This window comes from Rhodopseudomonas sp. (assembly GCF_036404135.1).
Classification (GTDB): domain Bacteria; phylum Pseudomonadota; class Alphaproteobacteria; order Rhizobiales; family Xanthobacteraceae; genus Rhodopseudomonas_A.
Genome location: NZ_DASWPE010000037.1, coordinates 1 through 57671 on the forward strand (window position 1 = coordinate 1; position 57671 = coordinate 57671).

A 57671-nucleotide genomic window follows, 5' to 3' on the forward strand; every position below is an offset into this window, starting at 1 on the left:
GAGGCCGCCGACCAGCGTGATCAGCACGATCTCGCCGGACATCGTCCAGTGCACGTCGGTGAGCGAGGCGTTCTGCGCCACGAACACTTTCAGCGAGCCGGCGAAGCCCGCCAGCGTGCCGGACAGGATATAGGCCATCAGCTTGTACTGGTCGGTCTTGTAGCCCAGCGAGATCGCGCGCGGCTCGTTCTCGCGGATCGCCTTCAGCACCTCGCCGAACGGCGAGTTGATGGCACGGTAGATCAGCAGGAAGCCGAGCAGGAAGCCGGCGAGGATCACGTAATACAGCGTGGTCGAGTTGGCGAGGTTGAAAATGCCGAACAGTTTTCCTTGCGGGATGCCCTGGATGCCATCCTCGCCGTGGGTGAACGGCGTCTGCAGATAGACGAAGTACAGAAGCTGCGACAGCGCCAGCGTGATCATCGCAAAATAGATGCCCTGGCGGCGGATCGCGATCAGCCCGGTGAGAACGCTGAGCGCCGCGGCGCCCAAGATGCCGGCGAGAATGCCGAGTTCGGGCGGCAGCCCCCACACCTTCAGCGCATGCGCGGTGACGTAGCCCGCGGTGCCGAGAAACATCGCGTGACCGAACGACAACAGCCCGCCATAGCCGATCAACAGGTTGAAGGCGCAGGCCAGCAACGCAAAGCACAGGCCCTGCATCACGAAGAACGGATAGACGCCGGTCAGCGGCACCGCCGCCAACAGCGCGGTCATGACGGCGAAGGCGATCATTTCGTCGCGGACGGCGCGGCGATCGGCAACGGGAACAGCCTGGTCGGTGATCGCGCTCATGTCAGGTGGTCCGTCCCGTCAGTCCAGAGGGTTTCACCAGAAGCACCAGCACCATCAGCACAAATACCACGGTGTTGGAGGCTTCCGGATAGAAATACTTGGTCAGGCCTTCGATGATGCCGAGCGCGAAGCCGGTGATGATCGACCCCATGATCGAGCCCATACCGCCGATCACCACCACCGCGAACACCACGATGATCAGGTCGGCGCCCATCAGCGGCCGCACCTGGTTGATCGGCGCCGACAGCACGCCGGCGAGCGCGGCCAGCCCGACGCCGAGCCCGTAGGTCAAAGTGATCATCCGCGGCACGTTGATGCCGAAGGCGCGCACCAGGGTCGGATTTTCGGTCGCCGCGCGCAGATTGGCCCCGAGCCGCGTGCGCTCGATCAGGTACCAGGTGGCGAGGCAGACCACCAGCGAGAACACCACCACCCAGCCGCGATACACCGGCAGAAACATGAAGCCGAGATTGATCCCGCCCTTCAGCTCGTCGGGGATCGCGTAAGGCAGCCCCGAGGAGCCGAAATAATTCTGGAACACGCCCTGGATGATCAGTCCGAGGCCGAAGGTCAGCAGCAGCCCGTAGAGGTGGTCGAGCTGCGCGATCCATTGCAGCATGGTGCGCTCGAGGATGATCCCGAACAGTCCGACCGCGAGCGGCGCGATGATCAGCGCCCACCAATAGCCGATGCCGAGCACGTTGAGCAGGAAATACGCCGCGAAGGCGCCCATCATATACAGCGCGCCATGAGCGAAATTGATGATGTTGAGCATGCCGAAGATCACCGCGAGGCCGAGGCTCAACAGCGCGTAGAACGAGCCGTTGATCAGCCCGACCAGCAATTGAGCGAACAAGGCCTGGAGATTGATCGACATGGGATTCCCGATTGCAGATGCGAGGACAATCCGGCCCGGCGGCGCTTAGCCGCCGGGCCGCGACGCTTACTTCTTCAACAGCGGGCACGTGCTCTTGTCGAGCGGCGTGAAGGCTTCCTCGGCCGGAATGGTGGCAACCAGCTTGTAATAGTCCCACGGCCCCTTGGATTCCGCGGGCTTCTTCACCTCGAACAGATAGGCCGGGTGAATCTTGCGACCGTTGGGCTGGATCGAGCCCTTACCGAACAACGGGTCGTTGGTCGGCAGTTCCTTCATCTTGGCGACGATCTTGGCGCCATCATGCGGATTGCCGCCCAACGCTTCCAGCGTCTTGAAGTAGTGGATCAGCGCCGAATAGACGCCGGCCTGCGACATGGTCGGCACCTGCTTGTTGCGCATGCGGTCCTGGAACCGCTTCGAAAACGCCCGGGTCTGGTCGTTGGCGTCCCAATAAAACGTCTCGGTGAAGTTCAGCCCCTGCGCCACCGGCAGGCCGATGGCATGGACGTCGGTGATGAACATCAAGAGCCCGGCCATTTTCTGGCCGCCGCTGATGATGCCGAATTCCGCCGCCTGCTTGATGGCGTTGGAGGTGTCGCCGCCGGCATTGGCCAGACCGATCACCTTGGCCTTGGAAGCCTGCGCCTGCAGCAGGAACGACGAGAAGTCGGAGGTGTTGAGCGGGTGCTTCACGCCGCCGATCACCTTGCCGCCGCCGGCGACGACGGCGGACGTGGTATCACGCTCAAGGGCCGCGCCGAAGGCGTAGTCGGCGGTCAGGAAGAACCAGCTGTCGCCGCCGGCCTTGGTCAAGGCGGCGCCGGTGCCGTGAGCCAGCATATAGGTGTCGTAGGTCCAGTGAATGGTGTTGGGCGTGCATTGCGCGTTGGTCAGATCCGAGCTGCCGGCGCCCGAATTAAGGAACACGCCGTTCTTTTCCTTGATGATGTTGCTGACTGCCAGCGCCACGCCGGAGTTCGGCGTATCAACCACGACATCGACCTTGTCGACGTCGAACCACTGCCGCGCGATATTCGAGCCGATATCCGGCTTGTTCTGATGGTCGCCGGAGATCACCTCGATCTTCCAGCCCTTGTTGAGCAGACCGGAGTCCTCCACCGCGAGCTGCGCGGCCAGCGTCGAACCCGGACCGCCGACATCCGCATAAAGCCCGGACTGGTCGCTGAGCGAGCCGATTTTGATCACCTTGTCGTCGGCATGGGCGATGCCGGCGAACGCAAGCAGGCTGGCGGTACCGAGCAACAGCGCGGAAATCTTGTTTTTCATTATTGTCTCCTCCATTCGATGGTCTTTTGACGCGCCGTCAGACGCCGAGATAGCTGTGCAACTTCTCCATGTTGGCCTGGAGTTCCGAGTTGGCGAAACCGTCGATGATCTTGCCGTGCTCGACGATGTAGTAGCGATCCGCCACGGTGGCAGCGAAACGGAAATTCTGCTCGACCAAGAGAATGGTGAAGCCCTCGTTCTTCAGGCGCTGGATGGTGTGGCCGATCTGCTGGATGATCACCGGGGCAAGCCCCTCGGTCGGCTCGTCGAGCATCAAAAAGCGCGCGCCGGTGCGCAGGATGCGGGCGATCGCCAGCATCTGCTGCTCGCCGCCGGACAGCTTGGTGCCCTGGCTCTTCAGCCGCTCCTTGAGGTTGGGGAACAGCTCGAAGATCTGCTCCAGCGACAATCCGCCGGGCCGCACCTGCGGCGGCAGCATCAGGTTTTCGCGCACATCCAGGCTGGCGAAGATGCCACGCTCCTCGGGACAGATCGCCACCCCCTGCCGCGCGATCTTGTCCGACGAGGCGCGGCTGATGTCCTTGCCCTCGAAGCGGATGCTGCCGCTGCGCTTGCCGATGATGCCCATGATCGACTTCAGCGTGGTGGTCTTGCCGGCGCCGTTGCGCCCGAGCAGCGTCACCACCTCGCCAGCGCGCACTTCGAAGTCGATGCCGTGCAGGATGTGGGATTCGCCGTACCAGGCCTGCAGATTCTGCACCGCCAGCACGACCTCGGCGACGGGCTGCGGCGCGGCAGCTTTAGGCCCGGGCGACGTCCTCGTGGTCTCAACCATGCCCTGCCCCCAGATAGGCTTCCTTGACCCGTTCGTCCTGGGTCAGCTCGGCGTAATTGCCTTCCGCCAGCACGTGGCCGCGGGTCAAGACGGTGATGATGTCGGACAAGTTGGCGACCACGCTGAGGTTATGCTCGACCATCAGGATGGTGTATTTCGCCGAGATCCGCTTGATCAGCGCGGCGATCTTGTCGATGTCCTCGTGGCCCATGCCGGCCATCGGCTCGTCCAGCAGCATCATCTCCGGGTCGAGCGCCAGCGTGGTGGCGATCTCCAGCGCGCGCTTGCGGCCGTAAGGCATTTCGACGGCCGGGGTGTTGGAGAATTCGCTTAAGCCCACGTCGGCGAGCAGCTCGTTGGCGCGATCATTGTAGCGGTCGAGGATCGACTTCGCCCGCCAGAAATCGAACGAATGGCCGTGCTGGCGCTGCAGCGCGACGCGGACGTTTTCCAGCGCGGTGAGATGCGGAAACACCGCGGAGATCTGGAACGAGCGCACCAGGCCGAGCCGCGCCACCGCGGCCGGCGGCATCGCGGTGATGTCGCGCCCCTTGTAGAGAATCTGCCCGGCGGAGGGCCGCAGGAACTTGGTCAAGAGGTTGAAGCACGTGGTCTTGCCGGCCCCGTTGGGGCCGATCAGCGCGTGAATCGAGCCGCGGCGTACCCGCAGATTGACGTCCCGCACGGCGAAGAAGCCGGCGAATTCCTTGGTCAGTCCCTGGGTTTCCAGAATGAAGTCATCGGCCAAACAGATTTCCCCCTCGGTCGTCGCAGCGAAAGCCTCGCGCGCGCGCCGACTTTTTTGTCGCCGGTCCCTCGGCCGCGTGGCCGGCCGGGAACCGATCGTGTCTGATTGGAATATGCAATCGACCGTAGGGTTGCGCAAGATGCAATGCTGGGCAGCGCCACAGGGCGACGCTCGCGGTCGCCGTGGCAAAGCGCGCCGCGCCGGTTGAGCGTCACATGGCTTTCGTCGAAATTGGCTACAGGGCCGGGTTGCGGTCGCGCGGCGGCCTGCCAGCGCCGGAGCCAGAAATGCACGATGTCGCGTCCCTGAAGCGGAAACTCGATAGCCTGATCGCCGACGTCAGCACCGAAGGCGCGGTGCGGATGGCGAATTGGAGCGATCGCATCGAGCGGCCGGACTTCGCTGCCAGCGCCGCCAACCTCGCGCATTATCTGGCGCTGCGCCGTCACGATCTGCGGCCGCTGCAACGCGCGCTGATGGCGCTCGGGATGTCGTCGCTGGGCCGGCTGGAAAGCCGGGTGCTGCCGACGCTGCGGGCGGTGGCCGCCAGCGTCGCGGCGCTGTGCGGCGAGAGCGCTGCGGAACGCCCCTCGGTGCGGCAGTTCTTTGCCGGCGAACAGCACCTGCAGCAGCGCGCCGAAGCCGTGTTCGGCCCGCCCTCCGCGCGGCACACCGCGCTGCTGGTGACCTGCCCGACTGAAGCGGCCGACGATCCGTCGTTCATGCTGCGGCTCGCCGAACGCGGCGTCGACGCCATCCGGATCAACTGCGCGCATGATTCCGCGGCGCAATGGCAGCGCATGATCAACCACGTCCACACCGCCGAACAGGCCACCGGGCGGCGCATCAAGATCCTGATGGACATCGCCGGCCCGAAAATCCGCACCGGCCTGCCCCGCTCGCCGGCCGGCCGCGAGCGGATCGGACTGGGCGACGTGCTGGCGCTGGTGCCGCAGGGCGGGCTCGACCGCGTCGACCTCGACGACGAGTATTTCGCCATCGAATGCACGCTGTCCGAACCGATCCTACGCACCGCGGTCGGCGCCCGGGTGTTCGTCGACGACGGCAAATTATGCGTCCGCATCGAGCGCGTCGCGCCGTGGGGCCTGCTCGGCCGGGTCACCGCCGCCGCCGACAACGGACTGCGGCTGAAGCCGGAAAAGGGTCTGAACTTCCCCGATACGCCGCTGGCGATTCCGGCGCTGACCATCAAGGACCGCAGCGATCTGGATTTCGTCGCGAGCCACGCCGACGGCATCGAGTTCTCCTTCGTGCAGTCGGTGAAGGACGTCGAGATGCTGCAGGCAGCGCTGGCCGAGCGCCGCCCGCACGACTGGCACACGCTGTCGCTGGTGCTGAAGATCGAAACCCCGGAAGCGGTGGCCAACCTGCCGGAGATCGTGGTGCAGGCCGCCGGCCGTCAACCCACCGCGATCATGATCGCGCGCGGCGACCTCGCCGTCGAGATCGGCTTTGCCCGGCTCGCCGAAATGCAGGAAGAGATCCTGTGGATCGGCGAAGCCGCGCACGTGCCGGTGATCTGGGCGACGCAGGTGCTGGAGCATCTGGTCAAGAAGGGCACGCCGTCGCGCGGCGAGATGACCGACGCGGCGATGGCGGCGCGCGCCGAATGCGTGATGCTGAACAAAGGGCCTTATCTGTTCAAGGCGATCGGCGAACTCGATACCCTGCTGGCGCGAATGGACGGCCACCAGCACAAGAAGACGCCGCAGCTGCGCCCGCTGCGCAGCTGGGACCGCGCTAGGCTAGCTCGCGCGCATAAAGCTCCGGCTTGAACCCGACCAGGAGCTTGGCGCCGAGATCGAGCACCGGGCGCTTGATCATCGACGGCTGCGCCAGCATCAAGGCGATCGCCTTGGCCTCGGTGAGGTCGCTCTTGTCGGCCTCGGGCAGCTTGCGGAACGTGGTGCCGGCGCGATTGAGCAACGCCTCCCAGCCGAGCTGCTTGGCCCAGCGCGTAAGCTCGGCGCGCTCGATGCCGGCGGCCTTGTAGTCGTGAAACCGATACGCCACGCCGTTGGCGTCGAGCCAGCCGCGCGCCTTCTTCATGGTGTCGCAGTTCTTGATGCCGTACAGCGTGATGGTCATGGCGCGATCCGGGCGATGGCAGGTCCCGTCGCATAACGCGCCGCTGCCCGTCTCACAACCCCGCAACGCCCGGGCCGCGCAACGATCCTAGGGGGCGATGGAGCCGCGCCGGACGTCGATCGCTGCCTTACCCAAGGGCTCCGCGTTCCGGCGAACGCGCGCCGCGCGCGTCACCCGAGCCGCCCGGTCAGCAGCGCGCCGGTGCGGCCAAAGCCCACCGGCGCACCGGATCATGCTTTCTTGGCGTAGAGCCTGCAGTAGCCGTTCGGGTTGATCGGGCTCTCCACCGTGGTGCAGGAGCTCGGCGGCAGGAACTGGCGACAGGACGAGCAGCTCTTGCCGGCGTTCGGGGATTCCTGGTAGCCGGCGTCGCGCTGCGAGGCCTTCTTGGCGACCTGGGCGCTCGCGCCGGTCGCGGCAATGCCGACGATCGCCGCGGCACCGACGGCATAGGCTCCGCTTCTCAGCAGGCGACGCCGCGACAGCGGATGGGTCTCTTCGGTCTTGTCGTTCATGGTGAACTTCCTCCACATCATTTGACGAGGTTGCAAAATTCGGCGGCACTTCTGCTGTTGCCGCCGTCGACACAAGCGCCGGCGCGGCTTCCGCGCCCGCCGGGCTTGATCAGGTGCCGTGCCGCGGGGATCTCGCGGCACGGCCACGCAGTTCACCATTTGGCGTTGAGCGACAACTGGAAGTACTGCGCGTTGTAGTTCGGATTGGTGGCTCCCATGTCGATCAGCCGCGCCAGCGTCTGGTCGACCAGGTAGAGATACGGCGACATCAGGTCCTGTTGCCAATTGTCGACGCTGTTGCGCTCCCAGATGTAGCGCGCCTTCAGATAGACCTCGCCGGTCCAGCCGAGCTTGGCAACGATCGATGGATCGACGGTGTGCTTGAGCGAGGCATCCAGCCGCTGGTAGTAGTTACGCACGGTCGGGAATGGCGAGTACACCGCTCCACCGGCGTTCGCCAGCAACGCATAATTGCCATATTGAGAGTAGTCCCAGTCCTCGTTGGAGCGCGAGATCGAATAGCCCAGCTTGAAATCGAGCGCACCGGGGATCAGTTCGACATTGGCCGCCACGATGATGGTGTGGACTTTTTCGTGGGTGTTGCTGGCGAATGCCGTGACCGGGGTCGCGTTCGGCAGCCCGGTGACCGAATTGGAGATCGTTTCGCTGCCGACCTGGAACCGATCAAACGTCTCGTACAGATAAGACGCCTGGATCGAGGTCCCCGGCTTGAACACATAGGTGCCGTCGACGCCGGCGTTCCAGGTGTTGCTCTTCTTCAGGCCGAACAGCAGATCGTTGTCGGGATAGTCGTCAAAGCGCAGACCGGCGGTCGGAGTGATCACGAAATCTCTGAAGATGCTGCCGCTGGGACCGGAAATATCGAGAAAGACGTTGGCCTTGGTCTCGTTGCGGTTGGCCATGTCGAATTTGCGCATGTTGATATTGGTGCCGAGATTCGCGGTGCTGTAATAGGTCAGCTGGGCCATCGCCAGACCGTCGTAATTGTCGTAACGCCGCTCCGCATACTGAGCGCTGGTTCGCAGCGTCGCTACGTCGTAGATCTTGAAGTCGGCGGTACCGCGCCCGATGAATTCGTTGGTCACATTGGCGTCGCGGCGGGTGCGGTCCCACTGTTCCCACCCGACGCTGCTGCCCAGGGTGACCCATTTGGCAGGACGCCATTGAAACTCCTCGCTGGCGTTCTGCTTGGTGTAGGACATCGACAGCGAGCGGCGCGGAACGCCGGCCGCGATGCCGGTGGCCGAGGAGTCCTCGACCACATAATTCGGCATCAACAATTCCGGCGTCTGATTGTCGTTGTCGTAAATGCGGTAGCGAAACGTCGAGCGGAAATCCGGGCTCCACTGCGTGGTCGCGTTGGTGTTGTACAGGATGGTATTGACCTCGCCGTTCAGGCTGGAGGCCGGCAGCACGAAGGTGGCGATGCTGGGATTGATCGTGAACGGCATGAAGTCGTCGTTCTGCCGCATCGTGGTGAATTGCAGCGTGCTGTTCCAGCGGGTCTTGAACGGCAGATCGACGCCGCTGGTCACCGCGGTGTTGTAGGCCTGATTGCTCGGCGCCAGGCTGACGCGCGCGGATGCCGGAAACAGCCGCGGATTGCCGGCGTCATAGAACGGGTTCTGCACCGTGAAGGAATTGAAATTATTCTCGAACAATGACGCGCCGCCGCCGAGCTGGACGTTGAAATGTCCGCCCCATGGCGTCGGCCCGAAATACTGACCGCTCACCTTGGCGATCTGCGTGGTGTCGTCGATCGGGCGCGGCGCCTGCAGCTGCTGTAGGCCGGTCCCGGCGAGGCCGCCGATGGCGACGCCGGAAGTCTGGATGCCTTCCCGCTTCTCGTGGGAATAGCTCGCCTTGATGTCCCAGTTCTGATCGGGAGTCCAGCGATAGGCCACCGCCGCCTTGTCGCGCTGGATGCCGACATCGATGGTGTTGACCTTGCCGTTCAGCGCGTTCGACACCGCGGCACGTTGCGCCGCCGTCGTGGTGGTCGCCGGCGCCACCACCGACAAGCCGCTGCCCGGTATGGTAACGTTGGTGGTCAGATTGTTGGAGCCGACCCCGTTCCAGATGCTCAGCGCGCTGGTGTTGTACAGATGCGGGATCTGGTCCCAGACCAAGGTCAAATAGTGCTCGCCGGCCTTGGAGGCGTCGACGATGTAGCGTTGGTTGTTGTTGCCGATGTTGTCGGCGCGCAGTTCGCTGGCGTAGAGGCCGTCCTTGCTCTGCAGCGTCATCCGCAGATACTCGGCAAACAATCCGGGCGGGACGGCGCCGTATTCCTCGAACTTCGAGCGGTTGTTCGGATCGGGATTGGCCGGCGCATTGGGGCTCGACGGCGTTACGTAATGCGCCGAGGATTTCGGCGGGCGTTTGACGAAGACGCGGCCGCCGACGTCGAATTCGCCGGAATAGTCGTAGCCCTCGGCCGCCGCTTCGACATCCGGAGCAGGAGCCGGAGGGTCCGCGGCGTTGGCATTCAACGGCGCGACGGTTGCCACCGCCAGTGCGGCGGACATCGGCAGCAATCTTTGCTTGATCCTCATTCCCCAGCCCCCTCTGATGTCCATTGGCCGCCTCGTGGTGACGGTGGGCGTCGCCGTCGCGGCGACCGCCCGACACCACGGCGGTCGCCCTGCAGCTCTGCCTAGCGGTGCCATCGCGACCCCGACGGCGCGTTCGATCCGTGAATATTGGTGTGACAATTCTGGCAGGCATTGCCGACCGCCCACCGCGCCGACGCTGGAAGCCCGGGCTGATTGTGCGGATTGGAGTGGCACTGCTGGCACAACCGCTGGCGCGCCACGATCAACAGCGATTCGTGGTTGGAGCCGTGCGGTTCGTGGCAGTTCAGGCAGTTCTCACGCACCGGCGGGTGCTCGAACAGGAACGGACCGCGTTTGTCGGCATGACACTGGTAGCAGGTGTCGTTGACGGTCGCCTCGCGCAACAGCTTCTCGCTGGCGCTGCCGTGCGGGTTGTGACAATTGACGCAGGTGATCTTGTTCTCGCGGATCGGCATATGCGAGGTGCGCTGCGCCTGCGCCTTGCGGTCCTTGTGGCACTGGAAGCAGGTGTCCATCACCAGTTCGGTCTTGAGCTGGTTGCGCGGCGAGACCCTGCGCATCACGGTGTGGCAGTTGACGCAGGCGAGACCGCGGCTCTCATGCGCCGAGCTCTGCCAATAGGTCTGGTCGCCCTTCTCATGGCAGCTCAGGCAGACGCCATTGAAATCAGCGACGTCGACGCCGCGGCTGTCGGTGAGGCGGAACGAGCGGATGCCACCTTTCTCGCGGCCACCGCCGCCGTTGACATGCGCGGAGCCCGGCCCGTGGCAGGTCTCGCATTCCATCTTGCCCTGCGGCGTGACCTTGCCGGACTTGATGTTGCGGCCCATCACGGTCTGCTGGAATTCGTCGAACAGCCCGGCGTGGCAGGTCTCGCACGGCTTCGACCCGACGAAGTAACGGCCGTCCGGATCGCCCGGCGCCGGTGCCACCATCGGCGCCCGCGCGCTGCCGCCGGCGGCCACCGCGGTCTGCTTCTGCACCGCGATCAGGATCGGCTTCCAGCTGTCGTTCTTGCCGGCCAGGATCTGGATGAAATCGAGCTGCGGCGTCGATTGCGGCGTGTCGTCGAGCAGCGCGTCCTCGAGATTTTCCAGCGCCACCCAGGTCTTCACCAGCTCCTCGCGCGGCTGAGGCATCAGCGCGACATAGTCCGGCTCGCGCGGCGCCCGCTGCGCCCGCAGGCGGCGCTGCTCGTGGCCGCGCAGGATGCGTTGCTCCGCCGCGGTGGCAAGCCTCATCGCGGCCTGCAGCCGGGCATATTCGGCAACGGTCTTGAGCATCGGATCCTCTGGCAACGCCAGCGTCGGCGGGCCGCGGTCGGCGCCTTCGTCGAGCAGTGTGGTGAAGCGCCGCGCCGCGCCATGGCCGCCGGCGCCGTGCGGCGAGGCGCCGTGCGGCGCGGCCAAGCCTGCGCCATGGCCGAGCCCGGCATGGGCGGCGACCGCGGCATAGTCGGGCTGTGCGGGTGAAAAATTCGGCTTGGCGCCAGGCCCGGAGAGCTTCTCCGCGGCGTAGTCCGCCAGCGCCGCGACGTCGGGATCGATGTTGGCCGCCAGCGTCGGGCCGGAATCGAGCCACGCCGGGCCGTCCACGCGGACGGCCTCATCGGCCTTGGCGGGGACCGGCAGCGCTGAGACCAGCGTTACAATCACCAGCGCCGCGAACGCCAGCGGCGCCATCGCCAGGGCTGTCAGGAACGCCGGGATCCGACCCCGGGCTGCGAGGATCGGCACGGTCAGGGAAGCCCCGCCCTGCCCGCCGATCGCCAGCCCGCCGATCGCCGGATCGCCGATCGGCGGGCGACCGGCGTGGTTCACCGGCGTACGATCCACCGTTGCCGCGCCACAATAAAGTGGCGCAGCTCGCAAAGAGCCCCCCATCGTAACCCCCACAGATACGCGCTCGGCGCGTACAATGTTTGATTGTCGTGATTAGTTGGATCGGCCGACCAGTCCGATCATCGCAACACAGAGAACGTTAACAGGAACAACGGTAACAGTAACAACGCTAACAGAGAGATCGCGAGACGGTAACAAACCGACAACTAACAAGCATAACGCTAATCAACATAGTTTAGACCCATTCAAGTACCTCACGCTTTCACAGCGGCAGGCCGCGCGCCTTTGATTCAAATCAAACCGCGACGAAATGTCCCGCAGTGTTTTGACACAAACTAATAGGTTTGAGAAAAACAGCGCAATCATACCGCCGGAGTCATGTCCGGCGCCCGACGCTGATCGCGACTCATCCGAAACTAACTACCTTTCGCAGTCCACTACGCCAGAATCGCCGACTGTTAGTTGATATTTTTTGCAGTGCGGCAGGCAGGCGCGGCGGCGCAGCATGCTGGATCTCCGCCTCGCGGGCCGATTCCGGCGCGACGCCTGTTGGCGCGAGTGGACGCCGACCAGCACGGGCCGCACCGCAAGTCACAACTGATGATTGACACGAGCGGCGATCGATGTTCTTCTTATGTTCCAGTAGATCGGGCGTTGGGGGGCGTTCATGGGGCAACCGAGATGGAGCTGGCAAACCGTCGCGCTAGCTGCCTTGTTTGCCTGCGTCGCGAGCGCGGCGTGGGCGCAGTCGCCCGCAAGCCGCATCGACGAGGCGTTGCAGAACATCACGGCGCTGGTGCGCGCCGAGCGCGTCGGCTACGCGACGTTCTGGGACGGCAACAAATACATCCAGTGCCGCCGTCTCGCCTCACGCGAACTGCGCTGCGAAGCCGCAGGCTACGTGATGCAGCCCTCGCTGGCGCGCGTGCTGACGCCGGACCGCGTGAGCCGCCTCGCGGAACAGGGTTGGGTGCTCGATCCGGCCTTCGGCAACTACGTGCAAAGCTTTCCCGCTGATCGGCCGACCGCCGAGATCGCCGATCATCTGCTGCGCAGCCTCAGCGTGAGCTACGACGTCAACCTCAAGGATCTCGAGGTGATGACAGCCTGGGTGATCGACACGCCCTGCCCGCCGCGCAACGGCCCGTCGCAAAACCTCGCCGGAATGATCAATGACGCGCGCGCGATGCGGAGCACGGCGCTGCTCGGTTGCAGCTACAAGGCGCCGGAAACTGCAAGGAAGGCGGAAACCGCCGCGGCGCTGATCGCGCTGTATGGCCCGACGGTGACGGCTGAAATCCAGCGGCTGCGCATCAATGCGACGCAGCGCGTACATGTCGTGTTTGAGAGCGGGATAGGCTACATCCAATGCATGCCGGAAATTCCGCCGGTGGCGCTGTATTGCGAGGCGCAATCCGCCGAAAGCTGGCCCGCACTCAGCGCCGTGTTGACGCCCGATCGGGTAGCACGGCTCGCTGCCGCCGGCTACGCCGAGCCAGGTCGCGCACCGAACTACAGCAAGAGCTACCCGCTGACACTGGCCGATGCCGTAATCGCCGGCGAAATCCTGTCCCTGCTGCACGACGTTTACGCTTATAACGGCGCGACCAAGCTGAAAATCTTGACGGAATAATTCGGCCGCGGGAATAGGTCGGCCCAGCGCGGCCCGGCCGCGCGGGCGGGCTTGGCGTTGGTACGCCGCTTGGTCTCGTCACAAGCCGGCCGTTCGCAGTGCACAACCCGCAACACCTATTGTGCAGTGCGCCGTTGCTATCACAACTTCAAAAGCCCCCCGCTTCGCACTCGCCACCGCGAAAACAGCGATGTTAGGATCGCCTGATAAGAACGTGCCGGCGCATCGGCGCGTCGTAAAAATCATCACAGGCGGGAGGACATCACGATGCTTGACAAGGCCCCCAACGGCAAAGTCTCCGAACTGCTCGCGACACTGGACCAGGCGTTGGCCGCCGGCGAGGTCGAGGCCGCGCTCGAGCTGTTTCAGACCGATTGCTATTGGCGCGACCTCGTCGCCTTCACCTGGAATATCAAGACCATGGAGGGCAAGGACGCGGTCCGCGCGATGCTCGAGGCGCGGCTCGCCGACACCAAACCCTCGCATTGGAGAATCGCCGAGGGCGAAGCTTCCTCCGAGGCCGACGGCATCATCGAAAGCTGGATCCAGTTCGAAACCGCGGTCGCCCGCGGCTTCGGTCATCTGCGGTTGAAGCAGGGGCGGATCTGGACGCTGCTGACCACCATGGTCGAACTCAAGGGATTCGAGGAGCCGCAGGGCTTCGACCGGCCGATGGGCGCCAAGCACGGCGCCGACCGCAATCGCAAGACCTGGAAGGAGGAGCGCGAGCAGGAGGCCGCCGAGCTCGGCATCAGCCGGCAGCCCTATTGCGTGATCGTCGGCGGCGGCCAGGGCGGCATTGCGCTGGCGGCGCGGCTGCGCCAGCTCAAGGTGCCGACCCTCGTCATCGAAAAGAACCAGCGCCCCGGCGATAGCTGGCGCAAGCGCTACAAGTCGCTCTGCCTGCACGATCCGGTGTGGTACGATCACCTGCCCTATCTGCCGTTCCCGGCGAACTGGCCGGTGTTCTCGCCGAAGGACAAGATCGGCGACTGGCTGGAGATGTACACCAAGGTGATGGAGCTGAACTACTGGAGTTCGACCACCTGCAAAAAGGCCAAATACGACGAAGCGGCCGGCGAATGGACCGTGGTGGTCGAGCGCGACGGCCAGGAGATCGTGCTGAAGCCCAAGCAACTGGTGCTGGCGACCGGGATGTCGGCCAAGCCCAATATGCCGAAATTCGAAGGCATGGAGCTGTTCAAAGGCGACCAGCATCACTCCTCTCAGCATCCCGGGCCCGACGCCTACAAGGGCAAGACGGCGGTGGTGATCGGCTCCAACAATTCCGCACACGACATCTGCGCGGCGCTGTGGGAAGCCGGCGCCGACGTCACCATGGTGCAGCGCTCCTCCACCCACATCGTGAAGTCGGATTCGCTGATGGAGATCGGGCTCGGCCCGTTGTATTCCGAACAGGCGGTGCGCAACGGCATGACCACCGAAAAGGCCGACCTGATCTTCGCCTCATTGCCCTACAAGATCCTGCACGAATTCCAGATACCGATTTACAACGCGATCCGCGAGCGCGACGCCGATTTCTACAAGCGTCTCGAGGCGGCCGGCTTCATGCTCGACTTCGGCGACGACGGCTCCGGCCTGTTCATGAAGTATCTGCGCCGCGGCTCCGGCTACTACATCGACGTCGGCGCCTCCGAACTGGTCGCCAATGGCAGCATCAAGCTGAAGAGCGGCGTCGATGTGAAACGCCTCACCGAACATTCGGTGATCCTGACCGACGGCACCGAGCTTCCGGCCGATCTCGTGGTCTACGCCACCGGCTACGGCTCGATGAACGGCTGGGCCGCCGAGCTGATTTCCAAGGAGGTCGCCGACAAGGTCGGCAAATGCTGGGGGCTCGGCTCCAACACCCGGAAGGACCCCGGCCCCTGGGAAGGCGAGCAGCGCAACATGTGGAAGCCGACGCAGCAACCGGGACTATGGTTTCACGGCGGCAACCTGCACCAGTCGCGGCACTACTCGCAGTTTTTGTCGCTGCAATTGAAATCCCGGATGGAGGGCCTTGCGACGCCGGTCTACGGGCTGCAAGAGGTGCATCATCTGGGCTGAACGCGCTGCGTGCAGGCCGCGTCGGGCGCGCGGCTCACCCGGTCGTGCCGATCGGTTGCGACGCCTCATCAAATGCAGGGCGCGCGGGCGCAACGCCCGCGCATCGTCAGGCCGCGCGCTTCGTCACTGCGCAAAAGCCAGACGCCGTTCGGTCGCAGCGTCGCTGTGGCCGCGTTTGGCCGAGGCATTCATCAGCGGCAATTCGGTGGTCGACTTGATCTGCTCCATGGTGAACATCGAGGAGACGTCCTGCAGATCGATCTTGGCGATCAACCGCTGATACAGATCGTCATAGGCCTTGATGTCCGAGACCACGGCGCGGATCAGATAATCGACGTCGCCGCTCAACCGATAGAAGTCGACCACCTCGGGGAAGCTGACGACGATCTTGCGGAACCGCTGCACCCATTCGGCGCTGTGCTGATTGGTGCGCACCGCGATGAACACGCTGACGCCGAGGTTGAGTTTCTCGGCGTCGAGCAGAGCGACGCGGCGCTTGATGTAGCCGGAATTCTCCAGCTTCTGAATCCGACGCCAACACGGCGTCGAACTCAGTCCGACCCGCTCGGCGACCTCCTGCATCGACAGACTACTGTCTACCTGCAAGGTTGCGAGAATCTTGCGGTCGAGCTCATCGAGCATATTGGCCTCCAATTCAGCGCGGCGGGAGCATAATCATGTCACCTAACGCCGCAATTGTGCAAGGATATTGCGAGGCAAACGCATTCGCGAGCATAAACATTCGTCAGGCTGCGCATTGTCGAAGCACGCCGGCGCTTGATTTGATGTCATGATGACGACGGCCGCGTCAACACCGCGCTCAGGCGACGCCAAACGATCGCCTGCCGAACGTGACGCTGCGTGGATTTAGATGGCCCTGCGCCGGCCGTGTGCGGCGACAGCGCGCTATCGTCCGCTGGCGTAGGCCTGCATGCCGCGCGGATTGGCGGCGGCGCGGCGATAGCCGCCGTCGAGCGACGCCGCGACCAGGCGGCCTTCCGACCAGTCCTCGCCCATCTCGACGACATGACCGCGGCGGCGCAGCTCCTCGATCGTTGCCTTCGGCAGACGATTTTCCACCACCAGCACGCCCGGCCGCGATTGCCGCGGCCAGAACGACGCCGGGAAATGCTCGCTGTGCCAGGCCGGCGCGTCGATCGCCTCCTGCAGATTCATCCCGGCGTGGACGTGGCGCAGGAAAAACTGCGGAATCCACTGATCCTGCTGATCGCCGCCGGGCGAGCCCCAAGCCAGATACGGCTTGCCGTCGCGTAGCGCCATGGTCGGCGATAGCGTCGAGCGCGGGCGCTTGCCGGGCGCGAGCGCCGCCGGATGGGCTTCGTCGAGCCAGAACATCTGCGCGCGGGTGCCGAGCGCGAAGCCGAGCTCGGGAATGATCGGCGAACTCTGCAGCCAGCCGCCCGACGGCGTCGCGGCGATCATGTTGCCGTCCTTGTCGATGATGTCGAAATGCACGGTGTCGCCGCGCACATTGCCCATCCGCCCGACCGTCGGCTCGCCGGCGCCGGAGGCGCCGACCGCGACCCGCGCGCCGCTCGACACCCGCGCGTCGACCTTGCCGGAGAAGCCGTCGATGCTGCCGGGCCGCAATTCCATCGACGCCATCTCGCCGATCTGCGCCCGCCGCACCGCGTTATAGGCATCGGACAGCAGAATCTCGATCGGCACGTCGGCGAATTTCGGATCGCCGTAAAACGCCTCGCGGTCGGCGAAGGCCAATTTCGAGGCCTCGACCACCAGATGGATGAACTCCGGATCGACCGGGCTCAGCCTGTCGAGATCGAAGCCTTTCAGGATCGCCAGTTGCTGCAAGGCCACCAGGCCCTGCGTCCATGGCCCCGCCTTCAGCACGCGGTAGCGGCCGTAATCATAGCCGACCGGCTGCTCGACGCTGGCCTGCCAATTCGCCATGTCCTGGCCGGTCAACACGCCGGCATGCGGCCGGCCGGTGACGTCCATCACCGGCGCGCGGCAGAATTTGTCGATCGCCTCGGCGACGAACCCCTCCGACCAAGTTTTTCGCGCGACTTCGATTTGCGTCAAGCGATTGCCGCCGGTGGCGAGCGCCTCCTGGAGGACCCGCTGATAGGTGTCGGCGAGCGTGGGATTCTTGAACTGCGTGCCCGGCGCCGGCACCTCACCGTTCGGCAGAAACACCGCGGCCGAGGTCGGCCAATGCTCGAGGAACAGTTGCTTGACGGTGGCGATGGTGGCGCTGGCGCGCTCCACCAGCGGATGGCCGCGGCGCGCATAGGCGATCGCCGGCGCCAGCACCTCGACCAGATCCATGGTGCCGTAATCGCGCAGCAGCAGCATCCAGCTATCGAAGGTGCCGGGAATGCAGGCGGCCAGCAGTCCGGTGCCGGGCACCAGGTCGAGCCCAAGCTCGCGGCAATGCGCGATGCTGAGGCCGGCGGGCGCGGTGCCCTGCCCGCAGATCACCTCGGTGCGGTCGCGCTTGGCGTCGTGCAGGATCACCGGCACGTCGCCGCCGGGGCCGTTTAGATGCGGCTCCACCACCTGCAACACGAAGGCCACCGCGCAGCCGGCGTCGAACGCGTTGCCGCCTTTTTCCAGGATCGACATGCCGACCGCGGTGGCGATCCAATGCGTCGAGGTCACGACGCCGAAGGTGCCGACGATTTCCGGGCGGGTGGTGAAGGCCGAGGGGTCAACGAAGCTCATCAAAATTCCTTTGGCGGCGAAGGCCGCGTTACAGGCGCTGGCCGCCGCTGGCATCGATCTCTTGGCCGGTGACCCAGCCGCCGTCATCGCAGGCGAGAAACGCCACCACCTTGGCAATATCCTCGGGCTGGCCGACGCGGCCAAGCGCGATGGTTTCGGCGACCGCGCGGCTCGCCACCGGATCGCGGGCGGTCACGTTCATGTCGGTGGCGGTGGCGCCCGGCAGCACGGAATTCACCGTGATCTGCCGCGGACCGAGATGCTGCGCCAGCAACCGGCTGAGCGCCTCGAGGCCGGCCTTCGCCGGCGCATAGGCCGCCATCAAGGGATAGGCCGCGCGCGTTCCCATCGAGGAAATGTTGACGATGCGCCCGCCATTGCGCAGCTGCGGCAAGAGTGCCTTGATCAGAAAGAACGGCGATTTCAGATTGGTCTGCAGCAACCGATCGAAATCCTCCTCGGTGACGTCCTCGATGGTGGCGCGTTTGCTGAGCCCGGCATTGTTGACCAGAATATCGAATTGCGCGCTGCGAAACCGCTCCATCAGTTGCTCCGACAATCGCTCGGCGAGCGTTGCAGCGCCGCTCCGCGCCGACAGATCGGCCTGCAGCACAAAGCCCGCACCGCCCGCCGCGACGATCTCCGCGACGGTCTGCTGCGCCGCGTCCTCGGCGGCATGGTAATGCACCGCAACGGTGGCGCCGTCGGCGGCCAACCGCTTGGCGATCGCCCGGCCGATGCCGCGGCTGGCGCCGGTCACCAGCGCGATCTTTCCGGACAACGGCTTCGTCACGCCGACCACCCGCGATTGGCCTCAAGCGTGCGGGCGCGCTCGATCAAGCTCTTGCGGTCGATCTTGTTGGTGCCGGCCCACGGCAATTCGTGTACGAATTCGATCCGCCGCGGATGCTGATAGGCCGGGCCGTTGGCGATGGCGAATTGCCGGATCTCGTCGAAGCTCGGCGGCGCCTTGGCGCGGCTGACGATGAAGGCGACCGGCACCTGGCTGCGCTCCTCGTCGGGCAGCGGCACCACCACCGCCTGCTGCACCTGCGGGTGGCGCTCCAAGAGCTTCTCGACCTCGCCGGGATAGATGTTCTCGCCGGAGCACACGAACATGTCGTCGGCGCGGCCGACGAAATAGTAGAAGCCGTTGGCGTCGCGGCGCATCACGTCGCCGCTGTAATACCAGCCGTCGGCGATCGCCTTCGCGGTTTGCTGCGGCAGGTTATGATAGCGCGGCATCAGCGCCGGATTGCGCATCAGCAACACGCCCTCGCTCTCGCTGCCATTCGCCAGCCGAACGTCGTCGGGATTGATCGGATAGCCCAGCGCCATCGGCGGCGTCGGAATGCCCTGCGGATGCGGACCGAACACCGCCGGCCCGGCCTCGGTGGTGCCGTAACCCAGCGTGATGACGACGTTCGGGATCGCCTGTTTGATTTTGTCCCACAGCGCCATGGTCATCGGCGCCGAGCCCAGCATCAGCCGCCGAATCGAGGTGATGTCGTGGGTCGCCAGCAGCTCGTGCTCCTTGACGACTCGAGCCCACATCGTCGGCACCGCGGTGGCCGCCGTCACCTTGTAGGTCGCCAGCGCGTCGATATAGCTGCGCACCTCGAACGACGGCAGCAGCACCACCGCGGCGTTGGTGGCGAAAATCGTCTTGATCGCGAACAGCCCGTTCATGTGAAACAGCGGCTGGGCGATGATGTAGCGCTCATTCTCGTTGAGCGCGCCGCTGGTGCGGGTGGAGATCGCCCACAATTGCCCGTGATGCGTCAGCGGCACGCCCTTCGGCCGCCCGGTCGAGCCCGAGGTGTACAGCATCTGGCCGATCTCGTCGGGCGCGGCCTTCACGCTGTCGAACTCGCCGGGCTTGATGGTCGCGGCAAAGCCGCCGGGGCCAGCGTCGTCGAAATCGATAACCGTGATGCCGTCGCGGACCAGCGGCCGGTGCGCCGCGTCGACGAAGGCAAGCGCAATCTTGGCGTCATCCATCACATAGTCGATGGTGTCGCGCGGCAGCTTGATATTGACCGGCACCGCGACGCAGCCGGCGCGCATGATGCCGAAATAGCTGATGATATATTCGGCGCGGTTGAACGCCGCGATGGCGATGTGGCTGCCGCGGGCGAAACCCTGCGCGGTGAGATAGTTCGCCACGCCGTTGGCCAGCCGATCGACCTCGCGATGGCTGTAGCGGCGCGGATGCTCGCGATCGACGAGGTCGATGATCGCCTCGCGATCGAGGTCGCGACTGCGGTCGACCAAGTCTCCGAGATTATGCCAACGCATCGCCATCCTCCAAACAACTCCGACGTGTCACTGGGCCGCGTCCGCAAACGGCATCGCCGCGGGATGCTCCAGCAGATCGTAATGGCAGGCCACCCGGCGCCCGTCGCCGAGCGGGCGCAGCATCGGGCGCTCCTGCCGGCAGCGCTCCTGCGCGAACGGACAGCGGGTATTGAAGCTGCAACCCGGCGGCGGGTTGAGCGGGCTCGGCAACTCGCCCTGCAGGATGCTTTTGCCGCGCCTGCGCGCCAGCCGCGGATCGGCCACCGGCGCCGCCGCCAGCAGCGCCTGGGTGTAAGGATGCGCGGGCTGCCGCCAGACGTCTTCGCTGCGGCCGCTCTCGACGACGCGGCCGAGATACATCACGATCAGGCGGTCGGAGATGTGCTCGACCACCGACAGATCGTGCGAGATGAACAGATAGGCCACCCCGGTCGACTGCTGCAGATCTTCCAAGAGGTTGATCACCTGGGCACGCACCGAAACGTCGAGCGCCGAGACCGGCTCGTCGCAGATGATCACTTTCGGACTGAGCGCCAAGGCCCGGGCGATGCCGAGCCGCTGCCGCTGGCCGCCGGAAAATTCGTGCGGATAGCGCCGCACCGCCTCTTTGGGCAGCCCGACCTTTTCCAACAGCTCACTGACCCGATCGCGAATGTCGCGGCGCGACCAGCCGGCGACGCTGAGCGGCTGGCCGACGATGGTGCCGACATTGTGCCGCGGATTGAGCGAGCCGTAGGGATCCTGGAAGATCATCTGCATGGTCTTGCGGGCGTCTTTCAGCGCGCGGCTGTGCACATGCGTGATGTCGTGGCCGTCGAGCACCACCAGGCCGTCACAGCATGGCACCAACCGCATCACCGCCTTGCCCAGCGTCGACTTGCCGCAGCCGGATTCGCCGACCAGGCCGACGGTCTCACCGGCATCGAGCTCGAAGCTGACGTCGTCGACCGCGCGCACGGTGCCCTGCGCGGTCTTGTATTGCACGCAAAGGCTAAGAACCGATAGCAGCGACATCGCGCGACAACTCCTCTTCGGCGGCGAAACAGGCGGCGGTGCGGTGTGGCAGCAAGGGCTTCAGCACCGGACGCTCGGCGCGACAGCGGTCGAAGGCGTCGGGGCAGCGATTCTGGAACGCGCAGCCGCTCGGCAGGTTCTCCAGCGCCGGCACGTTGCCGGCGATTTCCACCAGCCGGTTGCCGTGGCGCAACGCCGATGGCGTGGCGCCGAGCAGGCCGCGGGTGTAGCGATGCAGCGGCCGCTCGAACAAGCCTTCGACCGGCGCCTCCTCGACCTTGCGGCCGGCATACATCACCACCACGCGGTCGGCGGTCTCGGCCACCACGCCGAGATCGTGGGTGATGATGATCAGCCCCATCCCGGTGTCGCTCTGCACCTCTTTCATCAGATCGAGGATCTGCGCCTGGATGGTGACGTCGAGCGCGGTGGTGGGCTCGTCGGCGATCAAGAGCTTCGGCCCGCAGGCGATCGCCATCGCGATCATCACCCGCTGGCTCATGCCGCCCGACATCTGGTGCGGATAGTCGTTGAGGCGCCGCTCGGCGTCCGGAATCCGCACCCGCCGCAGCATCTCGACCGCGCGGTTCGACGCTTCCTTGCGCGAGACGTCGGCGTGGCAGCGGATTGCCTCGATCAACTGATCGCCGATGGTGATCACCGGGTTCAGCGAGGTCATCGGATCTTGAAAGATCATCGAAATGTCCTGGCCGCGCACCCGCTGCATCTCGCGATCGGACAGGCCTGCGAGATCGCGGCCCATGAAACGGATCGCGCCGCCGACGATTCTGGCCGGCGGCTCCGGCAGCAGCCGCATCACCGACAATGCGGCGAGCGATTTGCCGCAACCGGATTCACCGACGATCGCCAGCGTCTCGCCGGCCGAGACCGTCAGCGACAGCCCGTCGATCGCCGGCAGCACGCCGCGGCGGGTGAACAGAGAGACCTCGAGCCGGTCGATTTCCAACAGCGGCGAAGCGGGCGCCAGCGTGACGGCCATCAGCGGTCCCTCAGCTTCGGGTTGAGCGCGTCGTTCAGCCCGTCGCCGACCAGATTGAGCGCCAGCACGGTGAGCATGATCGCCAGTCCCGGCACCGCGCAGATGTACCAGGAACTGCGGATCAGGGTGCGGCCGTCGCCGATCAGCCGGCCCCAGCTCGAGACGTTGGGATCGCCGAGCCCGAGGAATGACACCGCGGATTCGAACAGCACCGCGCCGGCGATCACCAGCGAGGACAGCACGATCACCGGCGGCAGCGCGTTGGGCAGGATCTCGCCGACCATGATGCGGAGATTGCCCATCCCCATCGCCCGGCAGGCCTGCACGAATTCGCGGTCGCGCAGCGACATGAATTCGGCACGCGTCAGCCGCGCAATCGGCGTCCAGGTGACGATACCGACCGCGATGGTGACGTATTCGATCTTCTGGCCGAGGATCGAGACGATGGTCAGCACGAAGATCAGGTTGGGGATGGTCTGGAACAGTTCGGTGAAGCGCATCAACAATTCGTCGACCCAGCCGCCGAAATATGCCGCGGTGGCGCCGACGCTGATGCCGATGATGGTCGCGGTGAGGCTGGCGCACAGCCCGATCAGCAAGGTGGTGCGCGCGCCGTAGGCGATCATCGCGGCGATGTCGCGGCCGAGCGAGTCGGTGCCGAGCGGATAGCGCGACGACACGAACGGCCAGATCTCCGGTTTGCCGACGATCCGCAACGGATTGCGCGGAAACAGCCACGGCGCCGCCAGCGCGACGCCGATCACCAGGATCACCAGCACGAAGCCGACCAGCGCGGCGCGGTTGCGGGCGAAGCGGCGGGCAAAATCGATCATCTGGCTCAGCATGCGCTACCTCGCCCGAATGCGCGGATCGAGCCGCAGATAAATCAAATCGACCGCGGCGTTTGACACCGCCACCAGCAGCGAGCCGAGAACCAATACGCCAAGCACCATCGGAAAGTTGCGGCTCATCACGCTGTCGAACAACAGGCTGCCGATGCCGGGCCAACTGAACACCGCCTCGATCACCACGCTGCCGCCGAGAATGGTGCCGAGCTGCAGCCCGAGCAACGTCACGATCGGCAACAGCGCGTTGCGCATCACATGCGCGATCACCACGCGGCCGCGCGACAGCCCCTTGGCGCGCGCGGTGCGAATGAAATCCAGCCGGAACACCTCCAGCATCGAGGCCCGCATCACCCGGGCATAGGTCGCGGCATAGAACAGCCCGAGCGCGGTCGCCGGCAGCACCAGATGGTGCATCACATCCAGCGCGTCGCCGAACGTACCCTGCTCGGTGCCGATGGTGCGCATGCCGCCGACCGGAAACCAGCCGAGCTTCACGGCGAACAGCACGGTCATCATGATGCCGAGCCAGAAGCTCGGCGCCGCGAAGAAGAACACCGCGCCGAGCGAGATCAGATTGTCCCAGATGGTATTGACCTTGACCGACGCCAACACGCCGGCAGTTATGCCGACCAGCAAGGCGATCGCGGTCGCCGACAGCATCAGAATCACCGTCGAGGGCAACTGCTCCACGATCACGTCGAGCACCGGCGCGTTCTGCCGGTAGGAATAGCCGAGGTCGAGCCGCATCACCGACCAGATATATTTGACGAGCTGCACTGAAGTCGGCTGATCGACCCCGTAGGTATGGCGCAGCTGATCGAGCATCGCCGGATCGGTGACCTGCTGCTCCGAGGTCATGACGTCGAACAGGCTGCCCGGCGCCAAATGGATCAGCACGAAGTTGAGCACGATCACCCCGAAGATCAGTGGGATGATCTGTATGAGGCGGCGAATGATGATGCGACGCACGTTGCCTCCGCTGTCAGCGATCGAGCCAGAGTTCAGCCCAGCTTTCACCCATAAAGTCCGCGGTCAGCGAATGATCGCGCACGTCGGAGCGCGCGATCGTCACCGGCTCGAGATCAACCATCGGCAGGATCGGCGCCTCGCTGGTGGCGAGGCGGTTGAAGTCCCTGGCGAGCGCGATGCGCTTCGGCTCGTCGGTCTCCACCGTCATGTTGCTGACGATCTTGTCGAGTTCCGGATTGGAATAGCCGGTGGCGTTACGGAACGCGGCGCCCTTCACGATGCCGTCGGTGGTGTAATATTGCGTGGTGGTGGGGACCAACTCGATGCCCCCGGAATTGTTCGAGATCGCCACGTCGTAGTCGTAATCGGTGTAGATCCGCTTCAGCGAGGTGGCGCGGTCCGGCACCGCGAGGTCGACGGTGATGTCGAGGTCCTCGAACGCCTGCTTGAGATATTGCCCCATCTTGACGTTTTCTTCGAACCAGCCGGCCGACACCAGGCTGAGCTTGAAGCGCGAGCCGCCCTTCACCGGATAGCCCGCGGCGTCCAGCATCGCCGCCGCCTTCTTGACGTCGAACGGATAGGCCTGAACGTCCTTGGTGAAGAAGATCGCGTTGGAGTTGTGCACCACACCGATCGAGGGTTGGGCCCGACCGAAGAAGATCGTCTCGGAGATGAATTGCCGATCGATCGCCATCATCAGCGCCTGGCGCACCTCGCGTTTCTTGAAGATCTCGCGGCGCTGGTTGAACTCGACGGTGGCGATCCAGGCGGAGTTGGAATAGCCCTTGGTCTCGGCGACGAATTTGCCGCCGGCGGTGAGCCGGGTGATTTCCGGATAGGGAATCGGATTGAAGGTGCCGATGTCGAGCTGGCCGGCCTCGAACGCCGCGGACCGCGACGCCGGATCGCGCCACCAGCGGATCACCAGCTTGTCGAGATAGGGCAGTCCCGGATTCCAATAGGCCTCGTTGCGGGAATATTCGACGTGGCTGCCGCGCACCCATTCCTTGACCTTGAACGGCCCGGTGCCGATCGGCGTATTGTTGATCGGATTGGTGATAATGTTGCTGCCGGCATAGATGTGCTTGGGGATCACCAGGCCGGATTTGCCGGACAGCACCGATTTGAGGAAGAATTCCGGCACCGGCGCCTTGAACTTCAACAGCACGGTGAGCGGATCGATCGCTTCCGCGGTGTCCAGCGCGTCCAGCGACACGCCGGCCGAGATCGGTTTCCAATATTCCATCGCGTTGTAGACGATGTCATCGGCGGTGAACGGCTTGCCGTCGTGCCAGATCACCTTGTCGCGTAGCTTGATGGTGTAGCTGCGGAAGTCGGCGGCGGGTGTGATCGACAGCGCCAGCACCGGCTCGAATTTCAAGTCGACGGTGAGCCGGAACAGCCGCTCCACCACCTTGGTCGAGGTGAAATACGGGCTCGATCCGCCGCCCGCGGGAACGAACAGCGACTGCGGCTCGAAGCCGCCCCAGGTGCCGATCAGCGTTCCGCCGCGCTTCGGCGTCGCCGCCGCAGCCCCGGAGACCCCGAGCCGGCTCGCCAGCACCACGCCCGCACTCGTCAGCAGAAAGTCACGTCGCGAAAACCTGCTCATCTGTGTTCCTTCGTTGCCCGTGCGTCGAACCGTCGTCGTCCGTTGCTTGCGATGCTATTTCGACTCCAGCGTCGAATAGGTGCCGCGTCCGATCGCCAGCAGCGCGCCTTTGTCGTCGAACACGTCGACGTCGGCGACGCCGACGCTTTTGCCGGCGCGGCGCACCCGCGACACCGCCACCAGCGCTGTGTCGACCGCCGGCTTCAGATAATCGACCCGGAAGTTCACGGTGGGCAGCCCGCGGCCGACCATCATGCCGACGGCGAAATCGCCGACGGTGTCGATCAGCGACGCGATCACGCCGCCATGCCATTGCTTGGAACCGGGACGGCGTTCGAATTCGGCGCGCATCGGCGAGCGCATCGTCACCTCCTGCTTCACAGGATCGGCCGAGGTCACGGTCAATCCGAGAAACAGCGCGAACGGCGAAGCATCCAGCATCGCCTGAATTTCGGCCGCGGTCAGCGGCGCGGGCTTGCTCATGGCGTCACCACGACTTTGCCGAACACCGCGCGGTCTTCGATCACCCGCACCGCCTCCTTGGCGTCCTCCAGCGGATAGGATTTGTCGATCAGCACCTTCAGCTTGCCGCTCTCGACCAGATCGAACAGTTTCGGCAGATCGTCGCGCTCCCAGCCGTTGGAGCCGAGGATCTGCAGTTCGAAGGTCCAGATGAAGCGCAAGTCTTCCTGCGGCGAATAGCCGGCCGTGGCGCCGCAGGTCAAAAGCCGTCCGCCGACCTTGAGCACGCGCATCGATTTCACCCAGGTGTCGCCGCCGGTGAAATTCACCACTACGTCGACGCCGCCGCTTTCCACGAAGCGCCGGCGATGCGGCTTGCCGTGGCGTTCGAACACCGTCTTCATGAAATCGGCCTGGGTGTAGAGGATGATCTCGTCGGCGCCGAGTTCGGTCAGCCGGCGACCCTTCTCTTCGCTGCCGGCGCAGGCGATCACATAGGCGCCGGCAAGCTTGGCGAGCTGCACACAGCAGACGCCGACGCCGCCGCTGGCGCCGAGGATCAAGACCTTTTCGCCGGCCTTGATCTTGCCGATGGTGTTCATCATCCGGATCGCGGTGCCATACGCCACCGGCAACGCCGCTGCCTGCTCGAACGTCACCGCGTCGGGAATCTTCACCAATTGGTGGGCCTTGGCGCGGCAATATTCCGCAAGCCCGCCATCCTGGGTTTCGCCCATCAAGCCGCCTTCGACGCGGTTGACCGGGTCGATCAAGACGCGGTCGCCGAGCTTCCAGCCCGTGACGCCGGCGCCGAGTTCGCTGATCTCGCCGACCACATCGAGCCCGATGATCACCGGCAGCGGCACCTTGATGCCCGGCATGCCGCGCCGGGTGAATACGTCGTGATAATTGATCGAGGAGGCCTTGACCTTGACGACGACGTCGCCCTCGCCGGCTTTCGGCGTCGGATAATCCGCGACGAATTGCAATTTGTCGTTGTCACCATGTTCGTGAAGGACCACCGCTCGCATGTGCTGTTTCGCTCCGTTTTTTTAGGCTGCTGTGGCCGCGAGGGACCAGGTCGTCAGTCCCTCGATGGCCTGTTGGGTAATCGAGATCGCTTGGTCTGTGGTTTCGCCGCGCCAATGCGACGACACCGGCACGAAGCAGTCGTGCAGGTCGGCGCGCAGCAGGCGAACCTGTTCGCTGTCCGCTTCGGCCTTGAATTTCAGCCATTGATCGAGCCGCAGCGCCTGGCGGACATTGGCGCCGCGGGTGCCGAATTCGATCACCGCGCCGACCATCGGCCGGCCGCCGAGAAATTTGGTGAGGCCGTGAAACACCAGCCCCTGATAATTCGGCCGCGCCACATTGTGCGGCCGCTGCCCGACGATGCGCTCCTTGCCCCACCACCGCACGGCCTCGGCATGCAGCGCGCCGGGCTCGTCGTTGAAGCACAGAAAGAACGATTTCGCCCAGTCGCCGATGCCGGTGTGCCAATCGATGAAGCCGACGCGTTGCGCCGCGCCGAGATGATCGGCAACGATGCGCTCGAGCGTCAGATTCGACCATTCGCGCTGCGTGCCGCCGAAATTGGTGCCCTGCGGAAACTCGTATTGTCCCCTCGCCTGCGCATCGAACAGCGCGTCCGGGCCGTGCGCCGCCTGGAACGCAGCGACGGCTTCCGTGTAAGGCAATAGTGCCGCCGGGGTCCAGTCGTCCGGCACCTGATGCGGATACAGCGTCGCATAACCCGGGTTGGCGGGATAGGGCGCGTCGTGATCGATGAAATTGCGGTTCAGATCGACGTTGTTCTCGGTGGTGCGGGTACCCCAGGCGAAACCATAGGAATTCAGCGCGTGTACCAACAGCACCGAGACGCCGCGCGGCAGCGCGCGGGCGAATTTACTCTGCATCCAGCCGATCTGCGCCGCCGACCCGCTCAGCCCTTCCAGGCCATGGGTGCCGCTGATGATCACCAGCTGCGACGGGGCCCGCTTATCGCCGAGCCGCGCCACGTCGATCGACAGCGGCCCGCCGTCCGGTGCGGTCTTGGTCGGATGCTGATATTGCGACAGCTCGCACCCCAGCGCGGCGGCGGTGGCGATGAACTTGCTGCGCGCGCCGTTGTAGTCGAGCGCAAAGCTTTGCGTGAAATCGTTGATGATGGCGGAGCTCATGCGGTGAATCCCAGTGCGACGTTGGCGGCTTCGGCGTGCGACACGATGATGCCGCCGGCATAGCTCTGGTAAGCGATCCCGGCCGCATCGAACACCGACCGCGGCGTGTCGAGCGACGCCACCCTGAACACCAGCGCGACCATGCGATCGGAGCCATCCGCGCTTTGCAGCGGCGCTCCGGCGTAGCGCGCGGCGACCGCGTCAGGTTGCAGCACCAGCACGGTGGCCGCTCCGGCGCGGAACGACACCCCGCCACTGATCTGCGACAACAACCCCTCGCCAAACATCTGTTCGTAGAGCGACGCGGTGCGCGCCGGGTTCCGCGCGGCGATCACGAATTCGGCGATGCCGGTGACGCCGTTGCGGTGCTGCTGCCATTCCGGGCGCCACACCAGTTCCGGCGTATCGTGATGACAGAAGAAGGTGCGGCCATTTTCGACCTGCCCGCCGCTGACGCGAATGACCTTGAAGCGCGCGTCATGCGTGCCCTCGGCCAACGTCACCGGGCGGGCAAAACTCATCGGCGGCTGCACCGGCACGCCGCGCGCCTGCAAGGTGCAATAGGCCAGATCGGCATCGACCGATTTGAACACCAGCCCGGTCAGCCCCGGCGGATGCGCCCAGAGGTCGGCGCGCTGGGTCTCCCGCCCCGGCAGATAGCCGAGCAGTTCCAGATAATCATTGCCGAAGATCGCCAGATTGTTGCTGGAGCCGAGCGTATGGTGGCCGCGTTCGGTAAGCTGGAATCCAAGCCTTGCATATTGCGCCGCCGCTTCGTCCAGCCTGCCCATCACATTGATGACGACGTGATCGAGAACAGGCCGGATCTTGGCAATGGCGGCAACCGGATCGCTCATACTTGTCCTGCCTTAGCTGCGTTGTCGGGAGATTTGCAAGATCGTTCGTTTCACGTCTTGCTGATCACGAGGGCTGATTCATGCGGCGCGCGGCCGCGGCGCCAGCTTGGCCATCGAGAACTCGATGGCGGCGTCGGCATGCAGCAACGTTGAATCAAACACCGGCAGATCGATATGCTCCGGCCCGACCAGCAGGCAAATCTCGGTGCAGCCGAGGATCACGCAATCGGCGCCCTTGGCTTTACCCTGCGCGATCACCTCGAGATAGAGATTCCGCGATGCGTCGCTAACAATGCCCTGACACAATTCGTCGAAGATGATGTCGTGGATCACCGTCCGCCCCTCGGCATCCGGAATCACCGGATCGAGCCCGAAACGGTCGCGCAACCGCTCCACGTAAAAGTCCTGTTCCATGGTGTAGCGGGTGGCCAGCAACAGCGGCCGGCGCAACCCCTCGGCCTTCACCGCTTCGGCGGTGACGTCCGCGATATGCAGCAGCGGAATCGACACCGCCTGCTGCACCTCGTCGGCGAGTTTGTGCATGGTGTTGGTGCAGATCAACAGGCAGCCGGCGCCGCCCTGTTCCAGCACCCGGGCGATGTCGGCCAGGATCTGGCAGGCCTCGTCCCAATGACCCTGCTTCTGCAGGCTGACAATGGCGTCGAAATCGATCGACCGCATCAGAATGTCCGCCGAGTGCAATCCGCCCAGCCGGGTGCGGATCTGCTCGTTCAATCGGCGATAATACACTGCAGTGCTTTCCCAACTCATTCCGCCAATCAAGCCAATCGTCTGCATCGTCACTGTCCGTTCCACATGACATTTCTGCCTTGGCGAAACAGTAGCAGCGAGGCCGCGCAATCGGATCGCGTATCCGGGACCTTACAGGAGTAAGCCAGGGAGGAAATTGGCGTTGTTGCGGCGATCCGAGGAATAGAATTCCGCTTCTCGCCTCGCCGGCAGGCCAGATTTGCACTCGCCCGCCCTCTCGCGGCCCGCACCGGCGCGTCTGGGGGACGGGATTCGCAGCGATGCAGTCGCCCGAGCCCCGATGACGCCGGGAAGTCTCAGCGGCCACGCTACCGCGGCTGTTTCAGGTGCAAATACGTCGGACTGAACTGGCCGATCTCCGTCAGGCGCCGGCAATCTTCGATCTGCAGTTCGCCGCGGCCAAAGTTCGCCGCGCGAGATTCCCGAATTTCCTGCAAGGTGCGATTGACCGATGGACAATCCCCGGGTTTCACCCAATTGCACCAGCGTGATCGGAGCCGCGAACTTGTTTCCCTGGGGCAAGCCGGAGGCGCGAGCGCGATAGACCAGTTCGCAGAACAGGTGCCATCCGGGCCGGCATCGTTCTGGCGCTGTTGTCGGTGATCGCCTCGCGAAAGATCGCGGCATCGATCAGGGTTTCCCGCCAGAGCGCAAAGCCGATCGGCGGTCGGCGATGGAACGCGGCCCGCAGTTCGTTGTGCGGAATCGACGCGATCAGCGCCGGCCGATCGCGCATACCGCATGATCCATCTTGTCGACAAACAGCGCCTGTGAATCCGGCATATCGTCGACCATGTGAAACGACGAATACTGCCTATGGCCATTCGGCAGCAGATGATAGCGCGCGACCATTCCCGCGATGACGACGGCAGAGACATCCGGCGCGTCGCCCTGCCGGATCAGGTCCCCGTCGGCACTGCTCCGCCTCGCCAGCTTTCAACCGCCGCGTTCTACAACGGCCGGCTGTTTGCCAAGCCGTTCAGCATCGGCAGCATGCTCGTTTGCACGCGCATGTTCCTTGACATCCCGACGCGACTGCCTCACGCTCGCATCTGCGAGAACGGTCGGAATTGGGCGGATCGCAGCGTTAAAGGGACGGTTCCCGAGCCAGGTTGTGGCAAGCGAGCGTCGCCGGCGCGACGCCGATGTCGGCGTGATGGATCTTCCCGATCACTGAGGGCACAAACGGCAAGGCGGTGCGGCGTTTGACCAAGCTGATGCCGCTGCCCCGATGACGGGCAAACCCGGCGGTGATCTGTGACGCGGTGCCCGCTCGTTGCTCTCGCTGTCCTGGCCGCAGTTGCGGTGGCGAGCGACGCGGGTTTGAAGCCTGTCGCCGCGCGGCGCCAGGTTGAGAAGCGGGGCGATGCTCGCAATGGAATAGGCGATGTTCAGACGTGCCGTCCCACGTCGGAACACGGATTGTTCAGACCCGAGCGTCATTAGACACGAGCGCGCTGCGTAGACGGTTGCGAGGCATCACCCAGCACGGCGCCACGCCAACGCACGACCTTTCATCCAACGAGGTGGCATCATGAATATCCAAGTGCAGAACACCATCGAGTTCGCGGCCGCCGCAGCGATCCCGAGCGATCCATGGCGGGATTTTGCCGGTGGCCGCTGGACCCGGGACATCGAGGTTCGTGATTTCATCCAGAACAACGTCACGCCGTGGACCGGCGACGCCACGTTCCTGGCGCCGGCGACCGCGCGCACCGAGGCGCTGTGGAGCAAGCTGAAGCAACTGCTGCAGGCCGAGCGCGCCCGCGGCGGCGTGCTCGACGTCGATGCCACGGTGTTTTCCTCGATCGTGTCGCACGGCTCCGGCTACATCGACCGCGAGCTCGAGCAGATCGTCGGGCTGCAGACCGACGCGCCGCTGAAGCGCGCGATCATGCCGTTCGGCGGCTGGCGCATGGTGAAGAACGGGCTCGACGCCTATGGCTTCAAGGTCGATCCGAGCTTCGAGAAGATCTTCCCGACGCTGCGCAAGACCCACAATGACGCGGTGTTCGACGTCTATGCGCCGGACGCGGTGAAGTGTCGCAAGTCCGGCATCATCACCGGGTTGCCCGACGCCTATGGCCGCGGCCGCATCATCGGCGACTATCGCCGCGTCGCGCTGTACGGCGCGGCCCGGCTGATCGAGGACAAGAAGGAGCAGGCCGCCAGCCTCGAACTGGACAGCCTCGACGACGCCGTGCTGCGTCAGCGCGAGGAGATCGCCGAGCAGATCCGCGCGCTGAAGGAACTGGTGGTGATGGCGAAGCAATATGGCTTCGACGTCTCCAAGCCGGCGCTCAACGCCCGCGAAGCGATCCAATGGACCTACTTCGCCTATCTCGCCGCGGTGAAAGAATCCAACGGCGCCGCGATGTCGCTCGGCCGGGTGTCGAACTTCATCGACATCTATCTCGCGCGCGACATCGCCGAAGGCGTGCTCGACGAAGCCACCGCGCAGGAACTGGTCGATCACTTCGTCATGAAGCTGCGCATCGTGCGCTTCCTGCGCACGCCGGAGTACGACGCGCTGTTCTCCGGCGATCCGACCTGGGTCACCGAATCGATCGGCGGCATGGGGCTCGACGGCCGTCCGCTGGTGACGAAGTCGAGTTTCCGCTTCCTGCACACGCTGGAGACGCTGGGCCCGGCGCCGGAGCCCAACCTCACCGTGCTGTGGTCGGACAACCTGCCGCAGGGCTTCAAGGACTATTGCGCGCTGACCTCGATCCGCACCTCCTCGATCCAATACGAGAACGACGACCTGATGCGGGCCTATTGGGGCGACGATTACGGCATCGCCTGCTGCGTCTCCGCGATGCGGATCGGCAAGCAGATGCAGTTCTTCGGCGCCCGCGCCAACCTCGCCAAGACCATGCTCTACGCCATCAACGGCGGACGCGACGAACTGTCCGGCGAACAGATCGGCCCGACGCTGGCGCCGGTGACCAGCGACGTGCTCGACTACGAGGACGTCAAGGCCAAACTCGGCCCGATGATGGACTGGCTCGCCAAGGTCTATATCGGCGCGCTCAACGCCATCCACTATTGCCACGACAAATACATGTACGAGCGGATCGAGATGGCGCTGCACGACCGCGACATCCTGCGCACCATGGCCTGCGGCATCGCCGGCCTGTCGGTCGCCGCCGACAGCCTGTCGGCGATGAAGCACGCCAAGGTCAAGGTGATCCGCGACGCCCGCGGGCTCGCCACCGACTTTGCGATCGAAGGCGAGTATCCGGCGTTCGGCAACAATGACGACCGCGTCGACGAGATCGCGATCTGGCTGGTGAAAGAGTTCATGGAGCGGCTGCGCAAGCAGAAGACCTATCGCAACTCGGTCGCCACCATGTCGGTGCTCACCATCACTTCCAACGTGGTGTACGGCAAGAAGACCGGCAACACCCCCGACGGCCGCAAGGCCGGCGAGCCGTTCGCGCCGGGCGCCAACCCGATGCACCGCCGCGACATCAAGGGCGCGGTGGCCTCGATGGCTTCGGTCGCGAAGCTGCCCTACGCGCATTCGCAGGACGGCATCTCCTACACCTTCACCATCGTGCCCTCGGCGCTCGGCGCCGACGAAGCCGACCGCGTCAACAACCTGACCGGCCTGCTCGACGGTTACTTCGCGCAAGGCGGCCACCACATCAACGTCAACGTGTTCGATCGCGAGACCCTGCTGCACGCGATGGACCACCCGGAGCTCTATCCGCAGCTCACCATCCGGGTCTCCGGCTATGCGGTGAACTTCACCAAGCTGACGCGCGAGCAGCAGCTCGACGTCATCTCCCGGACCTTCCATAGTGTACACTGACCAGGCCAACGCCGGTTACGCTACCGCGGCGCGCAAACCTTCGGGGTTGCGCGCCGTCCGCCCGGCCATCAACGGCTGGGTGCATTCCACCGAGATCGGCGGCGCCGTCGACGGTCCTGGCATTCGCTACGTGCTGTTCCTGGCGGGCTGCCTGCTGCGCTGCCAATACTGCCACAACCCCGATTCCTGGCACATGCACCACGGCAAGCCGACCAACTCGCGCGAGGTGCTGCGCGACATCGCGACCTATACCAAGTTTCTGATGCACGCCCATGGCGGGGTGACGCTGAGCGGCGGCGAGCCCTTGGTGCAGCCGGACTTCACCCACGCCATCCTGCGCGGCTGCAAGGAGATGGGGCTGCACACCGCGCTCGACACCGCGGGTTTCCTCGGCGCCCATGCCGACGACTATCTGTTGGCCGACGTCGATCTGGTGCTGCTCGACATCAAGGCGTTCTCCGAGACGACCTACCAAAACCTCACCGGGGTCGCGCTTGAGCCGACGCTGGTGTTCGCCCGCCGCCTCGCGGCGATGCAGAAGCCGGTGTGGCTGCGCTACGTCCTGGTACCCGGCCTCACCGACAAGTTCGACGAGATCGAAGGCCTGGCCGGCTTCGTGCGCGACCTCGGCAATGTCGAGCGCGTCGACGTGCTGCCGTTCCACAACATGGGCGCGTTCAAATGGGCCGACGTCGGCGTGCCGTATCGGCTCGCCGACACCGAAGCACCATCGCCCGAGCTCATCGAACGCACCCGCGACGTGTTCCGCAGCCACGGCTTGGTCGCGCCATAGCCGCGCCTTGATCGGCAACGACCGCTCGCGCATTCGCCCAAATGATCGGCCGCGGAGCCGCTCACCCCACAGCCAACTGGTCGGTCTTGCGCACCACGATCGCGAAGCGGTCCGCCAACGCCGCGAGAGTGGCGCGATGCACCTCGCCGGCAGCCACAACGCCGCCGGAAAGCGGATCCGGCAGATCGCGGCTGGCGCAGGCCTCGGCCACCACCGTGCTGCGGTAGCCGAGATCGAGCGCGGCCCGCGTCGTCGCGCTGACGCACAGATGCGTCATGAAGCCGGCGATGATCAATTGCTTGCGCCCGCTGCGGGCGATCGCCGCCTGCAAATCGGTTTGGGCGAAGGAGTTGGGCAGCGGCTTGGCGATCACCGTCTCGCCGGCAAGCGGCGCCAGTGGCGCAGCGATGGCCACATACGGGCCGTCTGGATCGAACAGCCGCCCACCGGGCCGGCCATGATGCACGACATGAAAGACCGGCGCCCCCGCCGCGCGCGCCGCCGCCAGCAAGCGCTGCGCTTCGACCAAAGCCGATGCACCGTCTGGCAGTTTCAGCGAGCCCGTGAGGTATTCGGCCTGGTAGTCGATCAGCACCAAGGCCGCCTCGGCGAAGCTCGCCGGCTGGGTCGGCGCGCCGGCAAATCCCAAAAGGGTCGAGGGGCGCCTGTCGATGGCATCGCTCATCTGTCTTGATTCTTTCAGTGGTTGGTTTGCGGGAACGATAAGCGGAAAGCTGCGCCAAACCAATCTCGGACTTCACACGCCGGTCGGCCACGGCGCGCCCGCCGCCATCGCAGGCGCCGCCCATGGCATCGGCGCAAGTGCCGATGACCGGCGGCACGGAGCCGCCGGTCATCGCTGTTGTAACAATTAGCCGCGGGTTGCGGCGCGGCGCTCAAAAGTTGACGATCGCCGAGGTCTGGATGCGGTGCGCCCAGCCGTCCGGACCGGTCGCCCCCGTCGTCGGATCGAACGCATCCTTCTTGATGTGCCCAAAGACGTATTCGACGCCGACCGTGGTGTTCGCGATCGGGTTGAACAACACGTTGGCATGCACCGAATCGATACTGCGAATCGAATGGAGCTGGTCGCGCGGCAGCTCGTTGTCGTATCCGGTGTGGCCATAGGCCACCGTCGAACGGACCCAGTCGTTCCAATAGTGCTTGTAACTGGCGGTGACGCCGAAGGCCGGCGTGGCCCGCAGCGACCCGTCGAGATTGACGGAGGCGCCTTGGTAATTGTCGTCGGCCCCGTTGTTGAAGTAGCGACCGATGCCCTCACCGACGATGCCCTGGAACGACAGCCGATCCTTGCCGATGGTGTTGAAGCCGATCGCGCCCAACACGCCCCAGCCAAAGGTCGAGGACGAGTCGGTAATGCCGTAGATATTCGTCGGCCCGCCGCTATCGATGGTGATCTCACGGGCGAGGCCGGCGACGGCGACGTGACCCCAGGACGGATCGGCCTTCCACCGCACCACCCCTTCCGGCGCAAAATTGCTCCCGATCGAATCCGGCCAGACGGCGCTGGTGTACTCGGCGTCGCTCGATGGATTCTCGAACGCCAAGCTGAGGGCGCCCGGCCCCAGCGCGGTGGTGTAGCGCAGCAGCGCCTGGCGGGCGATCGGGAAGCCGGACGGACCGTTGAATTCCAAGGTTTCCGGCACCGTCTCCAGATCCGCGAAGGTGGTCCAGGCCTGACCGGCGAGCCACGGGCCGACTTCGAGAAACGCCTGGCGCAGCCGGAAGCCGTAGCTGTTGGATTGCTCGGCGTTGCCGCCGGTGCCGTAGAAATCGCCTTCGATGAATGTCTTCAGCTCGCCCAGTTCGGTCGGCGTCAGGGTGGCGATGTTGAAGCGGCTTTCGCGGGCGGTCGCGCCGAAATTCGGATTGCGCTTCGACGCCGCCGTGCCCTCGAGCGGGATGTCGCCGAAGGTGGCGGCGGTGCCGTTGAAGCTGCCCTTGACGTCATAGACGCCGTCGACCTTCACATAACCGCCGATCTTGATCAGCGTATTGCTGCCGGGGATCTGCAGATATCCGGGATGCGCGGCGGCGAAGGGCGACTTCACGGCCAGCGCGGGCGCCGCAACCGGCGCCGCGGCGACCACGGTCTGCCGCTCCGCCTGCTTGCGCTCCAGCGCCTGCTGACGCTTTTGCACGGCCTCGAGCGCCGCCTTCAACGCTCTCACTTCCGATTTCAGATCGGTGGCCTCATCGGCGGCGGCAGGCCCCGCACCAAGGCCAAGGCCCATCGCCGCTGCGCACACGCCGGCAAGTAGTCGTGTCGTCATTCGCATAATCAACGTCCCCCGTTTCGATGGCGATCTACTCGCCCTGTGTTGCGCGGCCCGCCGACGCATTTCGCGCTGCTGCAAACCAGCTCCGCTGTTGCTGATTGTGAAATGTCGGTGATGCGCGACAAGCCGTGGCAAAACTATGTTGGGACGGCTTCAGCCGGACAATGACGTAATATCGAACTGATCGGTCGATCTGATGCAGCAATACGGTCGACTCATGACCGCGAACGCATCGCAGCTTGATGGCGTAGCAGAATCTTCGATGAAACAGTTTCGCGCAAAGCGCGTAACCGCGGCCACGTCGCCGGAGGCGCAACGTTTCCAACGCCGTCACGCCCGACCGACGAGACCGTCCCGCACATCCTGCGATTTGATAGGCAACGTGCGGGTGTGGCCGAAACCACGCAACGCTCAAGTTTTAAGCCTGCGGCGGCGCCGAGCTGCAAACATCGTGCAGCCACTCGCGTACCACGACGATGTCGGGATCGCGCCAGCGCGACGATGTCGTCAGGACGTAGTACCCCCAAAGTCGCACGTTGGAGGACATCGGCTCGATCAATTCGCCGGCTGCGAGATCTTCGGACACCAGCGCGTCGTTGGAGAGCGCGACGCCCTGCCCCAGCCGCGCGGCCTGGATGGTCAATTGAGCATTCCACAGCCGCATCCCGCACAGCGGCCGATCGAACGCGCCGGGATGCACGGCGCCGAACCAGCGCTCCCATTGCTTGGTGGTGTCTTCGTGCAGCAATGGCATCCGCGCCAGCGATTCGGCGGTGGTGGTTTGCGGATAGCACGCCAGAAGGTCCGGGCTCGCGACCGGAAACACCCGCGGGCGGAGCAGTAATTCGGCGGCCAAGCGCGGATCCGAGGTCATGTGATTGAGCGAGGTCACTTCGACGTCGGCCTCGCCGGCAGCGAGGTCGGGACGCAGATTGGTCGGGCACAGCACGATCTCGCGGCCGGGCAGCTTGGCCCTGAGTTCGGGCAGCCATGGCATCAGCTTGCGATCGGCCAACCCCGGCCGGCACCAGATCTTCAGGGTGCGTTCCGCCGGCGCGCCGGCGAGGTTACTGGTTGCCTGCGCGATCAGGTCGAACGACCGCGCGATCTCGTCTTGAAACCGGATCCCCTCGCTGGTCAGTTCGATGCCGCGGCCGCGCGCCCGCACCAGCTTGACGCGCAATTGCTGCTGCAACGTCTGCAGATGATGCGAGACCACGGAATGGCTCACCGACAATTCTTCGGCGGCGGCACGAATGCTGCCGGTGCGCCCCACGGCCTCAAACGCCCGCAACGGGATCAATGGCGGCAGACGGCGACTCATCGGCTGCCCGCATCGCGGCAATGAGCGCCGGCGCGGTGTCGCGCGCGGCAGGGCTGCGTCAATGACTCGTCGATCAACGGCATCGGCGGCTCACCGCTTAGCTTTGCCAAAGCGGCGCTCGAGCCACAGGCTGTAGCGCGACAGGCTGAAGCAGAACACGAAATAGATCGCCGCCACAAAGGCAAAGGCCTCGTTGTAGTAACCAAGCCAGTTCGGATCGTTGGCCGCGGCCCGGGCGGTATTGAGCAGGTCGAACATTCCGATGATGACGACGAGCGTGGTTTCCTGGAACATGCCGGTCGCCAGATTCACCATCGGCGGGATCACCGCGCGCAACGCTTGCGGCAGCACCACCAGCAGGGTCGCCTGTCGATGCGACAGTCCAAGCGACAGCGCCGCCTCGTATTGACCGCGGGGCACCGCCTGCAGGCCGGCGCGGATGATTTCGGCCAGATAGGCCGCGACGAAAATCGTCAGCGCGGCGCCGGCGCGGACGAATTTATCGAGGCTGGCGCCGACCGGCAGCATCAGCGGAAACAGCAGCGTCGCCATGTAAAGCAGCGAAATCAGCGGCACGCCGCGCACGATCTCGATGAAGGCGGTGGCGAGCCAACGTACGCCGCCCTGGTCAGAGCGTCGCCACAGCGCCAGACCGATCGCCAGCGGGAACGCGCCGGCGAAGGCGCCGACCGACAGAACCAGGGTCACCGGCAAGCCGCCCCATTGATCGGTCGCCACCATCGGCCCGGGGACGCCGATCAGCAGCATTGCGGCGGCGACCAGGCCCGCCAGTCCCGCATAGACCAGCCCACGCCCCCAGAACCGCGGAATACAGGCCGCCACCAGCAGCCCGATCAGCAGCAGGCAGGCCGACGCCGGCCGCCACTGCCGATCGACCGGATAGGTGCCGAACAGGATGAAGCGCCATTTTTCGCCGAGGAACGCCCAGCAGGCACCGCCGCTGGACGCGCAGCCGGCGGCATCGGCGTTGAACGTCGCGTCAAGGATCGCCCAGCGCAGCAACGGGATGCCGAGCCAGCCGACGACCAGGAGATAGGTCAGCGTGATCGCGATGTTGGCCGGCGAATCCAAGAGCCCACGACGCCACGGCGGCACCGTCACGCCGCGCCGCGGCATGCGCCGGGGTTCGGAATTGAGACTTGTCACCGTCACGAGCGACCCGCCTCACGCGCCGCCAGGCGGCGGTTGTACCAGTTCATCGCCACAGAGACGCCGAGACTGAGCGACAGATAGACCAGCATCATGATGGCGATCGTCTCCAGCGCCTGGCCGGTGGTGTTGGCCGTGGTGTTGAGCACGCTGACCAGATCAGGAAAGCCGATCGCTACCGCCAGGCTGGAATTTTTGGTCAGGCTGAGATAGTTCGAGGTCATCACCGGGACGATGACGCGCAGCGCCTGCGGCACCACGATCAGCCGCAGCACGTGCCAGCGCCGCAGTCCGCAGGCCTGACCCGCCTCCCATTGGCCGGTCGGCACCGAGAGAATTCCGGCGCGCACCGTCTCGGCGACGCCGGCCGCGGAATTCACCACCAGGCCGATCAGCAACGCGGCGAATTCCGGCGACAGCGTCAGCCCGCCGGCGATATTGAAACCTTGCAGCCGCGGCCAGTCCAGCGCGGTCTCTACGCCGAGCAGCCGCGCTGCCGCCAGCGGCACGACGACGGCCGACAGCAGCGCCGCGGCGAGCACGGCGGCGGACAGCGGCGCGCCGGCCAGCCGACGACGTCGCGCCACCCAACCCGTCAGCAGCAGCAGCGCGAGGATGCTCAACGCGATCCATTCCGAGCCTTGCTGCAACGCCGGCGCGAACACCCCGCGGTTGCTCAGCAGCACGCCGGGCACCGGCTCGAAGGCCTGGCGCGGCCCCGGCAGCATGTGCACCGTGATGTTCCAGAAGAACAATTGCAGCAGCAGCGGGGTGTTGCGCACCACGTCGATGTAGCCGCGCACCAGCCCCGACAACAGCCGGTTGCTCGACAGCCGGGCCACGCCCAGCGCAACGCCGAGCATGGTGGCAAGAACGCTGCCCACCGCCGCCACTTTCACCGTATTGAGCAGCCCGACCAGGATGGCGCGGCCGTAGCTGTCGCCGGCCGCATAGTTAATCGGCGACTCGCCGATTTCGAAATTCGCCGCGTGCGAAAGGAAGGCAAATCCCGGCGTGATGCCGACGCGCTGCATGTTGCCGGACAGATTATCGCCGAGATAGGCGAACATCACCCCGACGCCGAGGAGCACGCCGAGCTGCGCCAACGGCCGTTCGCCCCACCATGCTGCCATGACGTGACGAAGGCCGAACCCGGTTGGGTTCGGCCTCGCCGCGCTGAAAGAAAGTCGGCTATCCGTCATCGGTCCAACTCAGCGGAATGGCGGCGAGTACAGCAGACCGCCTTTGGTCCAGAGCTGGTTGTAGCCGCGCTCGAAGCCGAGCTTGGTGGCCTTACCGACATGACGCTCATAGATCTCGCCGTAATTGCCGACCGCCTTGACGATGTTGTAGGCGAATTTCGGGTCGAGCCCGATCGACTCGCCGAGCGATTTGTCGATCCCGAGGAAGCGCTTGATCTCCGGATCGTCGCTTTCCAGCAGGCTGTCGACATTGGCCTTGGTGATGCCGAGTTCTTCAGCCTGGATGGTGGCGTAGACCGTCCAGTTGACAATCTCGAGCCAGCGGTCGTCGCCGGAGCGGATGGCGGGCGCCAGCGGCTCCTTGGACAGCCGCTCCGGCAGCAGCACGTAGTCGTCCGGCTTCGACAGCTGTACGCGGGTGATGGCGAGGTCAGTGGCGTCCTGGGTCAAGGCGTCGACCCGGCCGGATTCCAGCGCGGTGCGAAGTTCCTTGGTCTCCTCGATCACCACCGGCTTGAAGGTCTTTTTGTTCTTGCGGAAGAAGTCGGCGATGTTGAGCTCGCCGGTGGTGCCGCTTTGAATGCCGATGGTGGCGCCGTTCAGATCGGCGCCCTTGCTGACGCCCAGCGACTTCTTCACCAGCAGTCCCTGACCGTCGTAAAACACCACCGGGCCGAAATGGAAGCCGAGTTTGAACGACCGGGTGATGGTCTGCGTGACGCCCGAGAGCAGGATGTCGAATTCGCCGGCCTGCAGCGCCGGCAATCGCTGCTGCGGCGACGACGAGGTGAACTCCACCTTGTCCGGATCATTGAACACGGTGACCGCCAGCGCGCGACCGAAATCGACGAAGAAGCCTTGCCATTTGCCGTTGCTGTCCGGCGCAAAGAAGCCGGGCGAGGTTCCCACCCCGACCTTGATCTTGCCGCGGGCATTGATGGCGTCGAGCGTCGGACCGGCATCGGCCGCACTGACCACACCGAGCATTGCGACGGCGATCGCCGTCGCCTGAACCAACTTGCCGGCATGCCGGCGCAACAATTGTCTCATCAAGTCACTCCTTTACCGTGGATCGCCCGATGCCGGCGCGTCCGGCAAGGCGAAAGGGATCTGATCGGGATGGGACTGCGCGTCCCCGTTCATCGAACGACGTGCATCGCGTCGTTTCATCAACTAAGCGTGATTTGTCGGGCCATTCTTGTCAATGAAATGGCGGTCTTCGTACCATCCAAAGATTCGCGCACCTCGATACTAATCGTCCATGTCACAGCGCGGTTACGCGATATTTCAACTCGGCGCAATTGCGCCCACCGCGTTCGACGCTAATTGCGACTTTGTACCAAGCACGTTCGGTCAAGATTGCGCGCCGCGTGGCTTCAAAGGCGCGTGGTGACCTTCGCGATCCCCGCTCGCCCTGCAAGCCAATCCAACCCGCCCATTCGACGTCTTGAGCTGCCCTCCACCCAGCGAGGTGGGGCCGCGGCCGAAATCACCGTGGGCCGGCGTTGGCAGGGAACTTTTTTCATCGCAGCCGATTGTCAGGGAATTATTTCGTGGCAACAGGAGCAGATTCATGATGACGCGTTTTGCGATTGCAGCGGCTGTCGGCACGATGCTTGCGGCGGCGCCCGCCCAGGCCACGGTCGGCATCGGCTGGGGACCGGAAGACCATGGCGTGCGCACCGTAGTGGTGGACGGCCGGGTTTTGAGCCTCCCCCGTGATCATTGGAGCCGCCACGAACCGCTGCTGGTCCGAACCGGCGGCTACGGCCGGGACGATCGGCGTTACCGGCACCCCCTCCTCGATCGCTGATCGCATTCCATTGACCGTGGACCGTGCCGCTCGCCCCCGTGCGAGCGGCGCGCGTCAGCCGACGGTGCTGGCGCGGACCACGGTGGTGTAGGTGCGCTCGATCAGCGCCAGCGCCCCGCGATAACCGACATAGGCCCGCGACAGCACGACTTCGTCGGTGCACGGATAGCCGATCTCGACCAACGAGGCGCCGAGCTGGTCGGCCAGCGCCGCCTCCCAGGTCGAGCCGAACACGATCGGCAACTCGCCGCTGAAGTCGCTCTGCCGGATCAACTGGTGGATCGCATGGCCGTCCTGCTCGAACGCCACCTCGGCGCCGGCGCCGTCCGCCAAAGCGCGGTAGCGTGCCTGAATTGCCTCGCGATGTTCCGGCGGCGGATTTTCGCTGATCACCATCGGCCCGGGATTGAGCCCAAGCTGCTCGATCAAAAAGCTCGCCAGCGCCAGATTGTAGGCGCTCTCGCTGACAACGACGGCCTGCGACGGCAGCCGATATTGGCTGGTGCAGCCAGCGTAGAACGCGGTGAAATCCCGCAGATAGATGTAATGCTCCTTCTCCTCGGCCGCGATGAAGGCTTCGGCGCGGCCGCGGTCGAGACCGGCGAAGTCAACCACCTGGCGCAGAAACGCGCTGGTCGCCCTGGCCCCGATCGGAATCGTCGGCACGTGCAGAAAAGGTTGACCGTAAGTCTGTTCGAGATGCGCCGCGGTGGCGAGCCCGAGCCAGGGCGACAGCACCAGATTGAACTGCGCGCGCGGAATCGCCCGCCACTCCTCCACGCCGCCAGACGCCGGGCCGAACAGGATGTTCACTGTAAGCCCGATGCCCTGCAGAATCCGTTTGATCTCCGACAGGTCGCCGCGCCAGAACGGGTTCTGGTATGGCAACAACGACCACACATTGACCAAGCCGTTTTGCTTCGGCGCATCGCTTGCGCCGACAAACTGGTCGATAATGGCGCGGGCGATGATCTCATGTCCCGAAAAATTATTGCCGCGATAGCCGGTGGTTTCGGCGAACACCATCGGCACGCCGCGCTTCCGATAGCGGCTCACCACGCTGGCCACGTCGTCGCCGACCAGACCCGGAATGCAGCCGGACTGCACGACGTAGAGATCGGCAGTCATGACTTTCAGCGTCGAGCGGATCAGTTCGTCAAGCCGGTCGGCGCCGCCGAAGATCACCTCCTGATTGCCGAGATTGGTCGAGGGGACGTGGAATTCACCGCCTTGATAGCCGTTGATGCCGGATAGCGCGTGAAATTGTTTGGTGGCGCAGCCCGGGCCGCAATGGGTGATCGGCACCGCGCCGGGGATCGCGATCACGCTGGCCAGCGCGCCGAGGCTGCAGCCGTAGCGCACCTGCTCGATCGCGCCCGGCGAACTGCAGAATTCGCCCGAGGCGTCGAGGTCTTTGGTCGGAGATAACATCGAAGAACTCTCTAGGCCGGCTCGGCGCTGAGTGCATAGGGGTTGGTCTCGGCCAGCCAGGACGGCTGATACGGGAATGTGGAATGCGCCGCGATATCGTCGTAGAACCGCTTGCGCGGCAGCACCCGCAGGATGGCGCGGCCGATCGTCAAGAGCCCGTCATAGCCGAGGCCGTCATTGGAATAGAAGATCGGCAGCACCGGGATGCCCATCCGTCCGGCCAGCACCGCCATGGTGCCGGAATGCCGGCAGATCACGAAATCCGGCTTGGCACGCAGCAAGGCGGCGTGGGCCTGGAAATGCTGATCGGGGCTGACGGTGTAGTTCGGCACGTCGCCCCAGGTCTCGACCAGATGGCCGAGCGAATCCTGCTGCGGGTCGCCACTGTCGGTCGCCGGATCGTGGTGGAACGAGAACGCGCCGTCGACCACGACGCCGAGTTCGCGCAGATCGGCCAACAAGCCGTGCGCAAAGGCAGCGCCCGCGGCAACGAAGCCGCGCTTGCCGGCGAGCGCCTTGCGCAACCGCGCCAGTTCCGGGGCGATCCGCGCGCGTTCGCTTGCGATGATCGCCTCGACGCGATCCTCGCGGCCAGTGAGTTTTGCGATGTCGCGCAGCCAATCGTCGGTGGCGTCAAGGCCATAGGGCAGCGGCGCCTTGACCTCGGGCACGCCGAATTCCTGTTCCAGTCCGGTCGCGAGATAAGACAGCACGAAGCACATCGTCACGGTGGCCGCGGCCTCGGAGCATTGCGCCAGCACCTCCAGCGTATTGCCGCCCATCACCAGATTGACCCGCAAGCCCAATGGCGCGAGCAACGGCGTGAACACGTCCGGGCCGCCGAGATGGATGACGTTGATCAGGTCCGCCTGCCTCTGCGGCGCGTGCGGCACCAGCCGGCGCAGAATGCCGTGCTCGATCACGTCCCAGCCGCTCGACCAGTGTTTCGACTTGAAGCCCTCGCAATGCAGCGTGACCACCGGAATGCCGATCTCGTCCTCGACGCGCTTGGCGGCGCCGTCGACGTCGTCGCCGATGATGCCGGTGGCGCAGGAGGTCGCGACGAAGATCACCCGGGGATGATGCCGCGCGAAAGCGTCGCGAATCGTTTGTTCCAGCCGCTCGACGCCGCCGAACACCATGTCCTGCTCGCCGAGATTGCTGCAGATCGATTTCGGGTCTTCTAGTTTCCAGCCGCGCCGCGCCGCCAGATCGCGGTAATAGCGCGCGGTGAAGGATTGGCTCGCGGCGCAGCCGATCGGCGCGTGCTGCACCACCACCGACTGCTGGATGATGGTGGCGTTGGTGACGGCGATATGCTCGGCGCACATCGAGGCCTGCGCGAACGGGCTGGATTGCTCGCACAATCGCCGCCCGCCCTTCTCGCAGCCTTTCGAGCAGCCATAGGTGAAGGCGGAGTCGCGCGCCAATTGCCGCGCGCTGCCTTCCCATTGGGTGATGGTGCCGAGCCGCTGGTCGCGGGTTTCGACCTGGGGCAGTCTGAGATTGAGCGCCATGCTGTCCTCTGGCGTTGGTCCTTGAGTTAGGCCTGATCGAGCGCCTGCGCGATGTCGGCGATGATGTCGTCGACGCCCTCGATGCCGACCGAAATCCGCACATAGCCGGGGGTGACGCCGGAGGCGAGTTGTTCGCTCGGCGCCAGTTGCGCATGCGTGGTCGACGAAGGATGGATCGCCAGACTATGCGCATCGCCGATATTGGCGACGTGGAATAATAGCTTCAATGCGTTGATGAAGCGCCGGCCGGCGGTGAACCCGTCCGGCAATTCGAAGCCGACCAGCGCGCCGTAGCCGCCTTGCAGATAGGTGTCGGCGCGCCGGCGCGCCTCGCCGCTCTGCAGACCGGGATAGATCACGGTTTCCACCTTGGGATGCTTGGACAGATAGTCCGCAACCTTTGCGGCGTTGGCGGTCTGCTGCCGGATCCGCAGCGGCAACGTCTCCAACCCTTGGATCAACTGAAACGCATTCTGCGGCGAAATCGCCGGCCCGAGGTCGCGCAGCACGCCAGCGCGCGCGGCGAAGGCGTAGGCGACCGGACCGAACGGCCGGGCGATGTCGACCCAGTTGCGGCCGTTATAGGACGGGTCCGGCCCGGTGATCAGTTTGTGCCGGTCGGCGAACTCCTCCCAGGGAAACAACCCGCTGTCGATGATCACGCCACCGATGGTGGTGCCGTGGCCGCCGATATATTTGGTCGCCGAATGCACCACGATCGCCGCGCCATGATCGATCGGCCGCGCCAGCAAGGGCGCCGCGGTGTTGTCGATGATCAGCGGAATGCCGAAGCCGCGGCCGATCTCGGCCACCTCGCGGATCGGGAACACGTTGAGTTTCGGGTTCGGCAGGGTTTCGCCGAAATACAGCCGCGTGCGGTCGTCGGTAGCGGCGCGGAACGCTTCCGGATCGGCCGGATCGACGAAGCGCGCCTCGATGCCGAACTGCTTCAGCCGGTTGGCGAAGAAATTCCAGGTGCCGCCATAGAGATCGGTGCCGGTGACGATGTTGTCGCCGGCCTGCACCAGCGTCAGCACCGAGAGCGCGGTGGCGGCCTGCCCTGAGGCCAGCGCCAGCGCCGCTGCGCCGCCCTCGATCGCCGCCAGCCGTTCTTCCAGCACGTGCGAGGTCGGGTTGCCGATCCGCGAATAGACGAAGCCGAACTCTTCGAAATTCACCAGCCGGTCGGCGCGTTCGGTGCTCTGCAGGTCGAACGAGGTGGATTGATAGATCGGCACCGTGGTGGCGCCGGTGGCCGGGTCGGCGCGGAACGAGCCGCCGTGCAAAGCGAGCGTATCGATATTGCTGGTCTGAAGCGGCTGATGCGTTTGCAGCGACATAAAACGTCCTCTCGATCCGGGGGGCAGCGAATTGCGCTCGGGGACCGACGCCGCAAGCTGCGAATGTCGTCCAGGCGAATGCTGCAACGCTAGATAGGCCGACCGGGAATATCAATCGCGACGCATAGAAGGAAACTTCAATGTCGTCGCGATTAGGAAAAGGAGTTTGTCAATCGCGGGGTGTCGAGAGAGACGCATCGGTAGCTGGTAGCAATGTACTACAACGGCGCACGCCGGCTGCGACGCTCAGCTTCCCGCCGGACGTCGTGGCGTCGCCAAGCCGCGGGGAAAATTGCACCTCGATGCTGCGCTCGTCCGACATGAATCGCGCGCCGGCTTTGGCCGCGGCAGGGAAAGCATCGCTATTTTTCCCGGCGGCTCGACAGCCTCAAAACCCGACGGCATCATTCCGCACGTCGTTCATGGCATCGGCGTCTCATCCATGGCTGTTGCGCAACCTTCGCTCCCTGTGCTCGATCTCTCCCGTTTCGACGCCGACCCGGCGCAACGCACCGCCTTGTTGGGCGAGTTGCGCGAGGCGGCTCAGGGGCCAGGCTTCTTCTATCTGGTCGGCCACGGCGTCTCCAGCGAGCTGATCAGCGACGTGCTGGCCGCGTCGCGGCGGTTCTTCGACCTGCCGGAGCGCGACAAGCTGTCGATCGAGATGATCAACTCGCCGCATTTTCGCGGCTACACCCGCGCCGGGTTGGAATTCACCCGCGGCCGACCGGACTGGCGCGAACAGCTCGACGTCGGAGCCGAACGCGAGGCGTTGCCGTTCGATCGATCTTCGCCGCCGTGGACGCGGCTGCAGGGCCCCAATCAATGGCCCGCGGCACTGCCGGCCTTGAAGCCGACGCTGCTGCGCTACCAAGCGGAGGTGACGCGCATCGCGATCGCCGTGCTGCGCGCGCTCGCCGCCGCGCTCGGACAGCCGGACGATGTGTTCGAGCCGATCTACGCGCCCGCCCCCACTCAGCTCCTGAAGATCATCCGCTATCCCGGCCGTGCGGCGGGCGAAAGCGACCAGGGCGTCGGTGCCCACAAGGATTCCGGCTTCGTCACCATCCTGCTGCAGGATCGCGTCGCCGGTTTGCAGGTCGAGACCGATAGCGGCTGGATCGACGCGCCGCCGCGGCCTGGCTCCTTCGTCGTCAACATCGGCGAAATTCTCGAACTGGCTTCGAACGGCGTGCTGCGGGCCAATGTGCATCGCGTGGTGTCGCCGCCCTCGGGCGTCGACAGGCTGTCGGTGGCATTCTTTCTGGGCGCCCGCCTCGATGCCACCGTGCCACTGCTGGATCTTTCGCCGGAGCTCGCGGCGCACTCCCGCGGGGTGACGCAGGACCCGCTCAATCCGCTATTTCGCGAGGTCGGCCAGAACTATCTGAAGGGCCGGCTGCGGTCGCATCCCGATGTGGCGCGGCGCCATCACGCCGATCTGCTCGACCCTGCGTCGCCCCCTTCGGAGCCGGCCTCGGCCTATTAGCCGCCCGCGATGCCAACCAGGAGAATTCCATGACGCGATCGAAATCGCAAAGTGCCGGCCTTTCCCGTCGCACTCTGCTCAAAGCCACCGGCGCGGCCGGCCTTGCCGCCTCATCCGGCGTGTTGGCGAGCCAGATCTACTCGCCGGCGATCGCCGGCCCTTTGCCAAAAGTGCGGCTGGCATGGACCGAGGTCGCGGCCTGTCACTCACCGCTCGGCTTCGGCGTCGCCAAGGGCTTCTACGCCAAACACGATCTCGACGTCGAATTGTTCTATCAAGGCGCCAGCGGCCAGACCCTGATCCAGGCGCTCGCCACCAGCAAGGCCGACGTCGGCGCCGGCTTGATCGGCGATTGGCTGAAGCCGCTGGAACAGGGCTTCGACGTCAAGCTGTTCGTCGGCTCGCATGGTGGCTGCCAGCGGCTGTTGGCCTCGAAGGCCTCCGGCGTCACCGACATCGCCGGCGTCAAAGGCAAGACCATCGCCAGCTACGACGTGGTGTCGCCGCCGAAGGTCGCGTTCCAGGTGACCTTGGCGAAGGCCGGAATCGATCCGGAAAATGACGTCACCTGGAAGGTGGTGCCGTTCGACCTGGTCGGCGCGGCGGTCAACCGCGGCGATGCCGACATCGCGGCGCATCTCGATCCCTGGGCCTATTCGATCGAGAAGAAATTCGATCTGGTCAAGATCGCCGATACCCAGACCGGCGTCTATGAAGGACATGTCTGCTGCGTGCTGGGGGCCAACGGCCCGTTCCTCAACGCCAACAAGGACGCGTTGCGACGCCTCGCGCAGGCCAATATCGAAGTGCATGACTACGTCGCCGCCCATCCCGATGAATTGGCCAAGTGGTACCTCGACACGTTGAAGCCGGCGGGGCTCACGCTGGCCGAATTGACCGAGATCCTCGGCTCCTTCGTGCTGCACAACCATCCGATCGGCCAACCGCTGGTCGAGCAGATCCGCCAGACCGCGGAGGACCTCAAGCTGGTCAAGGTGCTCGACCCCGGCACCGATCCGAAAGCCCTGGCCGAGCGCGTCACCGTCAATCTGCTGGCATGAGCGCGCGGCGATGACCGACGCGACCGAGGCGCTCGACGCCGCCGCAGCAGATGCTACGCCAGCGCTGTGGCCATGGCTGTGGCGCGACGGCCTGCTGGCGGCGTCGTCCTGGGCGGCGGCCGCAGTGGCGACGGTCGGCCTGCCCGACGTGGTGCCATGGGGCAGCGGCGACTTGTTCGCCACGATCACCGGCCTTGGCGCGGTGGCCTTCGTGGTGCTGGCGTTCATCGTGCACCGGCTCGGGCGCCTCGGCGAGGTGCTGATCCATTACGGGCCGTGGCTGATCGCGATCGGGGTGTGGCTGGCGCTGTGGGAACTGACCACTGCGAAAACCGGCTGGCTGCCGAAGCCGTTCTTCTCGCCGCCGCACGGCCTGCTCAACATCTATGTCAATGACGGCCAGCGGCTATTGATCTGCATTGGCTATACGCTGCGGCTGTGGGGGCTGGGCTTCGCCTCCGGGATCATCGTCGGCTACGGCGTCGGCGTGGCGCTCGGCTGGTCGAAACGATTCAGTTACTGGGGCATGCCGCTGTTGAAACTGATCGGCCCGGTGCCGGCCACCGCCTGGATCCCCTGCACCTTCTATTTCTTTCCCACCACCTTCGGCGCCAGCATCTTCATCGTGGCGCTCGCCTCCGGAATTCCGGTGGCGATCCTGACCGCGTCGGGGGTCGGCGCGGTCAATCGCGCCTATTACGACGTCGGCCGCATCCTCGGCGCGGACAGCCGCTATCTGATCCGCCGGGTCGCGATCCCGGCGGCGATGCCGCACGTCTTCGTCGGCCTGTTCATGGCCTTGTACTATTCCTTCGCGGTGCTGGTCGTCGCCGAGATGCTCGGCGCCAAATACGGGCTCGGCTGGTACATCCAGTTCCAGACCGCTTATTCCGGCTACGCCAATGTCTACGCCGCGCTGCTGATCATGGCGGTGCTGTGCGCCGGCATCATCCGGCTGCTGTTCGTGGTGCGCGATCACCTGCTCAAATGGCAGCAGGGATTCATCTGATGTCGAATGCTGCGCGCGCAAAGATCCCTGCGGCGGCTCCGGCAGCCGGCATGGCGGTCGATATCCGCAACGTCAGCCATCACTTCAGCCTGTCGGGCGCACAATTGCCGGTGCTGGAGGCGATCGATTTCAGCGTGTTGCCCGGGGAATTCGTGGCGCTGCTCGGGCCATCCGGCTGCGGCAAGTCGACCTTGCTGCGGCTGATCGCCGGGCTGGAGCCGCCCTCGGGCGGCGGCATCGTTGCCGACGGCCAGCCGGTCGGCCGCCCCGATCCGTCGCGCAATCTGGTGTTTCAGGATCCGACCTTGTTTCCCTGGGCGACGGTGTGGAGCAACGTCGCCACCGGGCTGGAGGCCCGCGGCGTGCTGAAGCAGCAGCGCGGTCGCGTCGATGAGGCGCTGGCGCTGGTCGGACTCGGCGGTTTTGCCGACGCCTATCCGCATCAATTGTCCGGCGGCATGGCGCAGCGCGCCTCGCTGGCGCGCGCGTTGGTCAACGACCCGTCGCTGCTCTTGCTCGACGAGCCGCTCGGCAAGCTGGATTCGTTGACCCGGCTCACCTTGCAGGCCGAACTGGTGCGGCTATGGCAGCGCAGCGGCTTCACCGCGCTCCTCGTCACCCACGACGTCGAAGAGGCGCTGCTGCTGTCGACGCGGTTGATCGTGCTCAGCGAACGGCCGGCGCGGATCAAGGCCGAGTTCCGCTTCGACAAGCCCTACCCGCGGCATCGCACCGATCCGGAACTGATCGAATTACGCGGCCGCATTCTCGGCACCCTCGGCATCGTGGCATGAGCGCGGCCATGCCATTTGTACTCGGGCGTTGCAGCGGCCGCGTTACGGTGGCCGGCCTGCTGGTGATCGCCGTCGCCGTGGCGTGGTGGTGGATCAGCTATGCCGACGTCGTTCGTTACGCCTATCTCACGCCGCCGGAAGCCGCCGCCTGTCTGATCGGGCGATCCGATCTGTGTGAGCTGGCCCGCGCGCTGTGCCGCGGCTCGCATCCAGCCGCCGTGGCCGGCTATTGGTGGGGCACATTCTGGATCGGCGTCGGCCTCGCTTCGGCGGGGCTGAGCGTCGGCACCGCGACCGGCGTGTAGCCGTCTCATCGCCGGACACGGCCGACGGCGGTGTGGACTCACCTGGCGGCGACGCCGGCGATGTGTTCAACGGCCCGCCGCGTCCTGCTGGGTCGCTGCCCTCTCCTTCGCCGGCCAATATCTTGGAAATCCCTCCGCGATAGCAGCCGAACCGTCCGCTGCGTTGGCATATCCGGCGGCTTGTTGGAGGAAAGCGAACAGCGCAATCATTTCATGGTTGAGCCCCAATGAGACGCTCCTATTCTCATATGCGACAGACGAAGCAAATTTCGTCTAACTGAGTGGAGCACAGCCATGAACACCGCGATGCAAAGCATGATGCCGATGATGGGCGGCATGAGCCCGATGATGATGAACCCCATGATGATGAACCCGATGATGATGAACCCGATGATGGGCATGATGAACGGGATGCCCGGCATGGCGATGCCGATGATCATGTGCAAGATGACCTGCCGCATGACCCCGAACGGCATGATGAGCTGCGAGATGGCGCCGATGGACGACTCCATGAAGGACATGTTCGCGCAATGCTGCCAGAACATGATGAGCATGATGGCGACCGGCATGCCGATGATGATGAGCTGCGGCGGCATGATGATGATGGGCATGATGCCGATGCCCGCCAAGGCCTGATCGTCCGGGCCTTATTGTCAAGGGCCGATCGTCAAGACCTGATCATCAGGAACCGATCGCCCGGCTTGATCATCAAGGCCAGAGCATCACCCGCGTGATCCTTCGAATAAACGGCCGGCCTTCCGCCGGCCGTTCATTTTTCTTGCCGCTGACGGCGGTGTTTGTCGTAGGAATCGGGCGACTTGCATTGACTCGCTTCGGCGTCAGCCGATCGATTCGACATAGGTCATCACCAGGAACACCACGGCCTCTTCGGTCCCGAGGTTGCGGTAGCTGTGCGGCACGTCGGCCTCGAACAGGATGGCGTCGCCCTCGGTCAGAATGGTCGGCCGCTCATGTCCGGCCGTCACTTCGATCGCGCCCTTGGCGACCACGAGATTTTCTCGCGTCCCGGCGGCGTGGGCCTCGGCCTCCTCGCGATGCAGCGGCGCCAGCCGCAACTCGTAAAACTCCACCTGACGCTCGCCGTCGAACGGAAACAGCGCCCGCGAGGTGAACTGCCCCTGATTGGATGACAGCAGCTTGGCGTTGTTGCGACGAAACACCAGCGGTCCATGCGCCTCATCGGTCGCGATCAGATTGGCGAACGGCACGCCGAGCGCGGTCGCCACCTTCCACAATAGTCCGATGGTCGGGGCGCTCTTGCCGGTCTCGATCTGTCCGAGCATCGCACGGCTCACGCCGGAATGCTTGGCCAGCCGCTCCAGCGAATAGCCCTGGCGGATCCGCAGTCGACGCAGATTCTTGCCGACGATCGCCGGGAGATCCGCCGCGAGGTGGCTATGCTCGCTATCGCCATCCGAGCTCAACCGGAAACTCGCATCGCTCATGGCGAGGCCTGTCCACCCGTCGCCGCGGCAAGCGGGATCGCCGGCGTGAAGACCCAAGCCGGCCAGAACACGATGAACGCCGAAGGCATCATGGCAAGCGGAAGGATGCCGCAATCGGGCACCGCATGCCGCGGCAGGGCCGATTGCGAACGCCGCTCACGATACGCCTTCAGATCGATGATTTCCGCACTTTGGCTCGCCACCAGCAGACCTCTTTCCCGAAACGACCGCGTTTCTGCCGCGGAAGGGTTTGGATGTTCGCCCACGCGATCGGCTTTGGCAATCCGATGCGAAAGAAAGCAATGCACAGCGCCGGTCGTGGCGCCCGCACAGAATGTTATTGCCGCAATCGATCGCGTCGCAGCGACAACTTTGCCGGCCGCCGCCTGCGGCTCATCGACACCAACGATCGGCACTTCATCCGTACAGCGCCGACTCTTCACCACGCCGATGTACCTGGCGGCGATCGATCGGCTAACACCCGCCGTCGCCGCGCTCGCACCGCTGCACTCGATCCGCGCCGCGCTAGCTGATGTCAACAACCACGCGGTCGGCAAATTTCTTGGTATCGGTGGTGCGCTTGAGCACGTCGACCACCTTCAGCTCCTCGGCGTAAGTGATGATCTCATTCTTGAAATCCTCGCCGATCGGATGCCGATAATTGGTCAGCGACCGCAACATCCGGCCGAGGTCGGCGGGGTCTTCCTTCGGCGCATAGGGTCCATAGACCACCGCCGCCTCATCCGGATTATCCTGCGCCCATTGCGTGGCTTCGATCAGCGCCTTGGTAGCCGCCACCGCAGCCGGCCGGTCGTTGTGATACAGGCTGCCGCGAACACCGATTACGCAGCAGGCGCGTTCGGCATATTCGTCGACCAGGTTGGTCGCAACCTCGACCAGATGGTGCCTGCGTTTCAGCTTGAACGCCAGCGGGTCGCCGGTGCTGATCGCGTCGACCTCGCCTTTCTCGATCGCGACGCCGAGCAGGTCCGGCGGATACTGCCGCCACTCGATTTCCTTGACCGGGTCGATGCCGCGTTTCGACAGCGCGATGGCAAAAAAATTGCGATCGACCCCGGCGATGTCGCCGACCCCGATCCGCTTGCCGCGCAGCGCCTGAAGACTGTTCAACCCGGCATTTTCGCCAGCCAGAATGTTCATGCAGCCACCATGCGTGGCGCCGGTCAACTTCACGTCGAAGCCGGATTCCAGCGGCTTGATCCAGCGCAGCGCCATGCCGATAGCAAAGTCGGCGTTGCCCGCGGACAACGCCTGCAGCAGCAGGTCGGTCGATCCGGCCCAATTGATGCTTTCGACGTTGAGCTTGTATTTCTCGAAAAAGCCGCGGTGCAGCGCCACTGGAACCCCGATATGGCAGAGCGCCGTCGGCATCCAGGCGAGTTTCAGCGACTTGGTTTCCTGCGCGCGGGCCGCGCGGACGAATCCGAACGGCGCTGCCAGCGCTGCGCCGGTCGCCGCCGTCAACAGTGCACGGCGTGACAGCAGCTTGGATGTCGTGGTTCGCTTGGCCTCCGGCTCCGCCATTGTCATCCCCATTCCGATGTCATCCCCATTCCGATCGCGCCGCATTGATCGCCCAGCCGCAAGCTAAGCATAGTTGCGCTGGCATATGTTTGCATTTTGCGGTCGGTTGTTGGATGACTCCGCCGCGCCGGCGCCGCCGACGCGAAGTATCTTGCCAACCCGGCCGTTTTGGGCGGGACCGCGTCGATCTGCGATGTCCTGCGATGCACCCCGCCCGATCGATTGGTGACAAATCTGCGGCGATGGCGCAGCTACACATGAATTGGTCTACTAACTTGACCAATTATAGAATTGCCAGCCGCAACCTCGGGCGATAGCGTTGCCCTCATTGCGACAGTGCGGGACGGCTGCCGTAGCGATTGCTATCAACTGGCCGGATCACGTGCACTCACCGCACGTCGGGCGCTTCGCCGTTATGTCACCGCCAGGAGGGACCGTCGGCGTGAGAGCTCAGGATTTGTTCGGCGACGGCCTTGCGGCGGATCTGCCGGCGGCAATCACAATCGGCATCGATATCGGATCGCGCCAGGCCAAGGCGGCGCTGATCGGTGGCGGCGAGGTGTACACCGCGATCACTTCCAGCGGTGTCGATTCCCAGGACACCGCTGATCAACTGGTGGGCCGGCTGCTGCGCAAGGCCGGGCTGGCGCGCAAGGATCTGGCTTTGGTGGTCGGCACCGGCTATGGCCGGATCGCGATCGACTATGAGGAAGTGCCGACGCTGGTCGTGACTGAAATTTCCTGCCACGCGATGGGCGCGCACGCGCTCAACCGCGGCACCAAGACCATCATCGACATCGGCGGCCAGGACGCCAAGGCGATCCGGGTCGATCCCGACAGCGGCCGCGTCGTCGAATTCGTGCTGAACGACAAATGCGCCGCCGGTACCGGCCGCTTCCTGGAACGGATCGCCGAACTGCTCGGCTATCGGCTCGACGAACTCGGCGAAAAGTCGCTGCTGTCGCAGAAGAAGATCGACATCTCCAGCCAATGCGTGGTGTTCGCGGAATCCGAAGTGATCTCGCTGAAGGCCAAGGGTGAACGGCCGGAGGACATCGCCGCCGCGATCCACCACGCCTCGGCGCGGCGGGTGCGCAATCTGGTCAACCGGGTCGGGCTCGACCCCGAACTGGTGTTTTCCGGCGGCGTCTCCAACAATCTCGGCATGAAGCGCGCGCTGGAACAATTGATCGGTCACCCGATCAGCACGCCGAACTTCGACATGGTCTATGCCGGCGCGATCGGCGCGGCGGTGATCGCGCAACGGCATTACCAGGCCGGACACGCCTGAGCGGATCGCAGGTCATGACAGAACAACACGCCTTCAGCATTTCCGACGTGATCGATCCGGCGCTGGTCGGTCGGCTGAGCAACGCCACCGTGCTCGGCCTCGATATCGGCTCGCGCGCCGCCAAGGGCGTGCTGCTGCACGACGGCCAGGTGTTCCTCGGCAAGGTCTGGACCGGCGTCGACATGCAAGCCACCGCCGACGAGTTGCTCGAGGAGTTGCTCGGCCTCGCGGCGATCGAACGCACCGAGATCGACTACGCAGTCGGCACCGGCTATGGCCGGGTTGCGCTGCAATTCGATGAGCTGCCGAGCGAGATCGTCACCGAGATCTCCTGCCACGCCATGGGCGCGCATTTTCTCAACGCCGCGACCCGCACCATCATCGATATCGGCGGCCAAGATTCCAAGGCGATCCAGGTCGATCCCGACACCGGCAAGGTTGCCAAGTTCATCATGAACGACAAATGCGCCGCCGGCACCGGACGCTTCCTGGAGAAGGCCGCCGGCCTACTCGACTACACCGTCAAGGAGGTCGGCGCGGCGTCGCTGCGTTCGGTGTCGCATCCCGACATCAGCAGCCAGTGCACGGTGTTCGCGGAATCCGAGATCATCTCGCTGCGCGCCCGCGGCCTGCCGCGCGAGGATATCGCCGCCGGCGTGCACTTCGCCTCGGCGCGCCGGGTCCGCAACCTGGTCAGCAAGGTGCCGTTGCAGGAGGATCTGGTGTTCACCGGCGGGGTTTCCAACAACGCCGGCATGACCCACGCGCTGCAGACGCTGATCGGCTTCCCGATCAAGCCGACCAGAATCGACGCGATCTATGCCGGAGCACTTGGGGCGGCGATCTACGCCCAGCAATTTCTGGCGGAGCGGCGGCGCGTCGCGCAACGCCCCGAACGCGGCCGGCGCGACGATCTCGCCGACGTCACCACGAGGATCGCGCTCGCCGAGGCCCGCTTCGTCGCCCGAACCGACGTCAAGAAGGCGGCCTATCTGTGCAACTACACGCCGGTGGAACTGCTCGGTGCCTCCGGCGCCGGCTTCATCCGGCTGCTGAAATGCGGCAGCTCGGAAGACGTGTCGCGCGGCGAGCGCATTACCAAGAGCGTGTTCTGCGACTTCACCAAGGCGGTGATCGGCCAGTTCGAGACCAAGGCGCCGCTGAACCAGGCGGTCGATCAGGTCTTCACGTTCTACACCTGCGACGCGATGCGGGCGACCTCGCAGGCGATCGACAGTTTCTACCGGCCGACGCGCGGCTATATCGTGCCGCGCAACGCCGACCGCGAAGGCGCGCGCGCCTTCTTCCGCAGTGAGATCCTCAGCTTCCGGCGCGACCTCGAACAGCTGACCGGCCGCCAGATCCATGACGAGGACGTGCAGGCGCAGATCGCGCTGTTCAACCGCGTCCGCGCCATCGTCCGCGACATTTCGGCGTTGCGCAAGCGGCGCCATCCGCCGCTCGACGGCCGCGGCTTTCTGGAAATCGCCCGCGCCGCGGCGACGCTGGAGGCCGAGGAGCTGATTCCACTGCTCGAATACGTCTACAACCGGCTGGTCCGGGTTCCCGACCAGGGACCGCGACGGCTGCGGCTGATGATGTGCGGCGGCATTGTCGCCGACGGCGACCGCAAGATTCTCGATCTGGTCGAAGACGAGATCGGCGCCGACATCGTGGTCGAGGATCATTGCACCGGGCTCAGCCCGTTCTATCAGGACAGCAATGCGAGCGGCGATCCGTGGCGGGCGCTGGCCGACGGCTATCTCGACCGCGCGCCCTGCGCCCGTCAGGTGCCGCTGCAGCGTCGGGTGGAGTTCGCGGTCAACCTCGCGCGCGAGTACCAGGTCGACGGCGTGCTGTTCAGCTATCTCAAATTCTGCCCCTGCTACGGGCTGACCAAGGGCAAATTCCTCAATGCCTTCCAGGCCGCCGGATGGCCGGTGCTGGAGCTCGCCAGCGATTATTCCCATGGCGACGACGGCCAGATCAAAACCCGGCTCGAGGCCTTCGTCGAAG

The 57671-nt window shown here is 64.9% G+C and carries 50 protein-coding genes (1 of these 50 running past the window's edge); 14 read left to right on the forward strand and 36 right to left on the reverse strand.

What is annotated here, in order from left to right:
• From VGC77_RS04105 to VGC77_RS04125, 5 genes are all read right to left on the reverse strand, one after another.
• Window positions 1-795 (reverse strand): branched-chain amino acid ABC transporter permease (locus tag VGC77_RS04105; RefSeq protein ID WP_331170297.1); only part of this gene is annotated, 795 nt, incomplete at its 3' end.
• 1 nt (window position 796) lies between these two features.
• Window positions 797-1672 (reverse strand): branched-chain amino acid ABC transporter permease, encoded by an 876-nt coding sequence (locus tag VGC77_RS04110; RefSeq protein WP_331170298.1) that lies wholly within the window; start codon window positions 1670-1672, stop codon window positions 797-799.
• Window positions 1673-1738: 66 nt separating this feature from the next.
• Entirely contained in the window at window positions 1739-2959 is a 1221-nt protein-coding gene (locus tag VGC77_RS04115; protein ID WP_331170299.1) for an ABC transporter substrate-binding protein, read from the reverse strand.
• 37 nt (window positions 2960-2996) lie between these two features.
• Entirely contained in the window at window positions 2997-3755 is a 759-nt protein-coding gene (locus VGC77_RS04120; RefSeq protein WP_331170300.1) for an ABC transporter ATP-binding protein, read from the reverse strand.
• Entirely contained in the window at window positions 3748-4503 is a 756-nt protein-coding gene (locus tag VGC77_RS04125; RefSeq protein ID WP_331170301.1) for an ABC transporter ATP-binding protein, read from the reverse strand. Before VGC77_RS04125 ends, VGC77_RS04120 begins: the two co-directional genes overlap by 8 nt.
• 287 nt (window positions 4504-4790) lie before the next feature.
• Between VGC77_RS04125 and VGC77_RS04130 the strand changes: the two genes are divergently transcribed.
• Window positions 4791-6299 (forward strand): pyruvate kinase, encoded by a 1509-nt coding sequence (locus VGC77_RS04130; RefSeq protein ID WP_331170302.1) that lies wholly within the window; start codon window positions 4791-4793, stop codon window positions 6297-6299.
• On the opposite strand, the gene VGC77_RS04135 is transcribed toward VGC77_RS04130, so the two are convergent.
• The 4 genes from VGC77_RS04135 to VGC77_RS04150 all read right to left on the reverse strand — a co-directional run bounded on the left by VGC77_RS04135 (window position 6265) and on the right by VGC77_RS04150 (window position 11544).
• Window positions 6265-6612 (reverse strand): ArsC family reductase, encoded by a 348-nt coding sequence (locus VGC77_RS04135; protein WP_331170303.1) that lies wholly within the window; start codon window positions 6610-6612, stop codon window positions 6265-6267. The genes VGC77_RS04130 and VGC77_RS04135 overlap by 35 nt on opposite strands.
• 230 nt (window positions 6613-6842) lie before the next feature.
• Entirely contained in the window at window positions 6843-7127 is a 285-nt protein-coding gene (locus tag VGC77_RS04140; RefSeq protein ID WP_331170304.1) for a high potential iron sulfur protein, read from the reverse strand.
• 152 nt (window positions 7128-7279) lie between these two features.
• On the reverse strand, window positions 7280-9676 hold the full coding sequence (locus VGC77_RS04145; RefSeq protein ID WP_331170305.1) for an MtrB/PioB family decaheme-associated outer membrane protein: 2397 nt from the start codon (window positions 9674-9676) through the stop codon (window positions 7280-7282).
• A 128-nt stretch (window positions 9677-9804) separates the two neighbouring features.
• On the reverse strand, window positions 9805-11544 hold the full coding sequence (locus VGC77_RS04150; protein WP_414709607.1) for a DmsE family decaheme c-type cytochrome: 1740 nt from the start codon (window positions 11542-11544) through the stop codon (window positions 9805-9807).
• A 925-nt stretch (window positions 11545-12469) separates the two neighbouring features.
• Here VGC77_RS04150 and VGC77_RS04155 point away from each other — a divergent pair.
• Window positions 12470-13198, forward strand: coding sequence for a hypothetical protein (locus tag VGC77_RS04155; RefSeq protein ID WP_331170307.1), 729 nt, complete (start codon window positions 12470-12472; stop codon window positions 13196-13198).
• Window positions 13199-13465: 267 nt separating this feature from the next.
• Window positions 13466-15268, forward strand: coding sequence for an NAD(P)/FAD-dependent oxidoreductase (locus VGC77_RS04160; protein ID WP_331170308.1), 1803 nt, complete (start codon window positions 13466-13468; stop codon window positions 15266-15268).
• Window positions 15269-15391: 123 nt separating this feature from the next.
• Here the strand turns inward: VGC77_RS04160 and VGC77_RS04165 are convergent, their stop codons facing one another.
• From VGC77_RS04165 to VGC77_RS04235, 15 genes are all read right to left on the reverse strand, one after another.
• Window positions 15392-15910 (reverse strand): Lrp/AsnC family transcriptional regulator, encoded by a 519-nt coding sequence (locus VGC77_RS04165; protein ID WP_331170309.1) that lies wholly within the window; start codon window positions 15908-15910, stop codon window positions 15392-15394.
• Window positions 15911-16174: 264 nt separating this feature from the next.
• Window positions 16175-17974, reverse strand: coding sequence for a gamma-glutamyltransferase family protein (locus VGC77_RS04170; protein ID WP_331170310.1), 1800 nt, complete (start codon window positions 17972-17974; stop codon window positions 16175-16177).
• Window positions 17975-18002: 28 nt separating this feature from the next.
• Window positions 18003-18767, reverse strand: coding sequence for an SDR family oxidoreductase (locus tag VGC77_RS04175; RefSeq protein WP_331170311.1), 765 nt, complete (start codon window positions 18765-18767; stop codon window positions 18003-18005).
• The gene (locus VGC77_RS04180) at window positions 18764-20272 is read right to left on the reverse strand and encodes a class I adenylate-forming enzyme family protein (RefSeq protein WP_331170312.1); all 1509 of its coding nucleotides are present in this window, start codon (window positions 20270-20272) and stop codon (window positions 18764-18766) included. The genes VGC77_RS04175 and VGC77_RS04180 overlap by 4 nt, the downstream gene beginning before the upstream one ends.
• Before the next feature lie 27 nt (window positions 20273-20299).
• Window positions 20300-21286 carry a dipeptide ABC transporter ATP-binding protein gene (locus VGC77_RS04185; protein WP_331170313.1) on the reverse strand — a complete coding sequence of 329 codons (987 nt, stop codon included), beginning with the start codon at window positions 21284-21286 and terminating at the stop codon, window positions 20300-20302.
• On the reverse strand, window positions 21264-22286 hold the full coding sequence (locus tag VGC77_RS04190) for an ABC transporter ATP-binding protein (RefSeq protein WP_331170314.1): 1023 nt from the start codon (window positions 22284-22286) through the stop codon (window positions 21264-21266). Before VGC77_RS04190 ends, VGC77_RS04185 begins: the two co-directional genes overlap by 23 nt.
• Window positions 22286-23131, reverse strand: a complete 846-nt coding sequence (locus VGC77_RS04195; RefSeq protein ID WP_331170315.1) for an ABC transporter permease — start codon at window positions 23129-23131, stop codon at window positions 22286-22288. The genes VGC77_RS04190 and VGC77_RS04195 overlap by 1 nt, the downstream gene beginning before the upstream one ends.
• Before the next feature lie 3 nt (window positions 23132-23134).
• Window positions 23135-24103 carry an ABC transporter permease gene (locus tag VGC77_RS04200; protein ID WP_331170316.1) on the reverse strand — a complete coding sequence of 323 codons (969 nt, stop codon included), beginning with the start codon at window positions 24101-24103 and terminating at the stop codon, window positions 23135-23137.
• Window positions 24104-24116: 13 nt separating this feature from the next.
• Window positions 24117-25718 carry an ABC transporter substrate-binding protein gene (locus VGC77_RS04205; RefSeq protein WP_331170317.1) on the reverse strand — a complete coding sequence of 534 codons (1602 nt, stop codon included), beginning with the start codon at window positions 25716-25718 and terminating at the stop codon, window positions 24117-24119.
• Between the two features lie 54 nt (window positions 25719-25772).
• Complete coding sequence (locus tag VGC77_RS04210; RefSeq protein WP_331170318.1) at window positions 25773-26201, reverse strand: PaaI family thioesterase; 429 nt, start codon at window positions 26199-26201, stop codon at window positions 25773-25775.
• Complete coding sequence (locus VGC77_RS04215) at window positions 26198-27211, reverse strand: quinone oxidoreductase family protein (RefSeq protein WP_331170319.1); 1014 nt, start codon at window positions 27209-27211, stop codon at window positions 26198-26200. The genes VGC77_RS04210 and VGC77_RS04215 overlap by 4 nt, the downstream gene beginning before the upstream one ends.
• A 21-nt stretch (window positions 27212-27232) precedes the next feature.
• On the reverse strand, window positions 27233-28360 hold the full coding sequence (locus VGC77_RS04220) for a M14 family metallopeptidase (protein WP_331170320.1): 1128 nt from the start codon (window positions 28358-28360) through the stop codon (window positions 27233-27235).
• Window positions 28357-29217: a VOC family protein gene (locus tag VGC77_RS04225; RefSeq protein ID WP_331170321.1), complete on the reverse strand. Its 861-nt coding sequence runs from the start codon at window positions 29215-29217 to the stop codon at window positions 28357-28359. Before VGC77_RS04225 ends, VGC77_RS04220 begins: the two co-directional genes overlap by 4 nt.
• 78 nt (window positions 29218-29295) lie before the next feature.
• On the reverse strand, window positions 29296-30015 hold the full coding sequence (locus VGC77_RS04230) for an aspartate/glutamate racemase family protein (protein ID WP_331170322.1): 720 nt from the start codon (window positions 30013-30015) through the stop codon (window positions 29296-29298).
• A gap of 442 nt (window positions 30016-30457) precedes the next feature.
• A complete protein-coding gene (locus VGC77_RS04235; protein WP_331170323.1) occupies window positions 30458-30724 on the reverse strand; it encodes a hypothetical protein in 267 nt (88 codons plus the stop codon).
• 798 nt (window positions 30725-31522) lie between these two features.
• Between VGC77_RS04235 and pflB the strand changes: the two genes are divergently transcribed.
• Window positions 31523-33805 (forward strand): formate C-acetyltransferase, encoded by a 2283-nt coding sequence (pflB, locus tag VGC77_RS04240; RefSeq protein ID WP_331170324.1) that lies wholly within the window; start codon window positions 31523-31525, stop codon window positions 33803-33805.
• Entirely contained in the window at window positions 33795-34598 is an 804-nt protein-coding gene (pflA, locus tag VGC77_RS04245; RefSeq protein ID WP_331170325.1) for a pyruvate formate-lyase-activating protein, read from the forward strand. Before pflB ends, pflA begins: the two co-directional genes overlap by 11 nt.
• A gap of 61 nt (window positions 34599-34659) precedes the next feature.
• On the opposite strand, the gene VGC77_RS04250 is transcribed toward pflA, so the two are convergent.
• The 6 genes from VGC77_RS04250 to VGC77_RS04275 form a co-directional block, all read right to left on the reverse strand.
• Complete coding sequence (locus VGC77_RS04250; protein WP_331170326.1) at window positions 34660-35283, reverse strand: isochorismatase family protein; 624 nt, start codon at window positions 35281-35283, stop codon at window positions 34660-34662.
• Between the two features lie 211 nt (window positions 35284-35494).
• The gene (locus VGC77_RS04255; protein WP_331170327.1) at window positions 35495-36892 is read right to left on the reverse strand and encodes a DcaP family trimeric outer membrane transporter; all 1398 of its coding nucleotides are present in this window, start codon (window positions 36890-36892) and stop codon (window positions 35495-35497) included.
• A 424-nt stretch (window positions 36893-37316) separates the two neighbouring features.
• On the reverse strand, window positions 37317-38222 hold the full coding sequence (locus VGC77_RS04260) for a LysR substrate-binding domain-containing protein (RefSeq protein WP_331170328.1): 906 nt from the start codon (window positions 38220-38222) through the stop codon (window positions 37317-37319).
• Window positions 38223-38312: 90 nt separating this feature from the next.
• Window positions 38313-39395: an amino acid ABC transporter permease gene (locus VGC77_RS04265; RefSeq protein WP_331170329.1), complete on the reverse strand. Its 1083-nt coding sequence runs from the start codon at window positions 39393-39395 to the stop codon at window positions 38313-38315.
• Window positions 39392-40525 (reverse strand): ABC transporter permease subunit, encoded by a 1134-nt coding sequence (locus VGC77_RS04270; RefSeq protein ID WP_331170330.1) that lies wholly within the window; start codon window positions 40523-40525, stop codon window positions 39392-39394. The genes VGC77_RS04265 and VGC77_RS04270 overlap by 4 nt, the downstream gene beginning before the upstream one ends.
• 78 nt (window positions 40526-40603) lie before the next feature.
• Entirely contained in the window at window positions 40604-41581 is a 978-nt protein-coding gene (locus VGC77_RS04275; protein ID WP_414709609.1) for an amino acid ABC transporter substrate-binding protein, read from the reverse strand.
• Window positions 41582-42167: 586 nt separating this feature from the next.
• On the opposite strand from VGC77_RS04275, the gene VGC77_RS04280 reads away from it, so the two are divergent.
• On the forward strand, window positions 42168-42407 hold the full coding sequence (locus tag VGC77_RS04280; RefSeq protein WP_331170332.1) for a hypothetical protein: 240 nt from the start codon (window positions 42168-42170) through the stop codon (window positions 42405-42407).
• A 54-nt stretch (window positions 42408-42461) separates the two neighbouring features.
• Here VGC77_RS04280 and VGC77_RS04285 read toward each other — a convergent pair whose 3' ends face one another.
• Genes VGC77_RS04285 through VGC77_RS04295 form a run of 3 tightly spaced genes read right to left on the reverse strand, consistent with a single transcriptional unit; the run spans window position 42462 to window position 46695 of the window.
• Window positions 42462-43838 (reverse strand): nitrogenase component 1, encoded by a 1377-nt coding sequence (locus VGC77_RS04285; protein WP_331170333.1) that lies wholly within the window; start codon window positions 43836-43838, stop codon window positions 42462-42464.
• An 11-nt stretch (window positions 43839-43849) separates the two neighbouring features.
• A complete protein-coding gene (locus VGC77_RS04290) occupies window positions 43850-45355 on the reverse strand; it encodes a nitrogenase component 1 (protein WP_331170334.1) in 1506 nt (501 codons plus the stop codon).
• 26 nt (window positions 45356-45381) lie between these two features.
• Window positions 45382-46695: an O-acetylhomoserine aminocarboxypropyltransferase/cysteine synthase family protein gene (locus tag VGC77_RS04295; RefSeq protein ID WP_331170335.1), complete on the reverse strand. Its 1314-nt coding sequence runs from the start codon at window positions 46693-46695 to the stop codon at window positions 45382-45384.
• Window positions 46696-47137: 442 nt separating this feature from the next.
• On the opposite strand from VGC77_RS04295, the gene VGC77_RS04300 reads away from it, so the two are divergent.
• The 6 genes from VGC77_RS04300 to VGC77_RS04325 all read left to right on the forward strand — a co-directional run bounded on the left by VGC77_RS04300 (window position 47138) and on the right by VGC77_RS04325 (window position 51989).
• Window positions 47138-48184, forward strand: a complete 1047-nt coding sequence (locus tag VGC77_RS04300) for an isopenicillin N synthase family dioxygenase (protein WP_331170336.1) — start codon at window positions 47138-47140, stop codon at window positions 48182-48184.
• Window positions 48185-48213: 29 nt separating this feature from the next.
• Window positions 48214-49245 (forward strand): ABC transporter substrate-binding protein, encoded by a 1032-nt coding sequence (locus VGC77_RS04305; protein WP_331170337.1) that lies wholly within the window; start codon window positions 48214-48216, stop codon window positions 49243-49245.
• Between the two features lie 10 nt (window positions 49246-49255).
• A complete protein-coding gene (locus VGC77_RS04310; RefSeq protein WP_331170338.1) occupies window positions 49256-50254 on the forward strand; it encodes an ABC transporter permease in 999 nt (332 codons plus the stop codon).
• Window positions 50254-51048: an ABC transporter ATP-binding protein gene (locus VGC77_RS04315; protein ID WP_331170339.1), complete on the forward strand. Its 795-nt coding sequence runs from the start codon at window positions 50254-50256 to the stop codon at window positions 51046-51048. The genes VGC77_RS04310 and VGC77_RS04315 overlap by 1 nt, the downstream gene beginning before the upstream one ends.
• 8 nt (window positions 51049-51056) lie before the next feature.
• On the forward strand, window positions 51057-51353 hold the full coding sequence (locus tag VGC77_RS04320; RefSeq protein WP_331170340.1) for a hypothetical protein: 297 nt from the start codon (window positions 51057-51059) through the stop codon (window positions 51351-51353).
• 294 nt (window positions 51354-51647) lie between these two features.
• Window positions 51648-51989: a hypothetical protein gene (locus tag VGC77_RS04325; RefSeq protein WP_331170341.1), complete on the forward strand. Its 342-nt coding sequence runs from the start codon at window positions 51648-51650 to the stop codon at window positions 51987-51989.
• Window positions 51990-52192: 203 nt separating this feature from the next.
• On the opposite strand, the gene VGC77_RS04330 is transcribed toward VGC77_RS04325, so the two are convergent.
• From VGC77_RS04330 to VGC77_RS04340, 3 genes are read right to left on the reverse strand one after another with little or no spacing between them, the layout of a single operon-like run.
• A complete protein-coding gene (locus VGC77_RS04330) occupies window positions 52193-52819 on the reverse strand; it encodes an XRE family transcriptional regulator (protein ID WP_331170342.1) in 627 nt (208 codons plus the stop codon).
• Window positions 52816-53358 (reverse strand): hypothetical protein, encoded by a 543-nt coding sequence (locus tag VGC77_RS04335; RefSeq protein ID WP_331170343.1) that lies wholly within the window; start codon window positions 53356-53358, stop codon window positions 52816-52818. Before VGC77_RS04335 ends, VGC77_RS04330 begins: the two co-directional genes overlap by 4 nt.
• Window positions 53345-54370, reverse strand: coding sequence for an ABC transporter substrate-binding protein (locus tag VGC77_RS04340; RefSeq protein WP_331170344.1), 1026 nt, complete (start codon window positions 54368-54370; stop codon window positions 53345-53347). Before VGC77_RS04340 ends, VGC77_RS04335 begins: the two co-directional genes overlap by 14 nt.
• 436 nt (window positions 54371-54806) lie before the next feature.
• On the opposite strand from VGC77_RS04340, the gene VGC77_RS04345 reads away from it, so the two are divergent.
• Window positions 54807-55655 carry an acyl-CoA dehydratase activase gene (locus VGC77_RS04345; protein ID WP_331170345.1) on the forward strand — a complete coding sequence of 283 codons (849 nt, stop codon included), beginning with the start codon at window positions 54807-54809 and terminating at the stop codon, window positions 55653-55655.
• 14 nt (window positions 55656-55669) lie between these two features.
• Window positions 55670-57671 carry the 5' portion of a 2-hydroxyacyl-CoA dehydratase gene (locus tag VGC77_RS04350; RefSeq protein WP_331170346.1) on the forward strand. The gene runs 26 nt beyond the window's last position, so 2002 of the gene's 2028 nt are visible here — the first part of the coding sequence; it begins with the start codon at window positions 55670-55672; its stop codon lies beyond the right edge, outside the window.

Coding starts and splice junctions, on each gene's coding strand:
- VGC77_RS04110 (WP_331170298.1), bottom strand. CDS start 1,672: ATGTCGATCAATCTCCAGGCCTTGTTCGCTCAATTGCTGGTCGGGCTG.
- VGC77_RS04115 (WP_331170299.1), bottom strand. CDS start 2,959: ATGAAAAACAAGATTTCCGCGCTGTTGCTCGGTACCGCCAGCCTGCTT.
- VGC77_RS04120 (WP_331170300.1), bottom strand. CDS start 3,755: ATGGTTGAGACCACGAGGACGTCGCCCGGGCCTAAAGCTGCCGCGCCG.
- VGC77_RS04130 (WP_331170302.1), top strand. CDS start 4,791: ATGCACGATGTCGCGTCCCTGAAGCGGAAACTCGATAGCCTGATCGCC.
- VGC77_RS04135 (WP_331170303.1), bottom strand. CDS start 6,612: ATGACCATCACGCTGTACGGCATCAAGAACTGCGACACCATGAAGAAG.
- VGC77_RS04140 (WP_331170304.1), bottom strand. CDS start 7,127: ATGAACGACAAGACCGAAGAGACCCATCCGCTGTCGCGGCGTCGCCTG.
- VGC77_RS04145 (WP_331170305.1), bottom strand. CDS start 9,676: ATGTCCGCCGCACTGGCGGTGGCAACCGTCGCGCCGTTGAATGCCAAC.
- VGC77_RS04155 (WP_331170307.1), top strand. CDS start 12,470: ATGCAGCCCTCGCTGGCGCGCGTGCTGACGCCGGACCGCGTGAGCCGC.
- VGC77_RS04160 (WP_331170308.1), top strand. CDS start 13,466: ATGCTTGACAAGGCCCCCAACGGCAAAGTCTCCGAACTGCTCGCGACA.
- VGC77_RS04165 (WP_331170309.1), bottom strand. CDS start 15,910: ATGCTCGATGAGCTCGACCGCAAGATTCTCGCAACCTTGCAGGTAGAC.
- VGC77_RS04170 (WP_331170310.1), bottom strand. CDS start 17,974: ATGAGCTTCGTTGACCCCTCGGCCTTCACCACCCGCCCGGAAATCGTC.
- VGC77_RS04180 (WP_331170312.1), bottom strand. CDS start 20,272: ATGCGTTGGCATAATCTCGGAGACTTGGTCGACCGCAGTCGCGACCTC.
- VGC77_RS04185 (WP_331170313.1), bottom strand. CDS start 21,286: ATGTCGCTGCTATCGGTTCTTAGCCTTTGCGTGCAATACAAGACCGCG.
- VGC77_RS04190 (WP_331170314.1), bottom strand. CDS start 22,286: ATGGCCGTCACGCTGGCGCCCGCTTCGCCGCTGTTGGAAATCGACCGG.
- VGC77_RS04195 (WP_331170315.1), bottom strand. CDS start 23,131: ATGCTGAGCCAGATGATCGATTTTGCCCGCCGCTTCGCCCGCAACCGC.
- VGC77_RS04205 (WP_331170317.1), bottom strand. CDS start 25,718: ATGAGCAGGTTTTCGCGACGTGACTTTCTGCTGACGAGTGCGGGCGTG.
- VGC77_RS04210 (WP_331170318.1), bottom strand. CDS start 26,201: ATGAGCAAGCCCGCGCCGCTGACCGCGGCCGAAATTCAGGCGATGCTG.
- VGC77_RS04215 (WP_331170319.1), bottom strand. CDS start 27,211: ATGCGAGCGGTGGTCCTTCACGAACATGGTGACAACGACAAATTGCAA.
- VGC77_RS04220 (WP_331170320.1), bottom strand. CDS start 28,360: ATGAGCTCCGCCATCATCAACGATTTCACGCAAAGCTTTGCGCTCGAC.
- VGC77_RS04225 (WP_331170321.1), bottom strand. CDS start 29,217: ATGAGCGATCCGGTTGCCGCCATTGCCAAGATCCGGCCTGTTCTCGAT.
- VGC77_RS04230 (WP_331170322.1), bottom strand. CDS start 30,015: ATGCAGACGATTGGCTTGATTGGCGGAATGAGTTGGGAAAGCACTGCA.
- VGC77_RS04235 (WP_331170323.1), bottom strand. CDS start 30,724: ATGCGCGATCGGCCGGCGCTGATCGCGTCGATTCCGCACAACGAACTG.
- pflB (WP_331170324.1), top strand. CDS start 31,523: ATGAATATCCAAGTGCAGAACACCATCGAGTTCGCGGCCGCCGCAGCG.
- VGC77_RS04250 (WP_331170326.1), bottom strand. CDS start 35,283: ATGAGCGATGCCATCGACAGGCGCCCCTCGACCCTTTTGGGATTTGCC.
- VGC77_RS04255 (WP_331170327.1), bottom strand. CDS start 36,892: ATGACGACACGACTACTTGCCGGCGTGTGCGCAGCGGCGATGGGCCTT.
- VGC77_RS04260 (WP_331170328.1), bottom strand. CDS start 38,222: ATGAGTCGCCGTCTGCCGCCATTGATCCCGTTGCGGGCGTTTGAGGCC.
- VGC77_RS04270 (WP_331170330.1), bottom strand. CDS start 40,525: ATGGCAGCATGGTGGGGCGAACGGCCGTTGGCGCAGCTCGGCGTGCTC.
- VGC77_RS04275 (WP_414709609.1), bottom strand. CDS start 41,581: ATGCTCGGTGTGGTCAGTGCGGCCGATGCCGGTCCGACGCTCGACGCC.
- VGC77_RS04280 (WP_331170332.1), top strand. CDS start 42,168: ATGATGACGCGTTTTGCGATTGCAGCGGCTGTCGGCACGATGCTTGCG.
- VGC77_RS04285 (WP_331170333.1), bottom strand. CDS start 43,838: ATGTTATCTCCGACCAAAGACCTCGACGCCTCGGGCGAATTCTGCAGT.
- VGC77_RS04290 (WP_331170334.1), bottom strand. CDS start 45,355: ATGGCGCTCAATCTCAGACTGCCCCAGGTCGAAACCCGCGACCAGCGG.
- VGC77_RS04295 (WP_331170335.1), bottom strand. CDS start 46,695: ATGTCGCTGCAAACGCATCAGCCGCTTCAGACCAGCAATATCGATACG.
- VGC77_RS04300 (WP_331170336.1), top strand. CDS start 47,138: ATGGCTGTTGCGCAACCTTCGCTCCCTGTGCTCGATCTCTCCCGTTTC.
- VGC77_RS04305 (WP_331170337.1), top strand. CDS start 48,214: ATGACGCGATCGAAATCGCAAAGTGCCGGCCTTTCCCGTCGCACTCTG.
- VGC77_RS04310 (WP_331170338.1), top strand. CDS start 49,256: ATGACCGACGCGACCGAGGCGCTCGACGCCGCCGCAGCAGATGCTACG.
- VGC77_RS04315 (WP_331170339.1), top strand. CDS start 50,254: ATGTCGAATGCTGCGCGCGCAAAGATCCCTGCGGCGGCTCCGGCAGCC.
- VGC77_RS04320 (WP_331170340.1), top strand. CDS start 51,057: ATGCCATTTGTACTCGGGCGTTGCAGCGGCCGCGTTACGGTGGCCGGC.
- VGC77_RS04325 (WP_331170341.1), top strand. CDS start 51,648: ATGAACACCGCGATGCAAAGCATGATGCCGATGATGGGCGGCATGAGC.
- VGC77_RS04330 (WP_331170342.1), bottom strand. CDS start 52,819: ATGAGCGATGCGAGTTTCCGGTTGAGCTCGGATGGCGATAGCGAGCAT.
- VGC77_RS04340 (WP_331170344.1), bottom strand. CDS start 54,370: ATGACAATGGCGGAGCCGGAGGCCAAGCGAACCACGACATCCAAGCTG.